This is a genomic window from Solirubrobacter ginsenosidimutans (genome assembly GCF_027587205.1).
The window spans coordinates 1-57,671 of the sequence record NZ_JAPDOD010000010.1 but is presented as its reverse complement, the minus strand read 5'-3'; the positions used below and the strand labels follow the sequence as shown (position 1 = coordinate 57,671).

Annotated in this window: 33 protein-coding genes, 1 tRNA gene and 1 other RNA gene (1 of these 35 running past the window's edge); 20 read left to right on the top strand and 15 right to left on the bottom strand. The window is 69.8% G+C overall.

The genetic code is table 11. The features are described from left to right. Window positions 1–845, bottom strand: partial view of a radical SAM protein gene (locus OM076_RS13375; RefSeq protein WP_270040471.1) — the 5' portion only. The gene continues 739 nt to the left of window position 1, outside the view; only the first 845 of its 1,584 coding nucleotides appear in the window; the start codon lies at window positions 843–845; the stop codon falls past the left edge of the window. Window positions 846–1,116: 271 nt separating this feature from the next. On the opposite strand from OM076_RS13375, the gene OM076_RS13370 reads away from it, so the two are divergent. Together OM076_RS13370 and OM076_RS13365 are read left to right on the top strand one after the other, a co-directional pair. After that, window positions 1,117–2,193, top strand: coding sequence for a hypothetical protein (locus tag OM076_RS13370; protein WP_270040469.1), 1,077 nt, complete (start codon window positions 1,117–1,119; stop codon window positions 2,191–2,193). A gap of 9 nt (window positions 2,194–2,202) precedes the next feature. Further along, window positions 2,203–2,883, top strand: a complete 681-nt coding sequence (locus tag OM076_RS13365) for a toxin-antitoxin system YwqK family antitoxin (RefSeq protein ID WP_270040467.1) — start codon at window positions 2,203–2,205, stop codon at window positions 2,881–2,883. A 28-nt stretch (window positions 2,884–2,911) separates the two neighbouring features. Here the strand turns inward: OM076_RS13365 and OM076_RS13360 are convergent, their stop codons facing one another. Further along, window positions 2,912–5,644 carry a VWA domain-containing protein gene (locus tag OM076_RS13360; RefSeq protein WP_270040466.1) on the bottom strand — a complete coding sequence of 911 codons (2,733 nt, stop codon included), beginning with the start codon at window positions 5,642–5,644 and terminating at the stop codon, window positions 2,912–2,914. A gap of 288 nt (window positions 5,645–5,932) precedes the next feature. On the opposite strand from OM076_RS13360, the gene OM076_RS46835 reads away from it, so the two are divergent. Beyond that, entirely contained in the window at window positions 5,933–8,008 is a 2,076-nt protein-coding gene (locus OM076_RS46835) for a thrombospondin type 3 repeat-containing protein (RefSeq protein ID WP_270040465.1), read from the top strand. Beyond that, on the top strand, window positions 8,005–8,982 hold the full coding sequence (locus OM076_RS13350) for a hypothetical protein (protein ID WP_270040463.1): 978 nt from the start codon (window positions 8,005–8,007) through the stop codon (window positions 8,980–8,982). Before OM076_RS46835 ends, OM076_RS13350 begins: the two co-directional genes overlap by 4 nt. Here OM076_RS13350 and OM076_RS13345 read toward each other — a convergent pair. Beyond that, window positions 8,979–11,300, bottom strand: a complete 2,322-nt coding sequence (locus tag OM076_RS13345; protein ID WP_270040462.1) for a serine/threonine-protein kinase — start codon at window positions 11,298–11,300, stop codon at window positions 8,979–8,981. The genes OM076_RS13350 and OM076_RS13345 overlap by 4 nt on opposite strands. 414 nt (window positions 11,301–11,714) lie before the next feature. On the opposite strand from OM076_RS13345, the gene OM076_RS46035 reads away from it, so the two are divergent. Then, window positions 11,715–14,480, top strand: coding sequence for a PASTA domain-containing protein (locus OM076_RS46035; protein WP_270040461.1), 2,766 nt, complete (start codon window positions 11,715–11,717; stop codon window positions 14,478–14,480). A 170-nt stretch (window positions 14,481–14,650) separates the two neighbouring features. On the opposite strand, the gene OM076_RS13335 is transcribed toward OM076_RS46035, so the two are convergent. Then, window positions 14,651–14,953, bottom strand: coding sequence for a transposase (locus OM076_RS13335; RefSeq protein ID WP_270040460.1), 303 nt, complete (start codon window positions 14,951–14,953; stop codon window positions 14,651–14,653). 418 nt (window positions 14,954–15,371) lie between these two features. Between OM076_RS13335 and mobF the strand changes: the two genes are divergently transcribed. Together mobF and OM076_RS13325 are read left to right on the top strand one after the other, a co-directional pair. Beyond that, the gene (gene mobF / locus OM076_RS13330; protein WP_270040459.1) at window positions 15,372–18,077 is read left to right on the top strand and encodes a MobF family relaxase; all 2,706 of its coding nucleotides are present in this window, start codon (window positions 15,372–15,374) and stop codon (window positions 18,075–18,077) included. A gap of 348 nt (window positions 18,078–18,425) precedes the next feature. Continuing rightward, window positions 18,426–19,346 carry a hypothetical protein gene (locus tag OM076_RS13325; protein WP_270040458.1) on the top strand — a complete coding sequence of 307 codons (921 nt, stop codon included), beginning with the start codon at window positions 18,426–18,428 and terminating at the stop codon, window positions 19,344–19,346. A 184-nt stretch (window positions 19,347–19,530) separates the two neighbouring features. Here the strand turns inward: OM076_RS13325 and OM076_RS13320 are convergent, their stop codons facing one another. From OM076_RS13320 to OM076_RS13310, 3 genes are read right to left on the bottom strand one after another with little or no spacing between them, the layout of a single operon-like run. Then, window positions 19,531–21,210 carry a type IV secretory system conjugative DNA transfer family protein gene (locus tag OM076_RS13320; RefSeq protein ID WP_270040457.1) on the bottom strand — a complete coding sequence of 560 codons (1,680 nt, stop codon included), beginning with the start codon at window positions 21,208–21,210 and terminating at the stop codon, window positions 19,531–19,533. Continuing rightward, window positions 21,207–22,481 carry a putative type IV secretion/conjugal transfer ATPase gene (locus OM076_RS13315; protein WP_270040456.1) on the bottom strand — a complete coding sequence of 425 codons (1,275 nt, stop codon included), beginning with the start codon at window positions 22,479–22,481 and terminating at the stop codon, window positions 21,207–21,209. Before OM076_RS13315 ends, OM076_RS13320 begins: the two co-directional genes overlap by 4 nt. Then, complete coding sequence (locus OM076_RS13310) at window positions 22,478–24,676, bottom strand: SCO6880 family protein (RefSeq protein ID WP_270040455.1); 2,199 nt, start codon at window positions 24,674–24,676, stop codon at window positions 22,478–22,480. The genes OM076_RS13315 and OM076_RS13310 overlap by 4 nt, the downstream gene beginning before the upstream one ends. A 164-nt stretch (window positions 24,677–24,840) precedes the next feature. Between OM076_RS13310 and OM076_RS13305 the strand changes: the two genes are divergently transcribed. Further along, window positions 24,841–25,809: a CHC2 zinc finger domain-containing protein gene (locus tag OM076_RS13305; protein WP_270040454.1), complete on the top strand. Its 969-nt coding sequence runs from the start codon at window positions 24,841–24,843 to the stop codon at window positions 25,807–25,809. A 282-nt stretch (window positions 25,810–26,091) separates the two neighbouring features. On the opposite strand, the gene OM076_RS13300 is transcribed toward OM076_RS13305, so the two are convergent. Next, window positions 26,092–32,502, bottom strand: coding sequence for a beta strand repeat-containing protein (locus tag OM076_RS13300; protein WP_270040453.1), 6,411 nt, complete (start codon window positions 32,500–32,502; stop codon window positions 26,092–26,094). Window positions 32,503–32,554: 52 nt separating this feature from the next. Continuing rightward, window positions 32,555–39,571 (bottom strand): RHS repeat-associated core domain-containing protein, encoded by a 7,017-nt coding sequence (locus tag OM076_RS13295; RefSeq protein ID WP_270040452.1) that lies wholly within the window; start codon window positions 39,569–39,571, stop codon window positions 32,555–32,557. Window positions 39,572–39,737: 166 nt separating this feature from the next. On the opposite strand from OM076_RS13295, the gene OM076_RS13290 reads away from it, so the two are divergent. Continuing rightward, complete coding sequence (locus OM076_RS13290; protein WP_270040451.1) at window positions 39,738–42,140, top strand: hypothetical protein; 2,403 nt, start codon at window positions 39,738–39,740, stop codon at window positions 42,138–42,140. A gap of 346 nt (window positions 42,141–42,486) precedes the next feature. Next, entirely contained in the window at window positions 42,487–42,789 is a 303-nt protein-coding gene (locus OM076_RS13285) for a helix-turn-helix transcriptional regulator (RefSeq protein WP_270040450.1), read from the top strand. Here the strand turns inward: OM076_RS13285 and OM076_RS13280 are convergent, their stop codons facing one another. Both OM076_RS13280 and OM076_RS13275 read right to left on the bottom strand, forming a co-directional pair. Next, window positions 42,790–44,112, bottom strand: coding sequence for a tyrosine-type recombinase/integrase (locus OM076_RS13280; RefSeq protein ID WP_270040449.1), 1,323 nt, complete (start codon window positions 44,110–44,112; stop codon window positions 42,790–42,792). A 142-nt stretch (window positions 44,113–44,254) separates the two neighbouring features. Continuing rightward, window positions 44,255–44,339: transfer RNA gene (locus OM076_RS13275), tRNA-Leu, on the bottom strand. A 106-nt stretch (window positions 44,340–44,445) separates the two neighbouring features. On the opposite strand from OM076_RS13275, the gene lexA reads away from it, so the two are divergent. Genes lexA through OM076_RS13260 form a run of 3 tightly spaced genes read left to right on the top strand, consistent with a single transcriptional unit; the run spans window position 44,446 to window position 46,054 of the window. Further along, window positions 44,446–45,093: a transcriptional repressor LexA gene (lexA, locus tag OM076_RS13270; RefSeq protein WP_272597969.1), complete on the top strand. Its 648-nt coding sequence runs from the start codon at window positions 44,446–44,448 to the stop codon at window positions 45,091–45,093. A gap of 11 nt (window positions 45,094–45,104) precedes the next feature. Next, entirely contained in the window at window positions 45,105–45,662 is a 558-nt protein-coding gene (locus OM076_RS13265) for a hypothetical protein (RefSeq protein WP_270040447.1), read from the top strand. 11 nt (window positions 45,663–45,673) lie between these two features. Further along, complete coding sequence (locus OM076_RS13260) at window positions 45,674–46,054, top strand: nuclear transport factor 2 family protein (RefSeq protein WP_270040446.1); 381 nt, start codon at window positions 45,674–45,676, stop codon at window positions 46,052–46,054. Between the two features lie 3 nt (window positions 46,055–46,057). On the opposite strand, the gene OM076_RS13255 is transcribed toward OM076_RS13260, so the two are convergent. After that, window positions 46,058–46,906: a 3-hydroxybutyryl-CoA dehydrogenase gene (locus tag OM076_RS13255; RefSeq protein ID WP_270040445.1), complete on the bottom strand. Its 849-nt coding sequence runs from the start codon at window positions 46,904–46,906 to the stop codon at window positions 46,058–46,060. 84 nt (window positions 46,907–46,990) lie between these two features. Next, window positions 46,991–47,227 (bottom strand): hypothetical protein, encoded by a 237-nt coding sequence (locus OM076_RS13250; RefSeq protein ID WP_270040444.1) that lies wholly within the window; start codon window positions 47,225–47,227, stop codon window positions 46,991–46,993. A gap of 41 nt (window positions 47,228–47,268) precedes the next feature. Here OM076_RS13250 and rnpB point away from each other — a divergent pair. From rnpB to OM076_RS13235, 3 genes are all read left to right on the top strand, one after another. Further along, an RNA gene (rnpB, locus tag OM076_RS13245) (RNase P RNA component class A) lies at window positions 47,269–47,602 on the top strand. Between the two features lie 232 nt (window positions 47,603–47,834). After that, a complete protein-coding gene (locus OM076_RS13240) occupies window positions 47,835–49,502 on the top strand; it encodes a Y-family DNA polymerase (RefSeq protein WP_270040443.1) in 1,668 nt (555 codons plus the stop codon). 425 nt (window positions 49,503–49,927) lie between these two features. After that, window positions 49,928–50,452: an SMI1/KNR4 family protein gene (locus OM076_RS13235; RefSeq protein ID WP_270040442.1), complete on the top strand. Its 525-nt coding sequence runs from the start codon at window positions 49,928–49,930 to the stop codon at window positions 50,450–50,452. On the opposite strand, the gene OM076_RS13230 is transcribed toward OM076_RS13235, so the two are convergent. Then, window positions 50,424–50,951 carry a GNAT family N-acetyltransferase gene (locus tag OM076_RS13230; RefSeq protein WP_270040441.1) on the bottom strand — a complete coding sequence of 176 codons (528 nt, stop codon included), beginning with the start codon at window positions 50,949–50,951 and terminating at the stop codon, window positions 50,424–50,426. The two genes, OM076_RS13235 and OM076_RS13230, sit on opposite strands and share 29 nt — an antisense overlap. A gap of 142 nt (window positions 50,952–51,093) precedes the next feature. On the opposite strand from OM076_RS13230, the gene OM076_RS13225 reads away from it, so the two are divergent. Further along, entirely contained in the window at window positions 51,094–52,281 is a 1,188-nt protein-coding gene (locus OM076_RS13225; protein ID WP_270040440.1) for an MFS transporter, read from the top strand. Here OM076_RS13225 and OM076_RS13220 read toward each other — a convergent pair. Beyond that, window positions 52,266–52,685, bottom strand: coding sequence for a dihydrofolate reductase family protein (locus tag OM076_RS13220; protein WP_270040439.1), 420 nt, complete (start codon window positions 52,683–52,685; stop codon window positions 52,266–52,268). The two genes, OM076_RS13225 and OM076_RS13220, sit on opposite strands and share 16 nt — an antisense overlap. A gap of 178 nt (window positions 52,686–52,863) precedes the next feature. Between OM076_RS13220 and OM076_RS13215 the strand changes: the two genes are divergently transcribed. The 3 genes from OM076_RS13215 to OM076_RS13205 form a co-directional block, all read left to right on the top strand. Then, complete coding sequence (locus OM076_RS13215) at window positions 52,864–56,580, top strand: DNA polymerase III subunit alpha (RefSeq protein WP_270040438.1); 3,717 nt, start codon at window positions 52,864–52,866, stop codon at window positions 56,578–56,580. A 31-nt stretch (window positions 56,581–56,611) separates the two neighbouring features. Further along, window positions 56,612–57,121: a c-type cytochrome gene (locus OM076_RS13210; RefSeq protein WP_270040437.1), complete on the top strand. Its 510-nt coding sequence runs from the start codon at window positions 56,612–56,614 to the stop codon at window positions 57,119–57,121. 137 nt (window positions 57,122–57,258) lie between these two features. Next, window positions 57,259–57,671, top strand: a 413-nt coding sequence (locus OM076_RS13205) for a hypothetical protein (RefSeq protein WP_270040435.1), incomplete at its 3' end; no start/stop codon positions are given.

Genomic DNA, 57,671 nt, shown 5'->3' with positions numbered 1-57,671 from the left:
ACGAACAGCGGTACCTCGAGCTCGGTCCGCAGGCCCTGGGCGAACGCGGCGACCGTCTCCCAATGGCTGTCGAAGTCGACGTCGAGCTGGTGCTTGAGCCAGCGGTGTGACAACGGGAGCCGGATCCGGACCGCGTAGGCCTCGCAGGCCTCGAGGTAACGCACGGTCTCCTCGATGGCGTCCAGCGGCAGCGTGGGCCACGCGACGGTGCTGCCCATGAACGGGATGCCGTACTTCTGCAGCAGCCGCGGCGCCTCGATCGCCGTCTCCGTGCGCTTGCCGGTTCCCATCAGCTCGCGATTGAGCTCGGGGTCTGAGACGTTGAGGGAGAGCTTGAAGATGATCGGCTTGAGCGCCGCGAGACGAGCGACCTTGTCCTCGGTGAAGTGCGAGCCGTTGGTCGTTATCCAGAACAGCTTCCCGGGCTGGCGCTCCCGCGCGAGCTCGATGATCTCGACCGCCTGCGGATGGATGAACGTCTCCATGTGGTTGCGGTCCGACGGGAAGAGCGAGGCCCCGCTCTCGGGCGAGTAGTACCGCAGGCGGGTCTTGGCCTCCTCCAAGGGCATCAGCGACCGCTCGCGCGGGTAGGGTGCGTTCTCCTCAAAGCAGAAGTGGCAGCGGCTGTTGCACACACTTGAGATCGGTGTGAGCGCATTCATCGCGGTGTTTGTCTCGTGCGTCACCCACTTACTCAGGTCGCGCAGTCGAAAGCCGTCGATGTCGACGACTTGGCCGTCCTTCTCCAGCTCGACCATCGTGAGCATGCGCTGCAGGTCATGCGCGATGAGCCTGATGCGCGGCTCGGGAATGGCGAAGGACTCAGGGTTCTTCTGCCTCCTCATGTGTCGGAGTCCTACCAGTGGTGAACGAGGGTGCGATGCACCAAAGGGCACACTTAGTCCAATGGTCTGGGTTTGCAGCTAGACACATCAATCCGGCGTGCAAGCCTCCAAAACAGGGTGTGTTCGTGTGCGGACAATCCCGCCCTCGCCGGCACGGCGCCGATCGCGCCGTCTCGATGCGGCGACCGAGAAAGGCACACCGGAGAATGTTCATCTGGCCAACGCGCCCGATTGCTTGACCGTTCCGGAGTGGCGGATCACCCTGTTGCTCATGCCGGACTTTGGATCGCAGGTCGATGGTGCCCAGCGGACCGAGATGCCGGCCCTCAGCCCTCCCGGGACGACGGGCACTGGACTGGAGTCGCTCGCGAGGATCGGCAATCAGTCGCTCGCTCAGGCGATCTCGCGCCGGCCACAGCGCGGGCGTGGCGGCGCCGCCGCCGGCGGCCGCTGCGCATGCGGCGGCACCATCCTGCCCGGCGGGGAGTGCTCGAAGTGCCTGTCGCGGCGGATGAAAGCCAAGGGATCGAGCGACGGCGAGGTCCACCGGGCGATCGTCACGCGCATGGCGCTCGCCGACGGCGCGCCGGGAGCGAGCATCGCCCGCAGCGCCGAGGCGCAGGGCGATCACGAGCTCTCGCTCGGGATGGCCGAGGCGGCTCGGCGGCGCGACACGCCATGTGCCGGCGGCGGTTGCGTGCGCGCGGTCGGCGTGCGGGTCAGTGCCGCGCCGAGCCGCACCGCGGCCCGCGGGCCCCTCGACTGGCTCGAGCAACGTGCCGAGGACGTGGGTGAGGCCGTCGGAGGTGCCGCTGAGTGGGTGGGCGACCGTGCCCAGGATGTCGGCGAGGCCGTCGGTGACGCCGCCGAGTGGGTCGGCGACCGTGCCGAGGACGTCGGTGAGGCCGTCGGTGACGCCGCCGAGTGGGTCGGCGACCGTGCCGAGGACGTCGGTGAGGCCGTCGGTGACGCCGCCGAGTGGGTCGGCGACCGTGCCGAGGACGTCGGTGAGGCCGTCGAGGACGCCGCCGGTGACGCCGCCGAATGGGTCGAGGACCGCGCAGCGGGCGCCCGCGAATGGGTGCGTGAACGCGCCGAGGAACTCAACCCGTTCGGTGGCGGCGGACCGCGAACCGCGCGCAAGATCCGCGCGCAGGCGATCTGCAAGTGCGTCGGAGACGACAAGTGCGGCGGCGGCAAGATCCACAAGAAGTACTTCCACGTGGAGGACTGCCGCGACGCGAAGCTCGAGGCGGAGAAGATCTGCAACAACGACCCGGAGATGAAGGAGAAGTGCATCCGCCCGCAGTGCTATTACCGTCACGGTGACTACAAGTGCCCCGCCTGAGTCTGTGAAGTGAGCGGCGAGTACGTCTCAGACATTCCCGCCTCGGCCGAGGAGCGCGTGCTCGAGCGCTACGAGTCCGGGACGCCGAAGGAGGTTCACTACTTCGCCGGCGACGAGCAGGTCGGCGCGCGGCTCTTCTTCGAGGACGGCTCACTCGAGCTGGAGTCACCACGGCGCAGGGGTCTGCGCAACGGCACCGAGTACCAGTGGGACGACGGCGGCCGATTGCGCTCCGCCATGCCCTATGTTGACGGCCTCGAGCATGGCGTGGCGCGCCAGTGGGGCCCGTCCGGCGACATGCTGGGCAGCTACGAGATGCGCGCCGGTACCGGGTGGGATCTCTGGCGCGGGCAGCGTGACGACGGCTCGCCCTACCTCGCCGAGGCCCGGGCGATCGTCCGCGGCAAGCGTCACGGCCCGGAGTGGCTGATCGACGAGAACCAGCAGACCGTCCACCGCGAGTCACGCTTCGCCGCCGGCCTCGAGCACGGCATCCTGCGCGAATGGAACGCCGAGCGCCGCCTGCGGACCGGCTACCCCCGCTTCTTCCTCTTCGATCAGGAGGTCGAGCGCGACGCCTACGAGCAGGCACGCACGGTGGACTTCGAGCTCCCCGCCTACGACGAGCAGGACGACTTCCCGGCCCGGCGGTTCCCGTCCGTCGTCGCCGCCTGCTTGAACCCGCCCTGAGTCTCCCGCGCCTCGCCGTCGGCCGGTGTCACCTCGTGCCGCTGGCGGCCGACCGCCCGCTGACTGCGATGCGAAGCGTGGTCTTGCGGAACGAGCCACCGGACCCGACGGTCACCGCCGCGACGGTGAGACGAGCCCTCACCCCGCGCCGGAGCGCATTCCTGACCGCGCCTGGTGGGACGCGGAGCGAGAGGCTGAGCGTGGCGCGTCCCTCCGTCTGCCGCCGCGCCGAGGTCAGCGTCACGACGCGAAGCCCGGTGATGTTGACGTGGCCGCCGACGACGACTGACGTCGCCCTGCTCACGTTCACGATGGCGCGCACGGTGGCGGGCCGATGGACGTTGTAGGTCACGCGCAGGCGGGGTTTCGGCGGCTTCCCGGGGGTGGGCGCCGGGATGGGCGGAGCGTCCGCCCGCGGCGGCTTCACCGCGACGATCCGCGGAGCGGAGCACGGCCGATAGGCGAACAGTACCTTCTCGATGCTTCGCAGCCGGAAGGCCGCGCGTCGCGACAGGCGGACGATCGACGTCGTTCCCTTGCTGCAGCGCACGCCCGGCGGGCGCTCATAGAGGAACAGCGCGGTGTCGTTCCCGTCTCCGCCATCCACCTGCTCGGTGCCGAGCAGCAGGTCACTGCGGTGGATGATGACGAGGTCGTCGCCGGCGCCGGCGCGCAACCGATCCGCCCCGCGGCCGCCGAGCAGGGAATCGGGCGCCGGGCCGCACGTGACCGCGTCGTCGCCGTTTCCCGCTTCGACGTAGGTCGGCTCGCTGCCACAGCGCAGCTGGTCGCGTCCGGGTGTTCCGAGGAGGTCCTTCCCCTCCTCCTGGACCGAGAGCTCGTACGCCCCGGCGCCCTGTACGGCGGTGACGTCGACGTCCAGGTCCCCACCGAGGGAACGGGTCCTGAACGCCGCGGCGTCGTCGGTGCCCGTCGCTTCGGAGTCGAGCGCCCGGCCGCTGCGCACGTCGCGCACACTGAGCTGCAGAGGCTGCTGGGACAGCGCCCGGACCGTCAAGGTCACCAGCCGCCACGGGCGCGTCGTGTACTGGTGCGTGATGACGTCACCCTTGCGGCCGGTGACGCCCGCGCTGGTCACGCCGAGCTCCAGCGGTCCGCCGGACCGTGCTCCGTTGGGGTCGTCGAGGTCGGTGAGACCGGTCTGCAGCACGAGGTCGATGAAGGTCCGCTGGGACTCGGCGGAGAAGATGCGACTGTAGGTCCCGCCCGTCGCCGCGATCGCCGCCACGAGCTCGGGCGACGGCGTGAACTGCGCCTGGGCGGCCCTCGCACGGCCTGGATTCACGGGCACGCCCGGGGGTGAGAGGAACCCGAAGTTGACACGAATCCCGAGCGTCGCCGCGTGGTCGAGCGCCGTGAGCAGGGAGTTGCCGTTGTCGAGCCCGTCCGTCAGCACGACGATGCCACTGCGCTCGTTGGCGGGTAGCGCCGGATCCTTGGTGAGCTCGGCGATCGCCTGATTGACGCCCGCGCCGATGTCGGTACCGCCGGAGGAGTCGATTCCCGCGAAGCTGGCGAGGGGCGGGTCGGCGAGGGGTGAGACCAGTCGCACGGCGTTGTCGAAGTCCACGACCGCGCTGAGGTCCGGCTGCGAGCCACTGGTCGAATCGCTCGCGGGGATCAGCCGCTGGTTGAGCTCCTGCCCGGCCGCGATGCGCAGGTTCGCCGGGTCCGTGTCCAGGTTGGAGCCCGAGCTGTCGATGACGATCGCGATCCTCCGCCCACTGCAGGCGGCGACCGGGTCGTCACGTCGCAGAGCGCAGATCATGAGCTTGCCCTGGCGTGCGCCGTAGCCCTCGGGCGGCGGGCTTATCAGCACCTCCGCCAGCTCCTTCCACTGCCTCTGGGTGTCGGCGATCGCCGCGGTCACCGCACGGCCGAAGTTGTCGCCGACCTGGCCTCGATCGGTCGTCGGGTCAGACGTCGAGCCCGTGCTCGGGTTGATCAGCCCGCGGTCCTTGTTGAGGCCCATGTATGGCATGGAGGTCGTATGGCGGACGCGGCCCTGGCAGGCGAAGCTCGGGTCCGTCTGCGTCGTGATCTCGCAGCCCGTCGTCAGGGCGTCCGGGATCGCGGCGGGCGCTGAGGACCGGAGTGACATCACGTCCGCCGGAACGGTCTGGTTGAGCCCGACGGGGTTGTTGACGTTCTGCGGGGGCGCGTGCGGCTCGTCCGTCCAATTGCTGTGGGCGTAGAAGTCCTGCGTGGCGTGGAGTGCGCGCCCGAGGTGCTCGAGCACGTCGCATTTGGCGCGCGTCGGAGCGGGGGCGGCGAAGTCGCACGGAGTGGAGAGGGCGACCTCGCTCGGAATGATCCGGCCCTCGCTGTCGAGCAGCTCGTCCGCCGCCGCGACCGCGGCGAGGAACCTTTGCCGGGCGTATTCCCGGCACGCGTGGAGGCTCGCGGTGGCGTCAAGGCGTGTTCGGGGGTAGCCGCCGGGCACGAAGTCGGCGTCGTGGCAATGCGCCGTGGCTGTCGTCAGCTCATCGAGGTCCGGGGCCGCCACCGCCCCGGCCGTGCCGCCGCCGGCGAGGCTGAGGATCGAGCTCGGCTCGAAGCACGCTACTTCGGTCGCGCCCGGGCACGCGAGTGCCGCACGGGTGATGCGCTGGTGCTCTGCACGCTCTCCGCCACTGGTGAGGGTGCCGTAGCCCCGCACCGCGGACGTGACGACCAACGACGCTGCGATCGCCGCGATCGCGACGGCCGCGTTTCTCGCGAGACTGGCTCGCACCGGCATGGCATCGACTCAACCACTCGCGGGAGGTGACGGTCAAGGCAACTTTCCAGTGTGCAGGAGTTCTACTTCGGTTGAGGGCTCCATACGTCCGTGCCCTGACAACGGGACGCCCGCCGCGATCTCTCCACCGCGCTGCGGACCTTGACAAGTGGAGCGTCTGCGGACAGGGTCGGGGGTGGCAGCTCGGAGGTTCGTCTATGGGCTGCGGAAGCCGAGATGAACCTGAAGCGTGCAACGGACCCGCGCCGCGCGCACGGACGCTGGTCGGGCGGTCATCGCGTCGCCCGGATGGCCCTCGTGACACTCGCGGCCTCGGTCGCTTCGGCGGCCACCGCGCCATCGGCCCTGGCGGGCGCGGTGGTGAGCAACGGCACCGTCTCGCTCGGCGTCAACGACCACGGGAGCCTGATCTTCGGCGCGGTCGGGCTGCGGTTCCTTCCGACGGGACTCGACGCGCTCGCGCCGGGATGCGCGTGCGAAGGGTGGGGCGCAGCGGTCGCCAGCGGGGCAGCCAGCTTCCAGGGCGCCGCCGATCTGAACTTCGGCGTGCTCAACGTCGACCTGGTGAGCTTCTCCGCGGACGCCTCACGGGCCACATCGGTGACCAGCATCGACGGCCGCCTGCGCGTGACCCACGAGGTCGGCCCGTCGCCGAGCACCCCGAACCTGTACCAGATCAGGGTGACGCTTCAGAACATCAGCCCGGCCGCGTTTCCGGACGTGCGCTACACGCGGGCGATGGATTGGGACATCAACCCGGCGGGCGATCTCGTCACGATCCGGGGAGCGGCCCGGCCCGGGGGAGTGCCGGTGACGGCGGCGCTGCGCCACTCGAACGACAACGGCCAGGCGAATCCACTCCCGCTCGACCCCGACCCGGGCAACCCCGGTGCACCGAACCCGGCAAATCCCGGTGCCGACAATCCGCGCGTGCCGGTGGCCCCGGGGACCGTCGACGCCGACGTCGTCGACAGCGGTCCGGCGGATCACGGCGCGCTGTTCGACTTCGCCTTCGGCAGCTTCGGCCCGGGACAGAGCAAGTCGTTCACCTTCTTCTACGGCGCCGCCGCCAACGAGGCCGCGGCCAACGCGGCGACGAGCGCGGTCGGGGCGGAGCTGTTCTCGTACGGGCAGCCGAACGCCGCCGGGCAGCCGCATACGTTCATCGCCGGCTTCCGCGGCGTCGGCGGCCGGGTCGTCATCGCGCCTGCCCTGACGCTGACTCCGGGGTCGACCAGCGGCGTCGTCGGCAGCAACCACACCGTGACCGCCGAGGTCCGCGATACGAGCACGCGGCCGGTTCCCGGCGCTCCGCTGGTGTTCAAGGTCGCCGGCGCTCACTCCCTGTCTCCTGTCGCCGTGACGACCGGGCCGAGTGGCCAGGCGAACCGGACCTACACCGGCGAGACGGCGGGCGCCGACATCATCACGGTCTGCCTGGACAACAGCGGCAACGGCGATTGTGAGCCGGCCGAGCCGCGGGCCACGGCAAGCCGTGACTGGCTCTCACCGCCACCGCCACCGCCACCGCCACCGCCACCGCTGGATTCCGACGGCGACGGCCTCCCTGACGTGACCGACAACTGCGCGAGCGTCGCCAATCTCGACCAGCGAGACACGGACGGCGACGGCCCGGGCGACGCCTGCGATCCCATCGTGTTCCGGAGCGACCGGGACTTCGATGGCGTGCCGGATCCCGTTGACAACTGCGTGGAGCGGGCCAATCCGGCGCAGGAGGACTTCGACGGCGACGGCATCGGCGACGCCTGCGACGAGAGCAACGGCCGGCTGGAGCCGATGGTCGGCCGGACGGGAAGCGCTCGCGTCACGCAGGGCACGGTGCTGATCGACAAGGGCGCCGGACTCGTCCCGTTGGAGGGTGCCGAGTCGGTTCCGATGGGGTCCGTCATCGACGCCACGCGGGGCTCGGTCGTGATCACCGCCTCGGCGGGGAACGGGCGCACGCATGTCGGCACGTTCTCGGAGGGCAGCTTCCAGATCTCGCAGATCAAGGCCGACCGGGCGGACGAGCAGACCACGGATCTGACGGTGCGGGGTGCGGCGTTCTCGTCGTCGTGTCGCCAGAACGGGAAGCGCAGGCCCGGGAAGAAGGGCGTGTATCGCAAGTTGCGCGGCGACGCGACGGGTCGGTTCCGCGTGCTCGGGCGGCGCAGCGCGTCGACCGTGCGCGGCACGGTGTGGCTCACCGAGGAGCAGTGCTCGGGAACGAAGACCACCGTGGCACGCGGCAGCGTCGCCGTACGCGACAAGGGCAAGAAGAAGACGTACCTCGTACGCGCCGGCGACAGCTATCTGGCGCGAAACGAACGTGCGGACGCCAGTTCGAAGGGAGCCATCCGATGAGTCGCCTCGCTCTGTTCGCCCTCGTCACGGCCACCTTCGGGGTCGCCACGGCCGCTCCCGCGTTCGGGGCCCGGCCGGTGAACGACGACTACCTGGCGTCGACGCGCATCGTCGAGCCCTTCACGCCGTCGCGCGAGGCCGTCCGCGATCTCCTGGACCTGACCGAGGCGACGACGCAACCTGACCTGTTCGTGCCCGGCGGACCAGCGGGGGGAGGGCCGGAGCGGACGACGTGCAATGGCGTCCCCTTCGGCAAGACGGTCTGGTACGACCTCAAGCTCGACGTTCACGGCCGCGTCGAGGTCCAGACGGCCGGGACCGACGTGATCATCGCGCTCTACGAGTACGACCCGGACAGCGACGCGATCGCCGACGAGCTCGGCTGTACGGATGAGCGGGGGACCACGGAGGACGTGTTTCTCGCCAATCTCGAGCCGCGCCGGAGCTACACCGTGCAGATCGGAGGCGTCGATCGCGGGGCCGGCCCGGTCGGGGGCCCGCTCCAGGTCACGTTCGACTTCTTCCCCGATGCCGACCAGGACGGAATCTTCGACGCGTTGGACGAGTGCCCGAAGCGGCAGGGCGTCAAAGCCGCGGGTGGATGCCTGCCCGCGCTGAACAGCCGCGCGAACTTCGCGTTCAGAGATACCGCCGACGGCGTCCGGATGACGAGTGTTCGGATGAGCAAGGTGCCCAAGGGCGCGCAGCTGACGCTGCGGTGCACCCGTCGCTGCGATGTCCGCCAGACCCTCAAACCGGGCAAGCTGACCTTCACGAGCATCGCCGGGCGGACGCTGCCCGCGGGCGCCCGATTCGAAGTCCGCGTGACCCGGCCGGCGACCGGCAAGTCAGACCGCTACCGGTTCGGCGCGATCGGACAACTTTTCCGCTTCGACGTCGAACGCGGCTCCGTCACCCGCACCGAGCGCTGCTTCTACCCCGGTTCGAAAGCGTTGCGAAAGAGTTGCCGCTAGCCGCCGCCCCCGCCGCCGCCCCCACCGCCGCCGCCGCCCCCACCACCGCCGCCGCCACCGCCGCCTTGAGTCGGGGTTGCGGTCGGGATCGCGGTCTGCGTGGCGGTCGGAGTCGGCGTGGCCGGTGCCGGATCCTCGAGCAGGGGAGGGAGTGCGACGGCGCGGATCGCTGGTAGGTCGTACCCCGCCGTGGTCAGTAGCGACAGCGCGTCGTCGATGCGCGCGTGCGCCGCCTCGGCGCGGCCACCCTCGCGCCTGAACCCGGCGCGATCCTTGCGCGCACCGTTCCGGGCGGCCCGGCCGTAGGCCTCTGCCGTGCGCTCCAGCGCCCCGGTCAAGCGTGTGTTGGCCTGCAGGTCGGCCGGGCTGAGGTCGAGCCGGCCGAGCGTCCGGGCAGCGTTCGAGTACGCGGCCGAAAGGCGCTCGGTGGCCGTCACCTGGGTCGTGCGCTGACGGGCGGCGCGCAGATCGGCCGCCGCGTGCGAGGCGCGTGTGTGAAGGGTTGCGAGGGTGTCGGTGAGCTGCTCGGCGTAGGTCTCACTCGGCCCGACGGTGAAGGCCGAGCCGTCGGTGATGCGCAGCGTCGAGGCGATCTGGTCGCACGTCCGGGCGGGGGCCGTGCACACGAGCGTTGCCACGCCCTCGGTGGTGGGCACCGCGTAGACGATCGCGGGCCGCGCACCGCCGAGGTCGAGATCGGCGTAGCGGCGCGCCTGGGTTCCATCGGCGAGGTCAACGGACGTCATCGACGGATCGTCGCCGGCCACCTGGCGCAGGTCGTCCGCCAGAAGAGAGGCGTTGGCCGCGGACTCGCCGGCCTTGCCGAAGGTGACCGCGGAGCCTGTCGAGCCGCTGCGTGTCGCCGCTCCCGGCGCGAGGCCGGGCACGACGGTGTCACTCGTCGAGCGCCAATCGGCCGGGACCTCGAGCGACATTCCCGCGGCGGCGGCGGTCTGGGTGCCGGCCGCCGTCGGCGTCGGCGTCGGGTCACCGCCACCGCCACCGCCACCGCCGTCGAAGATGGTCGCCGCGACGATGCCGCAGACGACGACGCCGGCGACGAGTGCGGCCGGCAGCAGCAGCGCTCGTCTCCCGCGGGACCGTCGCCCTACGGTCGGCAGCTCGTTGCGCGAGTCGGTTTCGACGGGCCGACCGGTGGGCGCGGCGGTGGTGTTCTCGCCGCCGGCGCGCTCTGGCTCCGGCTCCGGCTCCGGCTCCGGCTCCGGCTCCCCGGTCGAGGATTCGGGCGACCGGTCGTCCGGTGCGCCATGCCCGGGGTCGGCGGGCGCCGGGGTCGGTGGGCCGACCGCGGGCTCCTCCAGCGGCGCGGCCGCGTCCGAAGGCGGTGGCGTGTACATCGGTGGCGCGGCCGCCTCGCCGGCCACGAACGACTTGTACGACGCCTCGTCCGTCGCGGGCGCCGCGGTGGACGATCCCGTCTGGTCCGATGGCTCCGGCAGCCGCGCGTCGCGCCGCCATCGTGGCCCGTGTAGGCTGAGCAGCACGTCCTCGAAGTCGTCCCAGGCCGCCTGCGCGCCTTGCGTACGTTGCTGGGGCGCCTTGACCAGCAGTTTCTGAATCCAGTCCGAGATGCGAGGGTCGACGTCGGGTTGCAGCGACGTCACGGGCGGAATCTCTTCGTTGGCGTGGCGCAGCAGGATCGCGATCGGCGTGTCGGAGTCGTGGAACGGGACGTTGCCCGTGAAGTGCTCGAAGGCCATACAGCCGACCGAGTACAGGTCGGTCCAGGGGCCGATGTCCTGCGCCATCGCCTGCTCGGGCGCCATGTAGGTCGGCGTGCCCACGGTCGTGCCGGTCGCGGTCAAGAACGCGCCCGTCTGCATCTTCGTGGTCGCCTTGGCGATGCCGAAGTCGGCGATCTTCACGCGCCCTTCGGCCGTGACCATCAGGTTCTCGGGCTTGAGGTCGCGGTGGACGATCCCGTGCGCTTCGGCGTGGGTGAGACCGGCGAGCAGGCCCTCGAGCACCCCGCCGATCTGCGCGAGGTTCATCCGCCCGACGTACGGGCGCAGCGAGCCGCGCTCGATGTACTCCATCGCGATGTAGGGCGTGCCGTCGTGCTCGAAGTAGTCGTGCACCGTCACGATGTTCGGGTGCGAGAGCGAGCCGGCGACGCGCGACTCGCGCAGGAAGCGCTGGGCGAAGGACGGGTCCGACGCGTGGAACGCGCCGAGCTCCTTGAGCGCCACGAAGCGATCCAGGTCGGTCTGCCATGCGAGGTAGACCGTCGCCATGCCGCCGCGACCCACCTCCCGGACGATCTCATAGCGGCCGACCGTCTTCGTCGCCTCAGCCATTTCCGCGTCCCTTCCAGCCGGCTCATCGCGCGCGAGCAGGCCTTATCACTCAAGTCATGCGCAGTTGTACCGGCGCCAGGGACTCCAGGCAACGGCGGGTCCGAGCCGAGGCCTCGGTGAATGTCCGGCTGACAACAAACCGGCCCGAGGTAAACCGTCGTGTCGGTCCGGCCGGCAAGGAAGCCGCGGATCGCTCGGCTCGATGGGTTCGCCGGAGAACGGTTTCGTCGCCGGCGCCTCGCCGGACGACGCGGGCTCGACAGGGAGTCTCCAGCGCTGAAGACTGCTTGCCGGAGTGCGCCGATGGCTGCGATGAGATCGTGTCAGACATGCGGAAGAGAGCACCCGCCGGAGCGAGACTTCTGCGACTGCGGGGAATACCTCCGCTGGGAAGCGACGACCGAGCTGCGTGCGGTGATCGTCGAGTCGCCGCAGGCCGGCCAGGGCGCCGCCTCGCCCCCGGCGGCCGTCTCGCCTGCCCCGCCCGGTCAACCCGGCGCGACCGCCCCTCCACCGTTGCCCAAGACGCTCGTGCGCTCCGCCGTGCCGGAGCAGCCGGCGGCGGCGGAGCCGAGCGAGCCCGTGTCGGTCGTCCTGCGCCTGCCCGAGGGCGATCCGGCCAAGGGCGAGACGCTGCACCAGGCGGTCGAGCCGGGCCAGCGCGAGCGTGTCCTGGCGCTGATCCGCAACCAGAGCGGGATCGTCGATAACTACGACATCCGTGTGGAGGGGATGCCGCAGGACTGGTGGTCGGTCTATCCGGGGACGGTCTACCTCGTCCCGTTCGGCGCCGGCGGCACGTACGAGCAGGAGGTCGAGATCCACCTGCACCCGCCGCGCGGCCCCGAGGCCGAGGCGCGGGTGTGGGACCTGATGATCGTCGCCGACTCCAAGGCGATGCAGACGGTCGCGGCGTCGGCGCCGCTGGCGCTGCACGTCCAGCCCTACATCGAGACGGCGACGACGCTGCGCCCGCAGCGCAAGAAGGGTCGCCGCAAGGTGACGTTCGACGTGACGGTCGCCAATAAGGCCAACGCGCCGGTGCTGATCGCGCTGGAGGGCGAGGACGAGGACGCCGAGCTGAAGTTCGGCTTCAATCGGCCGCCGTCGGAGATCCCGGCCGGTGCGGCGATCGTGTCGCAGATGCAGGTCCGCCCGCCCAAGCAGATCTGGATCGGCCGCGGTCGCGATTGGCGGCTGGAGGTCAAGACGATCACCGGTGATGAGGCGGCCGAGCGCGCCGCCGATCAGGTCGTCGGCGCCGACGTGCTCTTGCAGGCCGGGCCGCCGGTGAAGAAGAAGTGGTACAAGCGCGGCGCGCCGCAGGTCCCAGGGATGTATCCCCCGCGGGTCTTCAAGCCGCAGCTGTACCCGCCGGACGTGAGCATGGGCCCGGGCGGCCTGCAGGTGCGGATGCCGAAGCTGCAGCAGCCGCAGTTCCAGGGCCCGCAGATGAAGTCGATGAACGCGTCGCAGCTCAAGCCGGGCCAGCTCAAGCTTCCAGGCCGCGGCGGCTCGAGCACGCCGACCGCGCCGCTGATGCCCACGCAGGGCGTCTTCAAGCAGAAGCCGTGGCTGCCGTGGTGGCTGATCCCGCTGCTACTGCTCTTGCTCCTGCTGCTCTTCCTGCTGCTGCGCAGCCAGCCGCAGACGGTGCTCGTCCCGAAGGTCGTGGGCGCGAAGTCGACGTTCGACGCGCAGGCGCGCCTGATCGAGTCGGGGCTGCGGCTCGACCCGGAGACGAAGACGCAGATCGACGACACCGTCCCGCCCGGCTCGGTGCTCCGGCAGGCTCCGGACAGCGGCGTCGAAGCACCACGGGCCAGCGCCGTCAGTGTCCTCGTGGCGGTCGGCAGCGGGCACGTCAAGGTGCCCGACGTCTCCGGCCGGACGGCGGCGGAGGCGGACAAGCTCCTCCGCGCCCGTGAGCTCACGCTGGGTCCGGCCTCGCCGCAGCCGGTCGACCCGGACGCGAACATCAAGAGCCAGATCCCGGCCGCCGGCGAGACGGTCAAGGCCGGCGCGCCCATCAGCCTGTTCTACGCGCCGAAGCCCGACGGCGGCCAGAACTCCTCAGGCAAGCCCGCAACTCCACCCGGCGATCCGCCGATGGGGGACGGCGGCACCAAGAACGCTGCGGCGGTCGTCATCCCCGCCGCCGGCGGCGCGACGCCCTCCGGCTACGCCAAGCGCCTCTCGGACCTCGCACTCGTTCCCGTGGTGCAACGCGTCTTCGACGAGGCGCCGCGCGATCACGTCGTCGCCACACGGCCGGCCGCGGGTACCACGGCCGCCAGAGGCCGCGAGGTCCGAGTGATCGTCTCCGCCGGGATTCCGCGGATCACGTTCTCCGACGGCGACGACGTGCTCCTGGTCGACGGCGCGACCGGCAAGCGACTCGGGGCCGTCGCCGCGGGCGCGCCGGAGGAGGCGGATCCCACGTGGGCACCCGATGCCACACGCGTCGCCTACGTCTCCGATGGACGGGTTCGCATCGCCGACACCGCCCGCCTGGGCCAGCGGCCGCGCGCGCTGACACCCGGGTCGGACTTCAGCAACCTCGCGTGGTCGCCGCGCGGTGACGTTATCGCTGCCGCCCGCGGCCCTGCCGGTGACACGGACCTGTGCCTGCTCACCGCCGGCGAGCGCGGCGTCCCGAGCTGCAAGCTCGAGCCGTCCTTCGAGCTCGCTCTCGCGATGCACTGGGCGCCCGACGGGCGTTCGATCCTGGCCGTCGGTCGACGCGCGGGCTCTCCCACCTCGGGCATCGTCCGCTGGACTACCGCGCGCCCGTTCTCCTCCAACGCCGGCGACTGGAGCGCCGGCGAGTTCATGAGCGATGTCACCGGCACCGACCGCGACGTGGCCGACGTCGCACTCTCACCTGACGGCAAGCGCCTCTCCGCCGCGGTCCGCTTCGGCTCGGACGAGTACCGGCTCTGGCTCACCGACGCCGACGACCTCGGCCTCGAGCGCGCCAAGCGGACCGGCCTGCGAGCGTGCAAGCTGGCGTGGCGCGGCGACTCACTCGAGCTGGCGCTCACCCAGGCCGACCGGGGCTGCCTCGAGTCCCAGGGCGCCCTCGTGCGCGTGGATCCGCGCCATCCGGACCGGACGACGCACGTCGCCGCGAAGGCCAACGACCCGAGCTATGCCCCCGAAACCCCGACCAGCGGCTGAGGTGCACATGTTCTGTATTCCGCAGGGTCGCCCGAGCAGCCGCTCGTCCTCGACCGCTCGAGTTGAGCGCTGTCCGATGGCGCGTTGGTAATACGCGGACGCCGACACGCCCAAGACCCGGCAGATGGGCTCGACGCCGAAGCGGCCGCGATGCTCGTCGACGAACGCGGTCACCTCGGTCGGTCTGCGTCGAGCTCCTTCGCGAAATACACGCTCGCCGATTTCAAGATCTCGTTCGCGCGCCGCAACTCATAGACCTCGCGCCGCAGCTTCTTGATCTCCTCACGCTCAGCCGTCGTGGGCAGATCCGGCCGCGTGCCACTGTCGGCCTCGGCTTGGCGCACACGCTTGCGCAACACCTCAGAACTGACGCCAAGGTCCTTGGCCACGTGCGCGATCGGGCGACCCGACTCAAACACGAGCCGGACACCCCGCTCGAGCAGTTCCTCTGGGTACTTTCGTGGTCTGACCATCGTCGCGGAGCATCCCTTCCAGCCAGGACATCATCCCGACCCTCAAGGCCTCCGTCGAACTCGGGATGGCTCACGGTCTCCATCAAATCCGGGGCAGTTCAGTGCTTGGTTCCTCGCTCGAGTCCTACGCCCGCTTGGGGAAGCTCGACGCGACCGTTGCGCACCGTTGCGGCGCGGTGCGGGCGCGCAGAAAGGTGACGCGAGCGTGAGGCCACGGACCTCTAACGCCTCGTTCTCCAGGCGTTTCGCACCGATAGCCGCGACTCTCTCACACCGGAGGTCCTTCTCCGGTCCCTCACTGCTATAGACGCGCCAGCGACGTCTGAGGCCGTCGAAGCATGCAGCGGCGCGCCTCATCGGGCTGGTAGCGCCGCACGTCACAACCACCACCGAACAGCGGGCACGCAGTTGCACTGAAGTGCCCGATTGCCCAAACCGCTCCCTCGACGGCCTGGGCGGCGTGGTCTCCATCGGCAAGCTGGCCGTCGGCCAGGAGGGCTACTACCTCGAGCAGGCACAGGGGCGCGTTGACCGCGCGACCAGCGTCGGCAGCGGGGTGGAGGACTACTACGTCCAAGGAACCGAGGCCTCCGGGTACTGGCTCGGGCTCGGCAGCGAGCATCTCCAGATCGTGGGGGAGGTCGACCGCGAGGCGTTGACGCGCGCCCTTCAGGGGCACGATCCGTTGAGCGCGCGGGAGCTTGTCGCTCCGCATGTGCGCCGCGTGCCGGGGTTCGATGTGACGTTCTCGGCGCCGAAGAGCGTGAGCGTGCTGTTCGGGCTCGGCGATGAGTCGCTGCGACGCACGATTCGTAGCGCTCACGACGCGGCGGTGGCCGAGGCGTTCGCGTATCTGGAGCGGGTGGCAGCGAACGGTCGGCGCGGGGCGGGCGGGTCGATTTCGATCAAGGGCAGCGGGTTCATCGCGGCGGCGTTTAGGCATCGCACGTCGCGCGCCGGTGATCCTCAGCTGCACACGCATGTCCTGATCGCCAATCTGGTCCAGGGTGTCGACGGCCGGTGGTCGGCGCTGGACGGGCGAGCGATCTTCCAGCACGCCAAGACGGCTGGCTACCTGTACGAAGCTCGGCTGCGGGCGCGGATGTCCGAGCGTCTTGGCGTTGAGTGGACGCCGGTGCGCAACGGCATTGCCGATGTCGAGGGCGTGCCGACGGACGTCTTGCGGGGGTTCAGCCGCCGGCGGGCGGAGATCGAGGCGGAGCTGCTGCGCCGTGGCGAGTCGAGCGCGGCCGCGGCGCGGATGGCGACGTTGTCGACGCGCCAGCGCAAGGACTACGGCGTCGTGCCGGAGCAACTGGTGGAGCTGTGGCGCGAGCGGGCCGCGCAGCTGGGCTTCGATCGCGCGGCGCTACGGGCAGTCCTCGGGCGGCGTTCCCATCAGCCTGACTCGCCGGTCGAATGGGATCGTGCCTTCACACGCCTGGCGGCCCCGACGGGACTTACCCAGCGGCGGTCGACGTTCGCGCCGCGCGACGTCGTGCAGGCGTTGTGCGAGGCAGTTCCGCCTGGCTCGCATGTGAGCGTGCGCGAGTTCGAGGCAATGGCGGAGGAGTTCCTGGAGTCCGAGGTTGCGGTTCGCGTGCTCGATGGCGACGCCGGCCAGGCAGCGCCCTCGATCCGGTTGCGTGACGGGCGCATGGTCTTCGCTCGCACCGATCGCCGGTTCTCCACGGTCGAGCTTCTGTCGGTCGAGCGTCAGGTGATCGAGACCGCGCTCGCGGGCGTCGGTGGGGCGGCCGGGATCGCTCGCCCGGAGGCGTTGAAGTCGGCGCTCGCCGCCCGGCCGTTCCTGTCTGGGGAACAGGTGACCATGGTCCAGCGCCTTGTCGGCGACGGCGATCGGGTCGCAATCGTCGTCGGGCCGGCGGGCACGGGCAAGACCGTCGCGCTCGCAGCTGCGCGTGACGCCTGGGAAGCGAGCGGGATTTCGGTCCAAGGTGTTGCTGTCGCTCGTCGTGCTGCGCGAGAGCTCAGCGACGGTGCCGGCATCCAGTCGACGAGCGTCACCGCGCTCCTGCGGCGCCTTCGACTCGGAGCGGATCCGCTCCCGCGGGGTTCGGTCCTGGTGATCGATGAAGCAGGCATGCTCGCGACCCGCCAGCTCGCCGAGCTACTGCGCCATACGACCGCCGTCGGGGCGAAGCTCGTGCTGACGGGCGACCATCGCCAACTTCCCGAGCTCGAGGCGGGCGGCTGCTTCCGTGGCCTCGCGATCCGCCTGCCCTACATCGGCCTCAAGGACAACCGCCGCCAACACGCACCATGGGAGCAAGAGGCGTTGCGCGAGCTGCGCCACGGCGACGTCGAGAAAGCACTCGCGGAGTACAAGCGCCAAGAGCGCATTGTCGTCGCTCCCGATGCGCACCGGCTCGGCGAGCGTCTTGTAGCGGACTGGTGGTCGAGCGGGGGTCCGAACGGCGGGATCATGATCGCGCTCCGTCGAACCGACGTCCGCACCCTGAACCGTCTCGCGCGGATCGCGATGCGCGACGCAGGTCGCCTGCACGGCGAGGAGCTGTTCTGCGGCGAGGAATCCATCAGCGCCGGCGACGTCGTTGTCCTTCGGCTCAACGACCCCCGTCGCGGCGTGACCAACGGCGACCGCGGCACTGTTGTTGCAGTGGGCCATGGCAGCCTCCAGGTCGATGTCGGGGGCCGCGTCGTCGAACTCGACGACGAGTACCTCTCTCGTTTCACGAACCACGGCGACCCAGTCGTCGCGCACGGCTACGCGGTCACCGGCCACGTCGCACAGGGACTGACGACGGACCGAGCATTCGTGCTCGCGTCCGACGAGCTGTACCGGGAGTGGGCATACACCGCGATGAGCCGTGGGCGAGCCACCAACCGGCTCTACATGGTCGGCGACGCACTTCGGATCCGCGACGAGATCGCTCCGCGGGTCCGGTCTGCGCCCGAGGCCGATCTGCTTGGAACGCTCCGCCAAAGCCGCCGCCAGCAGATGGCTCTGGATGTCGAACGTGACGGCCAAGTCCCAGTCGGCGAACCCAAGGATCGAGAATCGACGAAGCCCGATCGGACGCGTCGGTGGCGGCGAAGCCTCCGGCGGGATCGCGAGCAGGATCAGTCGATCGAGCGGTGACGGGCTCGGCGTGGCGGGCCACTTGAGACGCACGGCCTCGCCGAGCAGCGTCGCGACGGGGCCATCGCACTTCCGCAAGCATGACGACTGTGTGACGAGGGAGATCGGATCGGCGCCCGCGTCACGTCTCGGAGCAACCGGCACCGGCGTCAGGCGCGCACGAAGATATCCAGATCCACTGAGGCATTCACACCAAACAAGATGCAGCTGGCACGCCTGAGACGGCCGGCGGAGGCGATGGTAGCCGCGGTTTCGCACGAGTGGGGCCGCCGGTTGGGTCGTCGAGCGTGCGGGCCTTGGACGCGGAGGACTTGACGCGTGCCGCGTCGCGCTGGTTGAGTCGTCCGCGTGTCCAACGAGTCGAGAGATTGGACGATGGTGGCGCGCGTTGCAGAAGCGCTACTGACCGGCGCGTTCGTTCTCGGCATTGCCACGGTCGCAGGCGGAATCGTGGTCGCGGGGCAGATGAGAGCCGTCGGACTACCGGGTAGCGAGGCTGTAGCAGCGCTGCCGCGCTCGGCGCTGCTCACGCACGGGGCGGACGCGCTCCTGCCTTTCGTATTCCTCGCGGTCGGCATCCTCGCGACAGCCTTTCTCACCGCGCTCCTCTTCCAGCGATTGCACGCGAGCCCACGCCGGTGGCTGATCTTCGTTGCGATTGTCTTCTGCGGCGTACTTTTTTGTCTTCAGGGGTGGCTGGCCGGCTGGTGGCCCCCGGAGGACGCTCGGTTGCCATGGCTAGGCTCGTTCTTGATCGTGTTGGTGGGACCGTTGCTCCTTATGGCGATGGCTCTGCGTCTTTCGTCCGAAGGAATCCGCGGCTTGCATAGCTCGAGCCGTACGCCGGTGTGGCGCAGCAACTCTTGGCGCGCGATTTCGCCCGCCGTCGGGGCCATGCTCGCGATCACGACCGTCTCGTTCGGACTGGCGGTGAGTTATCCGCACGCGTTTCACGACCCGCGCGCTCGGGCAGCTGCGGTTCTGCTTCGTAGCAAACCTGAGATCGTCACCGGCGCGTGGATCGGCACGACGAAGGACTGGGTCCTGATCGGAGATATCTCTTGGTTCTCCCGCGCAGACTGCCGGTATCGTTGCCCCGCCCACACAATCAGCATTCCTCGCACTGATGTTGCGGCCTTCGCATACGGAAAGCTAAGAACCCCGAGATTCGCGTGCGGCGAGCTACAGCGCGTGGAACAGGAGGTGATCGCGATGGTCCCAACGCTTCCGATCTCTCCTCGGAATATTGTCAGTCGGCGGTGCCTTTGATGACTTGCTTCGATGGTCGGCCTCGGACAACCACCCCCCCGATGCCACCGAATCCGGTTGGGGATCCGTGTAGTGATCGAACGCTCCAGTGAGCTCGGGATCCGGGGTCTCGAGCGCGAGTCGCCCCGTCCGGTACGCCGGCGGCAAGCTCGAGTTGCTCGTCATCTCTGCTCGTTCGATCTGGTCAGGGTGTCCTGCCACGCGCGAGCGTCGAGAGGGCCCGGTCGGTGTACCAGGGCCGGAAAGCGATCCGCGCCGGGGGCAAACTGCCATAGAGAAGCAGCGCGCTGCCACGCTTGGCTTCGCGAAGTGAGTTCGCCGGCGCCAGCGACCGGTAGGTCGTCGACGTCGTCGTCGAGTGACGGCCCTGTTCGGCTGACGTTGAAGACTGCTGACGGACTTCGGTGTCGCCGACGATCTTGCCCACGTATTCCAGCGTGCGCTCGTCGGCGATCCCGCCGCCGATGACGCGAGCGCGGTGGTTGTTGACGATCGTGTCAGCGCGGTCGCGTCCCCATCGGTCGTGGGCCTGGGCGAGGTCTTGGAGGACAGTCACGAGTTGGACGCCGTGACCGGCGCCAGTCGCTGCGATGACGTCGAGATCCGGGAGCGGCGCAATATTGGCTGCCTCATCGAGCACGACGAGCAGGGGAGGGTCGAGAGGCTCGCCGGTCGCCGCCGAGCGCGTGTAGGCCTCTTCGATTACCGACTCGAGGAGAGCGACGAACACCGGACGCAGGCGACGCTGTTCGCGCACCGTTGCGCTCAGATAGAGCGTGTTTTGCCCGCCGTCGAGTAGCTCGTCCGGGCGAATATTGTCGCCCTTGGATCGCAGGAGGACACCGGGGTCGGCGTAGGCCTCGAGGATTGTTTCGGCCGTTGCGTAGACCGACGATCGCTGGCGGATGTCGCGGCCGATCGATGCTTCGAACGCGTGCGTCGCCGAAGGGATCTCCGCAGCGACCAGGGCGTCCATGATCTCGGCCTCCTCCTGCGTGTCGAGCCAGGCGATCACGTCCCCGATCGTGCGCCCTGACGTCACGGCGGCGAAGAACATCGGCGCGAGGAGTTTCGCCGCAGTCGAGTACCAGAAGTCGGCGTCGGCGAGTCCGCGTTTGTTCGCCGAAGCCCCCTCCGCCAGCCAGGCAGCGGTCCGACGTGCGCCGGCCCAGCTCTCGCAGCCGGCGAGCGGGGTCCATGCGGAGCTCTTCAAGCCAGTGCTCCCGGCGGGGTCGAAGAGTTGGACCCGTCCGCGCGCCTTCCGGGCTTCAATCGTGTCGCGCAGGAGGTCCGTCTTGACGCTGGTCGCGAGTACTGGTCCTCGCCACTCGAGGATCGCGGGGATTGCCAGACCCGTCGTCTTTCCGGTCTGGGTGGGCGCGATAACGAGAGTGGAGTGGAGCGGCTCGCAGCACACGAGGAATCGGCCTCGGCGACCGAGCGTCACTCGCGCCGGTTGGGGGCGAGTTGCGAGAAGCGGATGGAGCTGGTGATTCGTCGCCCAGCGAGCGACGGCCGGTCCGTGGTCTCGTCGACTCCATCGCACGCTCACGCGTAGACCGAGTGCGACGATTACTGCGGCCACGACGAACGCCGATGCGTACATCGCCATGGCCCCAGGCAGTCGATCGCGCACGTCAACCGGCCACGCGCCGCGCGGGTCGCTGAGATGGCTCGGCAGCTCGAGAAGCGCGGCGAGGGAGTCGGCCAGGCCGAGGTGCGGCCATCCGCCTGCGAAGACGAGACCAGCGGTGGATCCGACGAGCCAGCCAACCCCACCCAGAACCGCGACGACAGCCGCCAAGCCGAGGAACACAATCTCCAGCGGGTTGAGCTCGTGCGCTGCGCCTCCGTGCTCGTTCATGCCCAACGAGTCCCGCGGTCGACCATGCTGCCGTCGGTATCAACGATCGGCCGTTCGATCTCGGAGAGGCGATGCTGCACGAGGTAGCCACGGGTGCTGACCTTCCACAGCGCGATGCCGAGCCCGAGCTCCGGGAGCAGGTCGGCCTCAACTGAGGTCAGGCCGAGTGGCTCGCGCGCCATCGCGACGTTGTCGGGCGGCTGACGGTAGATCACCCGTGTCTGGGCGTCGTGCAGCAGACCTTCGGCGAGCTCCCGCTCGCGACTGCCGGCCGCGCCGGCCGCGGAAAGGTCGGTCAGCCGGTGCATGACGACGACGTTCTGTACGCCGTCGCGACGGGACATCTTGAACGCCGCCTGCAGCCATTCACCGACGCCGATGAACGAAAGCGCGCGCCAGACCTCGTCGAAGACGTTGATCATTTTCCGCGGCGCTCGCTCCTCGCGGCGCGCCTCCTCGTGGAGGCTCAGGATCATCCCGCGCTCCCAGGCCGATGCACACGTCATCACGAGTCCGAGGGCACTTGAGTCATAGAACGCCGACAGGTCCAGGACGACCGCGCGCCCGTCGAGTCGCAGGCCAGCGGTCGTCGGGCCGTCGAACATCCCGCGAAGGTCGCCTTCGCAGAGGCGCTGGAGACCTAGGGCGACGTCACGCGAGCGCTTCGCGAGCGCCTGCGTCGTGGTCACGAGGCGCTCGGCCATGGACTTGTGGGGGCGAAAGAGCAGGGAGACGATGGCAGGCAGCGTCGGTTCCACGCCCTGGTCATCGTTCACCAGCCGTAGCGCCTCGCGCACGGATCCTTCCTCTTCCTGATCGAGGCGGCGGGAGAGCGCGCCGGCCGCGAGCGCACGGAGGAGGTTGAGCTGGGATTGCCAACCCGACTCGCGGGCCACCGGATTCAGGCGCACGTCGCCGCCTGGGACGAGCCGGATCGGCTCTACGCCGAGAGCCCTCGCGAGCGGTGCGTACTCGCCCTTCGGGTCTGCGATCCAGGGGACGCGGCCAAAGAGGGCCTGGCGGTAGAGGTAGCTCTTCACCAGCGACGACTTGCCCGAGCCGAGCTCGCCGGCGACAAGGAGATTCGGGTTGCTGATGACCCGCCGCTCGTAGAGGACGAACGGGTCATACGTGAACGCCGATCCATGGAGGTCGGTTCCGATGAGCACGCCGCCGTCACCGAGGCCGTTCTCGCCGAAGAACGGGTAGATCGCCTGCGCGTTGGCGGTTGTCGCGCGATGCCCTGGGCGCTCGCCGCGTCGGTGTCTCACAGGAGCCCGCCGGTCCGACTTGCGTTGAGCCCACGTCCCACGGGAAGGGCGCCGTTGACGAAGCCGGTGTCCTGCTCACCCCAGAGGGGGGAGAGGTCGAGGTAAGCCTGCTGCGCTGCTTGCTCGACGCGCTCGCACGCGTCATCGAGCTCGCTCACGTTGCGCCCGGTCACCGTCACGTAGCCGGCGAGGCGGATCTCTTCGTGGCCGGAGGCAAGCTCCTCCTCGCGTTCGACTGTGGCGTTCTGTTGGCGCCGGCGTCGCGCAGTGGTGCGAAAGCCGCGACGTTCCCGGAGCTCCTCGTCGGCCTCGTCGCTCGTGATCGCTGCCTCGACCGCGCGCCGCGAGCGAGCCGGTGGAATCGGCTCGATGATCAACGACATGCTGTGGACCGCGTGTGCGCTGAAGAGCAGTGGCGTCATGAAGAGTGGGCCGACGGGTAGTCGCGGCCACTGTGAGATCCAGTAAGTCCTATGGATCGCGCCGTCGGTTCGGTGGGAGTTCCATTCCGTGTCAGCTGCGATCGGGCCGAACGAGATCGCCTCGGGCACGGTCTCGGGCTCGCGATCAACGGTCTCCGGGCGTCGAAACGGGTCGTAGCCGCTCCGAATTGCGGCGGCGTACTGCGCGGCGGTGAGGACGCCGGCGATCTCGACGTCGGAAGCGTCGAAGCGGGTGAGCAAGGTGCGCAGCTCGCGCAGGACGACGACGTGGGCTTGGTCGCTCTTGGTGATGCGTTCGGTCCTCGGATCGCGAGCGCCTCTGGCGACCGCGCGCCGCTCGTCGAACTGGACCGCGAGCAGAATCTCGTGATCCTGCGTCACCTGGGTCGACTGCTCGAGCAGAGATCGATAGGACAGCTCCAGCTGCTTGGGGATATCCGGCGATGCGTCTCGCGCTTCGAAGAAGTGGCGCCAGAGGCCATCGCCGTCGGCGGGGAGAGCGCGCTGCAGGATCTGCAGCCGCCGGACCGGCATGGTGCTCCGCGCGAGCCCGGCGAGTATCTGGCCCCAGCGCGCGAGACGTGCCTCGTGCTCGCTCGTGGGCAATAGACCGACAGCACGAACTCGCACCGCGACTGCAGCTGTAAGTGTGCCGGCACGGCAGTCGCGGAGAAGCCCAACGTCGAGATCGCCGGTCGGGACCGCGATCAGCTGGCAACCGTGGAGGCAGGGAGGCAGGTTCCCCGGCCGCCGCGCTTCGGTTCCGTCGATCTCGGCGATGAGTCCCCCGGCGGGAGCTGAGGACCGGAACCGCAGGCTTCCGGTAGCCGCGGCGGCGAGGAAGGACAGCGTCACCGGCATCCATTCCTCGGCTGTCCGCCCGTTGATCGGGATGAACGCCAGGGCGGCGCCGATCGCAATCGCAACCAGCGCAGCCAGGAAACCGCCCGCGCTGGACGCGACGTTGACGATGAACACCGCGCTGAGACACGACGCGCCGATGCACAGCACCTGGCCTCGTCGGAATCCACCGATGATTCCCCGTCGTTCGAGCGGGCCGAAGCGATAGGTGCGATCCGGCCGGGACGGCTCAGTCATGGCGCCTGTCTCTGTGCTCGCTCGTCGGACGACGCTCGGGTAGCCGCGGCAGATCGAGCGGCACTGCTTCCGACGGACCTGTCGGCCCGCCGGTCGCCAGTTCAGGTGTCTGCGTAGCTGCAGCCGCGATCGCAGGAGCACCGGCGATCGCGTGCGACGAGCCCATCCCGGAGAAGTTCCGGACCGCGAGCTGCCGCGCGGCGAAGGTTGGCCGAGAAGGAAGCGGCTGCCGCTGCCGCGCCGGAGCGCTTGTTCGCTGCGGTGGATGACGACCTGCTCGGGGTCGGCATCCAGCGTGGGCAGATCGGCGTCCTCCAGGTCGACACGGCGCCACCCGCCGCGCACGGTCGCTTCGCGTCCTTCACGGATCCGCTTGATGCGGTAGCTGGTCGCCTTCCAGAAGACCCGCTCGAGCGAATCCGAGTCGCTCAGCGGCTTTCGGTATTGCGTGACGATGTAGTCGATCGCCTCGTCGACGGCGAACTCCCACTGATCGCGGGTGAGACCCCTCGCCGCCGAGAGCTCGATCGGGACCTGGTCGACGAGCCTGTCGCGGCGTGGAATCAGCGCGTCTGCGAGCTGTTGTGGCGTGTAGCTCCAACGGCGCGGCCCATTCAATCCCCGGCGCGCCTGCCTGCTCCCGAACTCGGCCATACCGCCGTCAAGCCGCCGAGCCGTCCGTTTGGGCAAAAGAATGCTGGTCCGCACCCTGTCGGTCCTCCCGCTCCACGAGTTTTCGTCCTCGAAGACGCGTATGTCAAGCCCCGCAACGTGCGGCTTTCGATTGCCCGAACTCGCCACTCGACGGCTTGGGCGCTATGGCCGCATTACCTGCTCAGGGCGATCCGGAGTTCGCACTCCGCGCCTATTTGGCTCTCCTCGCCGGTAGAGCACCATCGACGCATTTCCTCGAGGTCCGCTATCGCGTCGGCGATCAGCAACTCGGACACGAGTTCCACCACGTCTACGACGACCGCGCGCTCATCCGCGCGGTTCGCTCGCGGGGTTCGCGTACGGACGTCTACGTCGGTTGCGCGCCGCGCTCACGCCGCCAGGGGACCAAGGACGCGGTCTCGCAGGTCTGGGTCCTGTGGGCTGAGTGCGATGGGGAGGAGGCGGCTCGTCGGCTGCAGCGGTTCCGGCCGCTCCCGTCGCTCGTCATCGCATCCGGGTCAGGCTCGAACTGCCACGGCTATTGGCCGCTCACGGCGCCACTGACCCCGCGCCAGGCGGAGATGGCGAACCTACGGCTCGCGCACGCGCTCCAGGCCGACCGCGCATGCTTCGACGCGTCGCGCATCCTGCGTCCGCCGGGCACGTGGAACTTCAAGCACGACCCGCCCCGGCCGGTCGGGGTGCTGCGGCTCGATGCCCAACTGCGCTTCAACGTCGAGGAGATCACTGGGCACCTGCCCGAGGTGAGCGACGAGATCGTGCGCCGGCGATGGGACGCGGTTCCACGGTCGAATCTCGACGATCCGTTGCTCTCGATCCCGCCGCGGCACTATGTCGCCGACCTCCTCGGGGTCAAGCCGGGTCGGAACAACAAGGTGTCGTGCCCGTTCCACAACGACGACCGACCGAGTCTGCACGTCTATCCAACCGGGGACCGCGGGTGGTGCTGCTTCTCCTGTCGGCGCGGAGGAACGATCTACGACCTTGCCGCGGCTATTTGGGGAATGCAGACACGCGGACGGGACTTTGTAGAGGTGCGACGACGGCTGACCGAGCTATACGGCCGTGGGATCGATAGGTCGAGGATCGCCGCGAGATCGCTGGAGCGCTGATTTCTCGTGCGGTGTCGTGCGCCGAAACCGGGCTGTGTACCGATCCGCGACGAGTGCTTAGAAGGCCACCCGAATCCCGTCCACTCTATGCCAGCCACGTCCCGTACGGCCGAAATCGGCCGGTCGAATCCCGTCGAATCCCGTCGAGCTAAGCGCACGCAGGGGAGTACGGTGCAATCCAGCAGCGCTCCTGGTGAATGAGAGCGGGTGTCCGCTGAGGTGTACTCGTGCGCGGCACCGTCACGCAAAGGTTCGCTGCCTACGCAGCATCGCCGTTCCGCCTCACGGCTGATGCGTTGAGCGATCGCCCCGGGCATCACGTGCACGGCGCACGACCACAATCGTCCACGGCGAGAACGTGCCCTTAGCGGCGAGTCGATACGAGAAGCGCCCATCGCGGCTGCCTCGGCGCAACGAGCCGCGCACGACACCTCGAGCGTCGAGTCGGAGGGCGCCGATGTTGTGTCGACGACTGGTCCGCAACTGCGCGAGTTTGGCGCCGACCACGCGCAGCGCGAACGCTCCGTCGGCACGCGCTTTCAGGACGGCTTGCGCGCGTCGTGCGGTGGGCTGCGGGGGTCCGGGAGGTGCCGGATCGGCCGGTTCTTGATCCCCGGCGCTTGCGGGCGGAACCGGGGAGATCCCCGGCGATTCTTCCGCACGCGGGTCGGCGGTCGTCGCACGGGAACCCGCTTCCGGCGCCGCGTCCGCGCCCGATGGAGCTGCGGCCAGGCTCGACTTCAAGCCGTTGACAACCACGAGATCAATGCCCGCAGCGGCACTCTGGTCGAACGTGAACCGCTGGTCGACGCTCGGAGCGAACTCGCCGTCACGGATTCCACCTGAGACTACCCGCAGACGTGTTCCCGGCGCGACGGTGGAGCCACCGTCGGAGGTCGCCTTCAGACTGCCTGCGACGCGGGCGGTGCCTGCGAGCGTGAGACGCCCGAAGGCATCGGCGCCGGCCACGTGGAAGAGCGCGGAACCGTCGGTCGTCTGGCGGAACGCTGTCGCCTGCAGCTCACCGCGGTCGATGTCGAGGACGCCGTTGTTCTCGAGCGGGGCCGAGATCGTGGCGCGCCCGCCTGTGGCCGGCCTGCGGATGGTGCCGAGGTTGAGCAGCAGTGTGTCGGCTGTGCCGGCGATCGTGCTCGAATCGTTGACGATCACCGTGCCGCTGTTGCGCAGCCGGGCGCGCCCGGAGAGGTCGACGAGGTACGTGCGTCCGGCCGCGTTGCGGAGCATCCCGCGATTGTCGACGGTGGCATCGATCACGCGCAGGGTGCCGTTGAACTCCGTGACGGCCGTCTCGGCGATGCGCAGGACGCCGCGCAGCTCGATCTGCCCGCCGGACACATCGAAGCGATCGCGGATGTCGAGGCGTCCGGCCCCGGTGATCCGGCCGGCGCTCATCCGCAGCGTTCCGGCCGGGATCGCTCCGCTGACGTCGACGGTTCCGCCGTCGATCGTGATCGCGCCCTCGAACGTGCTGTTCTGCAGCGCGAAGGCGCCGGCCGAGAACGCCAGCTCCGAGCCGATCGGCGCGCTGAAGGTTCCCGTGCTCACGCCGCCGCCCCCGGTGAAGCTGATGCGGCCATCACGCCCGATGATCGTCCCATCGTTGTCCAGCGCCACGGAGATCGAGGCTGTGCTCGTGCCGGCGGTGCGGGTAATCGTGCCGGTGTTGTGAACCAGCGCAGAGGAACTCCCGACGGCGCGGCGGATGTCGGCGCCGTTGCCGAGAGTGAGCGTCCCGGCGTTCTCGAGCGTCGTGTCGAGATAGCCGACCGAGCTAGTGGCCACGTTGACTGTCGCCGTGGCCGCGACGGCCAATGTGCCGTTGCCGTCGACCCGTCCACCGCTCCAGGCGAGCGCGCCGGCAACGGTGACGTTCGCGTCGAGTAGGGAGAGCCAGCCGCTGCTGAGGCGCAGCGTGCCGGTGGTAGCGATCGGCTTGCCGCTCACATCCACGTCGCCGCCGTCGATCGTCACGTTACGCGCCAGGCTCGCGTCCTGGAGCTTGAAGAGGCCGGCGGAGAACGCGACCTCGGCGTCGTCAGGCGCGGTGAAGGTCCCCGTGCTGGTGCCGCCCCCGCCCGTCATTGTCACGCGCCCGCCGCCGCTGGTCACGACGCCGTCGTTGTCGAGCGGCACGTCCAACCCGGCACCACTCGTCCCGGCTACGCGGGTGACCGTGCCCGCGTTGTGAATCAACGCGGGCGAGCCGCTCGTGGCACGACGAATGACCGCACCGTTCCCCATCGTAAGCGTCCCCGCGTTCTCAAGCGTCGTATCGAGATACGCAGTCGAGCTGGCGGCCATGCTCGCCGCCGCCGTGGCCGCAACGACGAAGGTGCCGTTACCATCGACCCGTCCACCGCTCCAAGCCAGCGCGCCCGTGACGGTGGCGTTCGTATCCAGCAGCGAGAGCGAGCCGCTGCTGAGGCGCAGCGTGCCCGTAGCGGAGATAGGCTTGCCGCTCACGTCCAAGTCGCCGCCGTCGATCGTCACATTGTGCTCGAGGGCGGCGTTCTGCAACTTGAAGTAGCCCGCGGAGAAGGCGACCTCGGAACCGTCGGGCGCGGTGAAGCTCCCCGTGCTTGTGCCGCCCCCGCCGGTCATAGTCACGCGCCCGCCGCCGCTGGTCACGACGCCGTCATTGTCGAGCGGCACGTCCAACCCGGCACCACTCGTCCCGGCTACGCGGGTGACCGTGCCCGCGTTGTGAATCAACGCGGGCGAGCCGCTCGTGGCACGACGAATGACCGCACCGTTCCCCATCGTAAGCGTCCCCGCGTTCTCAAGCGTCGTATCGAGATACGCAGTCGAGCTGGCGGACACGGCAACGGTCCCACCCCCGGGTACGACCAGCGACCCGGCCCCATCCATCACCCCGCCGCTCCAGGCCATCGCGCCGCCGATCGTGACGGTGGTGGCCGTGGTGAGGCGCCCGCTGCTTACGCGGAACGTGCCGGTCGGGCGGACGTCGCCGCCGGCGATGTTGACTGTCGCGCCGTCGACTGTCACGTTGCGGCCGAGGCTCGCGTTCTGAAGCGCAAACGTCCCGGCGGAGAACGCGACCTCCGAGCCGTCGGGGGCGGTGAAGTCACCAAAGCTTGTGCCGCCCCCGCCCGTCATTGTCACGCGCCCGCCGCCGCTGGTCACGACGCCGTCGTTGTCGAGCGGCACGTCCAACCCGGCACCGCTCGTCCCGGCTACGCGGGTGACCGTGCCCGCGTTATGAATCAACGCGGGCGAGCCGCTCGTGGCACGACGAATGACCGCACCGTTCCCCAATGTCAGCGTACCCGCGTTCTCAAGCGTCGTATCGAGATACGCAGTCGAGCTGTTCGCCACCGAGAGTGCGCCGCCCTCCGACACGATCAGTGAGCCGCTCCCGTCGACCGTCCCGCCGCTCCAGACGAAGCCCTCGGCGACGGTGATCGTGCTGTCGAGTAGCGAGAGCCAGCCACTGCTGACGCGCAGGGTGCCGGTCGTGGTCACGGGCCGACCGCTGACGTCGACGTCGCCGCCGTCGACCGTCACGTTGCGTCCCAGGCTCGCGTCACGGAGCTTGAACACACCGGCGGAGAAGGCGACCTCGGAACCGTCGGGGGCGGTGAAGCTGCCGCTGCTGGTGAGGCCGCCGCCGGTCAAGCTCACGCGCCCGCCGCCGCTGGTCACGAGCCCGTCGTTGTCGAGCGGCACGTCCAAGCCGGCGCCGCTCGTACCCGAGGCGCGCGTGATCGTCCCCGTGCTGTGGATCAGCGCGGGCGATCCGCTCGTGGCGCGACGAAGCACCGCGCCGTTGGCCAGCGTGATCGTCCCGGTGTTCTCGAGCGTGGTGTCGAGGTATCCCGTCGAGCTCGTCGCAACGCTCAGGGTGCCGTCCTTCGCGACGATCAGCGAGCCGGTCCCGTCAACCGTCCCACCGCTCCAGACCATCGATCCGCCGACCGTGATCGTCGTCGCCGTCGTCAAACGTCCGGAGCTGAGCCGCAGCAGGCCGGCGGGGCTCACGCCACCGCCGGCGATGTTGACCGTCCCGCCGTCGACGGTCACGTTGCGGCCCAGTGTGGCGTCCTGCAGCGCGAACGTGCCCGAGGAGAACGCGACCTCGGCGCCGTCGAGTGCCGTAAAGCTGCCCGTGCTCATCTCGCCTCCCGCGATCAGGCTCAGCCTTCCGCCGACGCTCGCAACGGCTCCGTCGTTGTCAAGCGGGACGTACACGTTGGCGGCGCTGGTTCCGGCGCTTCGCGTGATCGTGCCTGTGTTGTGGATGAGCGCGGGGGAGCTGCCGGTGCCGCGGCGGATGTCGGCGCCATTCCCGAGCGTGATCGTCCCGGCGTTCTCGAGCGTGGTGTCGAGGTATCCAGAGGAGCTCGCCGCAACGCTCAGGGTGCCGTCCTTCGCGACGATCAGCGACCCGGTCCCGTCGACCGTCCCACCGCTCCAGACCATCGATCCGCCGACCGTGATCGTCGTCGCCGTCGTCACCCGACCACCGCTGATGCGCAGAAGGCCCGCAGGGCTCACGCCACCGCCGGCGATGTTGACCGTCCCGCCGTCGACGGTCACGTTCCGGCCGAAGGTGGCGTCGGCGAGCGCGAAGCCGCCGCTCGAGAACGCGACTTCACCGCCGTCCGGCGCGCCGAAGCTGCCCGAGCTCGTTCCGCCGCCGCCTGCGAGGCTGAGGCGGCCCCCGTTGCTGGAGACGGTCCCGTCGTTCTCGACCGGGACATAGAGGAACGCGCTGCTGGTCCCGGCGGAGCGGGTGATCGTCCCCGTATTGGCGAGAAGCGGACTGAAGCCAGTGCCCGACGGCGCGCGCAGATCGGCACCGTTGCCGAAGCTCAGCGTGCCGGCGTTCTCGAGGCGCGTCGCGAGGTACGCCGTGGTGCTCGGATTGATCTCGAGCGTCGCATCTGCGCTCACGCGCAGCGCCGCGATCCCGTTGAGCGTGGCGCCGGACCACCTCACGCGACCCTCGACCGTGCTCGTCGTGATCGGCGCGATCACGCCGCCTTCGAGAGATGTCCCGGTCGCGAGAGTGGCGCCGTCGAGCGTGAACGTGCCGGCGCTAAGGGCGACCGATCCCGCGCTGGAGTCGAAGCGGCCCGTGGAGGTGCCCCCGGCACCGAGGTTGAGGCGGCCGCCGTCGCTGGAGATCACCCCGGCGTTGTCGAACGGAACGTACAGGCTCGCGCTGCTGGTTCCGGCGGCGCGCGTAATCGTGCCGGTGCTGACGACGAGCGGAGCGAACCCGGTGCCCGAGGAGGCGCGCAGGTCAGCCCCGTTCCCGATGCGCAAGGTCCCGGCGTTCTCTAGCCGGGTGGCGAGGTAGCCCGTGCTGCTCGCGGTGACCTCGAGCGTCCCCTCCGAGGTGATCCGCAATGCCTTCGGGCCGTTCAGCGTGGCGCCGCTCCACGTCACGTGCCCTTCGACGAAGCTGTCACCGGCCGGCTGCAGTGTCCCGCCCTCGATCGCGGTGCCGGTGCCGAGCGTCGCGCCGTTGAGCGTGAAGGTGCCGGCGCTGAGGACGACCGTGCCCGTATCGGTCGCGAAGCGCCCAGTCGAACTGCCGCCCGAAAGCAACGCCAACCGCCCACCGCCGCTGGCGACGACGCCGTCGTTGTCCACCGGCACGATCAGATTCGCAGTTGCCGAGCCGTTCGCTCGCGTGATCGTCCCCGTACTCGCGATCACCGCGCCCGCCGCCCCGGACACGGACCGCACGTCGGAGCCGTTGCCGAGGCTCACCGTGCCCGCGTTCTCGAGACGGGTCGCGAGATACGAGGTCGAGCTCGGGCTGAACTCAAGGGTGGCTCCCGACTTGATCCGCAATGCCTTCGGGCCGTTCAGCGTGGCGCCGCTCCACGTCACGTGCCCTTCGACGAAGCTGTCACCGGCCGGCTGCAGTGTCCCGCCCTCGATCGCGGTGCCGGTGCCGAGCGTCGCGCCGTTGAGCGTGAAGGTGCCGGCGCTGAGGACGACCGTGCCCGTATCGGTCGCGAAGCGCCCAGTCGAACTGCCGCCCGAAAGCAACGCCAACCGCCCACCGCCGCTGGCGACGACGCCGTCGTTGTCCACCGGCACGATCAGATTCGCAGTTGCCGAGCCGTTCGCTCGCGTGATCGTCCCCGTACTCGCGATCACCGCGCCCGCCGCCCCGGACACGGACCGCACGTCGGAGCCGTTGCCGAGGCTCACCGTGCCCGCGTTCTCGATCCTCGTTCCCACATACGCCGTCTGGCTCGGCGCGACGTCCATCGTCGCTGACGATGCGACCGCGAGCGTCCCGGCTCCGTCGACCGTCCCGCTCGCCCACGCCAGCGACTCGGTGACGGCCAGGCGGCCGCCGACGCTCAGGCGGCCGCTGAGCGTCACCTGCTCGAGGCTGCCGGAGCTGACGGCCAGCGTCGCGTTGACGATCACGGGCCGTGCGCCTTCGATCGCCGCGACATTGACGGCCGTCGAGACCGTGACGGCGGCGCCGGAGCCGAGACACACATGATCGTCGGCCGCAGGCGCCCGGGCCTCGGCCCAATTGGCGGCGACGTTCCAATTGCCGCCGCCGGCCGCGCTAAAGGTGATTGTGCAATCCGATTCGGCGAATGCGGCTCCGCCCCAGGCCGCGACCAGCGTGGCGACGACCGCGACCGCCACGCTCGCGAAGACCCGAGCGCGGCTCACCGTCCGCCGCCCCATGCGCGTTCAAGCCGTCTCACGAAACAGGCGCGCACCGTCACCATTGCTTCGAGTAGCAGCTGCGGGCTTTGACGGCGCCTTCGAGCCCTTTCTTGTTCTTGGACCCGCCGCCCTTGCTCTTCTTCTTGGTCTTGCTGTTCTTCTTATCCCCTTCGAACGAGCAGGAGCCAGACAGGTCCCCGCTCATGCTGACGCTCGGGCCGCATGGTGTTCCGACACCCACCGATCCGTCCCAGGTGGTCTCGCCGCAGTCGAAGTCGTATGCACCACCGACCCCGCCGTTGGCGAGGCCGAGCGTCCCCTCGGCCGAGACGCCAACTGTATTGCCGGGCAGCCCGTCGGCGCCGACTTCGACGCCTCCTCCGGCGCCGAGCCCGACCTCGATGCACCCGCCGATGCCATCCGTGCCGACGCACAGCTTGGCCCCCGCGCCCGGTCCGGCGTAGCCGCTCCCACCGACGCACGCACTGTCCGGCAGCGCGTCGAGGACCCAGTCCGTGCCGCTCTGGACGCCGTCGCCAACCCAGCCGCCCACCGTCGCGGCACCGCTCGAGAAGCGGTCCGAGAGGCTGTCGGTTCCGGCGGGGTCACTCGTATTGACCGGGTCCCCGAGCGCGTACGCGTACGAGTTCAGATCGCCGCCCGCGAGCCCAGCCGGGTCGGGAGCGGTGAACGCGCCGATCACGGAGTCGTAGTCGCGCAGCCCGAAGCGGGTCAGCCCGGTCTGCGGGTCGTCGATCCCGCCTGCGAAGCCGATCGGGACCTCGAAGTTGGGCATCGTGTCCGTCAACAGCTCTCCGTAGGCACTGCGCCGGATCCGCTTGACCACCGCGCCGGAATCGTCGAACACAGCCGTGGGTGTACCGACCGGGTCCGTCTCCACGAAGTAGCGATGGCCTCCGCGCTCGAGCGCGATCAGCGTGCCTGCGGCGTCGTAGCGAAGCCCGACGAACGTGCCGTCCGCGAGCCGCACCGCGCTCGGGGACAGGCCGGCCGGGCTCGCGTAGTAGTACCGGGTCGTGCCAGCGCTCGTGGTGCGCGCGATGCGGCGATCGAGTGCGTCGTATTGGTAGGACGTCTCACCAGCGGAGGTCACGGCCTTGACGAGCTCGCCGGTCGCGGCGTGCGTCAGCGACAGCCCGGGCCGTGAGAGCAGGCGTCCGTCGGCGTCGTAACCGACGGCGTGCCCGTCGAGCGTGATGACGCGATCGCGGGCGTCGAAAGAGGCCGAATGCGTCTTCGCGCCGGCCTCAGCGCTCGTCCGGTTCCCGCGGACATCGAACGCGTAGCGCTCGCTCACCGCACCGTCGAGCTCGACGCGGTCCAACCGCCGGTCGGCTCGATAGAAGTACCGGAGGTCCTCGGTGCCTACGCCGATTGTGGTAGTGCGCCGGGTGAGCCGGTTCTCTGCGTCGTACTCGCGCTGTGCCGTGAAGCGGACCCCGCCAGCGATCGTTCCCGTCCGAGAGGTCTCGCGCCCGTAGCCGTCGAAGCCGAATTCGACCCGGCGCTGTCCGTCGTCGATGCGTGATGTGAGTCCAGTCGCGGTGCTGCGGGTGATCGAAAACGGGCCGATCAGCGAGAGCTCACCGTCGCCGTCGCGTGAGAGCGGGATCGCCTGCTTGTCGTCGCCCACCTCGAGGGTCGTGCCGTCGAGCTCGAAGTCGTCGCCGAAGTCGTACGCGGCGGTCGCCGCCGTTGGGCCGGTGAGCTGGCCGCCGACGATCAACGTGCCGTCGTAGGTGTATGCGACGCCGCTCGCCTGCCCCCCGGGAGTGGTACGGGTGAGGGATCCGATCTGATGGGCATCGGTCCAACCGGTCGTGGTCGTGCCGCCGGACGAGGTGGTGGAGATCGGGCGGCGCAGTGCGTCGTACGTCGTCGCGATCTCGGCGCCAGACTGCAGGCGTCTCACCGTCGACGCGCCGTCGAGCGCGTGAGCGAAGGTCGTCTTCGCTGCATCGGGAAGTGTCTCGCTCGCGATCTCGCCCAACGGGCCGCGTTCGTGGACGTAGCGCGGGCCACCGGGCACCTCGATTGCCGTCTCGAATCCGTCGGCGTCGTACTCAGTGCGGTACGTTGCGCCGCCCGGCCGTGTCATCGCGGTGATCTCATCGAGGCGGTTGTATGCGAACGTCGCCTCGGCGCCGAGTCCGTCGCGCTGCGACACGACGCGCTGTCGGTCGTCATATCCGTAGGTCGTCTCGCGGGCCCCTTGGGCTACGCGCGCGAGCGACCCATGTTCGTCGTAGCTGTACTCCCGCGGGATGGTGCTTCCGGGCAGCTCGAGCCGGATGAGGCGGTCGCGCGCGTCGTAGTAGCGGCGCGTGACTCGCCCCGTCGGCGCCACGGACTCTGTCCGGCGTGCCGCACGGTCGTAGCGGATCTGCGACGTCCGCCCCTCGACCGTCTGGTTCTCCGTCAGCGTCCTCAGCGACGTCGGATCGTCCGAAGCGGCGAGCGTGACCGTCCGGGTCACCTCTGCTGTGCTGACGCGCCCGTCCGGCGTCGTCGTACGCGAGCGCCCGGGAACCGGCGCGAGCATGCCCCAGCGGGGGTCGGGCGTGTTGAGACGCTCCGAGACCGTGCCGTCGGGGAACGTCACGGTCGAGCTCCCGTCGCTGCGCGCGATGGTTACGAGCGGCTTCTCGCCGGCTCGCTGGACGGTCGTGCGCATCGCGCTCTGCGCCCGTCCGGCGACCGTCGCCTGGAGCAGCGGGCTGGCCGTGGCGGAATCGAGCTGCTCGCGGGTGTACGTCGTCACGTCGCCTTCGACGCCGGTTACGCGCACGCTCGCTCCGTTCGCCGGCCCGGGGATGCGCTCGAGTCGCTTCACGCCGCCGGCCGCGTTGTGGGCTGCGATGACGCGGCCGCCGTCGTCGAAGTCGTACGTCGACGTCCGGCCCGCCGGGCTGCGGAAGCGGGTGATGAGGCCACTGCCGGTGGAGCCGATCTCGAACTCGCCGCCGGCGTCGTTGGCGATCTTCGACAGCCACCCGTTTGCGTCCAGGGTCAACCCGGTGTGCTGCCCGCCGGGCGAGACGATCGCGGTGGGCGTGCCGTCGGACGCGCGCTCGATCGTGACCACGTTGTCGTTCACGTCGCGAACGGTGGTCAGGAGGCCGCGGGCGTCGTAGCCGAACGAGAGAAGCGTCGTGTTGCTCTCCGCGTTGAGAGTGCGGAGATGTCGCCCGGCGGCGTCGAAGACGTAGAGCAGGCTTCCGTCGCTGTCGGGAACGGCGAAGGCGCCGCCGCGGAAGCCCTCCAGCAGCGGGGTCTGGCGCCACACGCGTAGCGACCCCTCGTCGCCGTAGTAGAGCGTCCCATCCGCGGTGATGGCCACCGCGCGCAGGTTGCTGAAGCGGGTGCGCAGTGCGGGCTGGGAGTCGTTGGGGCTGGCGTCGCCGCCGCCGGCGACGGTCGCGATGCCGCCGCCGGGCTGGATCTGCCGCACCAGCCCGTCGCCGCGGCCCGCGACGAACAGGTCGCCGGACTGCCGATCGATCGCGAGCGAGATCGGCGTGTCGATGCGCGCATTCAGTGGGTCGGCGCCGTCCCCGGCGTTCGCCGCGGACGAGCCGCCGGCCAGCGTCGTGATCGTCCCGTCGGCGCCGACACGGCGCACGCGGTCATTGCGCGAATCGGCGATGTACACCGTTCCGTCGAGGTCCGCCGCCACGGCGTTGGGCTCGTTGAGCTGCGCGACCGCCGCTGCCCCGCCGTCGCCGCTGAAACCGGGTTCGCCGGTACCGGCAAGCGTCGATATCGTGCCGTCGGGCCCGACGCGACGCACCCGGTCGGCCCCGGACTCCGCGACGTAGACCGTGCCGTCGGCGCCGACCGCGAGCCCGGTCGGCCGCACGAGGCGGGCCGCGTTCGCCGGTCCGCCGTCACCGATGCCCGTCGCGGGCGTGCCGCCGCCGGCGAACGTCCGGATCGTTCCCGCAGTGTCGACCCTGCGGACCCGGTTGGCGCCGGTGTCGGCGATCAGGACGCTGCCGTCGAGCATCACCGCGACGCCGGCAGGAGCGGCGAGCCGGGCCGCCGGCGCCGCGCCGCCATCACCAGTGGAGCCGTACGTACCGGTACCAGCGATCGTCTGGATCGTGCCGCCCGGTCGCGCGAGGCGCACGCGGTTCGCGCTCGCATCGGCGATCAGGAGTCCCCCGTCGGAGGTCGTCGCCATTGCCTGCAAGGAGGTCAGCCGAGCGTCCAGGGCAGCACCGCCGTCTCCGGTCGTGCCGCTCTGTCCCGTGCCGACCACGCGGCGGAGCGTCGCCAGCGTCGGATCGGTCGCCAGCGAACGGCGCTCGCCGGTGCCCAGTTGCAGAGTCCGGGTCGCCGGGTCATACGCCTGTAGCGCGTCGAGCGTCCAACCGCCGAGCCCGGCGTTGCGGGCGTCATTGATGCCGATGTCCACCTGGAACGAGCGCTGCACTGCCGCGGTGTTGCGCCCGGACGCGTACGTCCGGCGCAGGTCGATGGCGGCCGCGTTGGCAAAGCTGCGGTCGAACTCCTCACGCGTCGCGTAGTAGACGAGCGCGTAGTTGTACGTGACGGTCACCGTCGCCGTGCGGCGTCCAACTACCGGGCGCCCGTACAAGTCCAGCCCGTCCCACACGAAGGCGTAGCGCTGGTTGGGCGTCGTCCCGAACGTACGGCGCGTTGTCCTGCCGGCCACCTCAACGTCGACGTCGACCGACTCCAAGCTTCCGGGAACCGCAGTCGGTGTGACGGGAACTTCGATGGTTCGCTGCTCGACGCGACCCGGCACACGGGTGCTGTTGTAGTTCAGCGAAAGGTCTGTGCCCTGGATGGGAACCACCTCGCCCAGGCTTTGGTCCGTGCAGCCGATGACGGACCCGCTGGTGTCACAGGCGCCATCCTGCGCTGGCCCTGTGACCGACCCGGGCGGCATGACGGCATCTCCGGATAGGCCGTAGGGGTAGTTGTAGTCGTAGGGGCTGAAGTGATTGACCTCGACCCGCCAGAGCTCTTGGCCGGGTTCGTAGGCAGCGGCAAGACGGGCGCGCTCGCCGTCGTCGACGCCGGTATTGTCGGGCGTGCCGTCGCCGTCGGTGTCCACCAACGCGCGTCCACCGGACTCGGCGATCAGCTTGATCACGCGACCGTCGCGCTCGGCCTTCCACACACCTGCCTCGCGGTCGTAATAGCCGACCGGAACCTTGGCGCCAACCGGCATGTGATTGAGATTTTCGACGTACGTGGCGACCGGCTTGTCGAAGCGCACCGTCTCCGCACCCGCCTTGACCGCCTGATCGACGCTGAACTCAACGGCGTACGTGTAGGCAGACGTCGGAGGAAGTGTCCCTGGCATCGCGTTCTCGCCGGTGGCACCGATCGTGAACTCGGTGGCGCGGACACGCAAGTCCGTTAGGGGACGTTCATCACCGTTCGGCAACTCCATTGTGGCTTCCGTGCCCGGGTCGAACATCAAGGTCGCTCGACGGGAGCCGGAACTGTCGTTTACTTCGCTCGCGACGGCGACCTGCGTGCTCGTGCTGTCGTCGAGTCGGATCTCGTTGGCGACTGTGTCGTAGGGCACGACGACGATGTCCTCCACGCGATCGGCGACCTCCCAGCCCGGTGAGAGCGTCCTCTGGGAGGCTATGTAGCCTTCCCGCTCCACGCGTACGACGGTCGTGCCGCCGCCGTCGACCGCAAGGTCGAAGCAGCCGTCCTCCCGCGTCGCGGAGTAGCCGAACTCCGGCCGCTCGACGATGCTCACTCGGGCGCCGGACACCGGGCTTCCCAGGCGGGTATGGACGCAGCCCCGCAAGACTGAGCCCCGCGACTGCGTGATCGCGCCGGGTTCGACGTCCTTCTGCGGCGCCGCTGCGCCATCGTAAAGGAACGTGATCGACTCGCCAAACGACGTCGGTTCGTCCTGCGGCAGGGGCGGCGCCTGTTGCGCCGGGTCCGGCGGCGGGGTGAGTTCTGGCCCGGGCGCGGGCGCCGGCCGCGTGATGACGAGATCACGCCGTGCCGGCGTCGCATCGACGCCGAACGCATTGTGTGAACGCACCTCGAAGGCGTATGCGCCGGCTGGGGGATCGTCGTAGCGCGCTGGAGACGTGCACGGCGTGAACAACGTCGTCGTGCCGAGCCGACACTCGAACTGCGCGCCCGGTTGATCGGACGAGAAGGCGAACGTCAACGAATCGGCAGTCACCGCGCCCGACGGGCCAGAGGTGATGACCGTGTCTGGGATGCCGGTAGGCGTCGCCGACGCGGTGGCCGTGGCGGTCGGCGACGCGGTCGCGGTTGCGGTTGCCGTCGCCGTGGCAGTTGCCGTGACTGTCGGCGTCGCGGTCGCGGTCGCGGTCGCAGTTGCCGTGACCGTCGGCGTCGGGGTCGCGGTCGCAGTTGCCGTGACTGTCGGCGTCGCGGTCGCAGTTGCCGTGACCGTCGCCGTGGCAGTTGCCGTCGCCGTCGCGGTCGCGGTCGCGGTCGCCGTGGCGATCGCGGTCGGCGTCGGCGTCGGCGTGGGTGTTGCTGTCGGATCCGGCGCGGGCGCGGGGCCTGGCAGCGGGAACGGTGAGCCCGGTTCCAGAGGCGGGCCGTTGAGCGGCGGCTTGGCGGCGATCGTGAGCGCGCGGGCCGCGGCGACGCAGTTGTTGCGCTCATTCGTCTCACGCTGCTTGCCGCCCGGGTCGATGCATGCGAGTACCCGGTAGCTCCCAGCGCCCATGCTCGGCGGAATCGCGACGGCCGCGGAGATCCGGGCCGTCTTGCCGGCTGCCAGTGCCTTTACCGCCGACGGAGCGCCAAGCCGCGTGTCCTTCTTGTCACGGGTCGCGTCGGTGCTGAGTGCGATCTCCAATGTCGTCCGCTTGGCCGCGCTCTTCCCTCGATTCCGAATGGTGAGCTTGAGCGCGAGCTTGTCGGCCGAGGATGTCCACGCAGGGGCGGACGGTGCGAGATCGGGCAAGCGCTTCGGCGCCGCCGCAGACGGAGCTGTCGACAACGCGATCAGCGCTAGGCTCGCCACAGACCACCGAGCCCAGCGCACCAGGACCCGGCGATGGTGCATGGACGCAATCTCTTCGATGACCGCCCGATGAAGCCATCGGACATCCGTCCATTGGAGTGAAGATCCTTCAACGTGCGGCTGAACGTGCGCGTTTTCTCTCGTCCGTGCTGCCGCTGGACAGATGTTTGATGGCAACGCTCCCCTGGCGTGAAAGATTTCGCCTTCAATGGTCAGCCGTCTCCCGATCGGGCTTTGTACTCTGGCCGCAGGCTTGGCGCTGCTCCTTCCCGATGCTGCGCAGGCTCGCGCACTTCCTGACCAAACCGCGTGCACGGCGACGTTCATCGCCGCCACCGCCGGCGACTGGAGCACACCGGCTAACTGGTCCGGCGGGAGAATCCCCGATGCGACCGATCAGGTCTGCCTCGGCGATGGCGCTCCGATCACCGTGTCGACCGCCGTCACCGTGGCCTCAATCGAAGGCACTCGTCGCCTCAGGATCGTTGCAAGCCTCCGGGCCGGCTTCGCAGTCGTAGCCGACGTGGAGCTGCTGGGAGGGGAATTCAGAGCCGACTCCACGATCTCGGTCACGGGTTCGTTGAATTGGAGCGGCGGGACGCTGAATGCGGCGGGCGGGGCGACGATCGCGTCGGGCGCGCTGGCGGAGGTCGCGGGTTCCTCGGCGGTGTTGGCCGGGCGCTTGGAGGTGGCCGGGACGCTGCGGCTGGACAGCAACAGCGATCTGTCGGGCCAGGGCGGGGCGGAGATCCACAACAGCGGCAGCATCACCCACGTCGCCGGGAGCACCCCGGCGTTCCTGCGGGTCGCGCTTGACAACGACGGCGAGCTCTCAACCCCCGAGGGCCCGTTCTATCTCACCGGCGGCTCGCCGACGGGCGCGATCAACACCGGCGCCTACACGGCGGCCGGCGCCGGCGCGATCACCTTCACCGCGGGCAGCACCACTCTGCAGGCCAACACCTTGCACGGACCGATCGTGATCACCGGCGCCGCGCTGCGGGTGCTCGGCGGCTCGACGACGTTCACGGCGCCGTTGTTCGTCTCTGGCTCGTTGAGCGTCGCCGGCGATCTCACGCTGCCCGGCACCGTCAACCTGGCCGGCGGCGCGCTGCAGGCCGATGGGGCGATCTCGGTCACGGGTTCGTTGAATTGGAGCGGCGGGACGCTGAATGCGGCGGGCGGGGCGACGATCGCGTCGGGCGCGCTGGCGGAGGTCGCGGGTTCCTCGGCGGTGTTGGCCGGGCGCTTGGAGGTGGCCGGGACGCTGCGGCTGGACAGCAACAGCGATCTGTCGGGCCAGGGCGGGGCGGAGATCCACAACAGCGGCAGCATCACCCACGTCGCCGGGAGCACCCCGGCGTTCCTGCGGGTCGCGCTTGACAACGACGGCGAGCTCTCAACCCCCGAGGGCCCGTTCTATCTCACCGGCGGCTCGCCGACGGGCGCGATCAACACCGGCGCCTACACGGCGGCCGGCGCCGGCGCGATCACCTTCACCGCGGGCAGCACCACTCTGCAGGCCAACACCTTGCACGGACCGATCGTGATCACCGGCGCCGCGCTGCGGGTGAATGGGCAGGTGACCGTTGATCGGCTCAACCTCACCGGAGGTGCGTTGGGAGGGGCTGGGCGCTTTGACGTGACCGAGGAGTTCGAGTGGTCGGGTGGTTCGGTCGCGATGACCGGCGTCCTCCGGCTTGGGAGGGACGTTGCGGCGCACATCACCGGCAGCGTGTCGCTCGCGAACGCGACCCTGCACAACCTCGGAACGGTGACGCTCACGCCTGGGCAGTCCTTGACGCTTGGCGGACGCGCCCACATGCGCAATGAGGGCATGTTCCTGGTCGATGGAACGTCTTCGATCGTCGGTGGTACGGACACGCTGATCTTCAATGCTGGTGTGGTGCGCAAGGGCGCATCGAGTACCACCGTGGCGTGGTCGGTCCCCTTCGAAAACGACGGCGTGCTCGAGGTCGTGCGGGGCGAACTGTGGTCGGGGAGCACGTTCCGGCAAACCGCAGACGGGATCTATCGACCGCACGTCGGTGGCGACGATCGCAGCCGCCTGACCACGACGCTCCCGGCGGCGCTGGCCGGTCGTCTCGAACCGGTCATCGACGTGGCGCTTCCGTTCGGAGGACGCGCACGCCTGCACAGCGGTCCGCGCGACGGCGAGTTCACGGAAGTCCCGCCGCCCGGGTACACGTTCGACGCGACGAATACGGCGCGCCTCGACATCGTCGCCTCCAACCCGGCGCCGGAGCTAGCGCCGAACGCGGTCGTACCGCGCGACGAGGTGCCCGCAGTGTCGGCAGCACCGCCAGCCGCGGAGCCCTCTCCGAATACGATGGAGTCACCGGCCCCGGAACGTGAGTTGAGTGTCCGCCACATTGTCGCGCGCCGGTCCGACGGTCAATTTCTTCTCCGCGTGCCAACGCACCGAAGCGCGCGCTTCACCGCTCGGGCGGGGACCGGTGTCCGACAGGTGCGCGCAGCGCGCAACGGCGTGATTCGCGGCACACTCCAGCACGGCGCGCGCCGTGGAGACTTCAAATACCGGACCTCAGCCAAGGCCCGCTGGATCTTCATCGCCGTGTTGCGGCCGTGATCAGGACGGATTCACCCGGTTAGGTAGCGCGGACGACGCGAACGCAGCACACGGTTCACTCGGTCACGACACGAGCGGCGCGAGACTGAGCGGCGACTGCTGCGCGTCCGTGCTCTGCGGCGAGTGGGCCGCAGAAACGCAAAGGCACGGCGGCTTGGCGACCACGCAGCGAACCTACAAAACTCATAGAACCCGTCATTCGTGACGTCTGACAGGTTGCGAGCGGATCACTCGTGGGCTCGCGGTGCATGCGGGACCCTGGCGACCGCATGTAGGAATCGCGGCTGGACGTCTCGGATTGCCCGAATCGCATCCTTCACGGCTTGGAGTAGACAGGAAGGACGCGATGACGCATCTGGACACGGATCTCCTCAAACCGTCGGACCTCGCTCACTACCTGAGCGTGTCGCGTTCTTGGGTCTACGAGGCCGCGAAGGCTGGCCGCATTCCATACGTGCGGCTCGGCGGCCCTGATGGGCCACTGCGGTTCTTTCGCGATGACGTCGAGCGGTGGCTAGAGAACGCTCGCCGGGAATGGCTTCCGGGCGAGTCTGCCGCGAGCGCTGCGACTCGAGCGACCAAGGCGCTGGTGTCGGCGAACCCACAGCTGTTGCTGGATGGGCTCGCCGAGGACGGCATACACAACTGACTACGCGGCGAGAGCGTCCGCGTTCGTCGCAGGCGTAGACCGGCCGATCAACGCTTCCGTCTGCTCAGCCGCGCGCTTGACGAACGAAGCTTCGAAGTGCCCGTAGTGCTCTTCGGTGGTCGTGATCGAGCGGTGTCCGAGCTGGCGCTGCACGAAGATCAGTGGGTGCGGCGTCGCCAGCCAGAGCGTGGCTGCCGTGTGGCGGAGCGAGTGCAGCGGCATGTCCCGCAGGCCGGCGTCCTCGAGCGCCCACTCGTGCCAGTCGTGGGCGGTCTTACGGTTCGGCGGGGTCGGTTCGGTCCGGCGTGAGTAGCGGCCACGCAGCGGCCGCGGGCAGAGAAAGAGCCAGCCATCGTCAGGTTGGCTTGTACGGTCGCGCTGTTCGCGGACGCGTCGAAGCGTCGCGATGAGCCGCGGTCCGATCTGAACCGAGCGAAACCGCTTGCCCTTTGTTGGGGTCGTGCCGCCAGTCCCACGCGCCCGTTGCCGTGAGATCCGGACGACGCCATCGTCGAGATCGAGGTCGGGCCACCGCATGCCCAGTGCTTCGGATATGCGTGCGCCGGTGCCGATCAGGAATTCGGCGAGCGGGCGGTAGTAGTCGGCGCACGCTTCGAGGTAGCGCTCGATCTCGCCGACACGTAGGTAGTCGATCTCGGCCCTCTCAACCGGGAGCTCCGGCACATACCGGCACGGGTTCTGGGTCAGATGACGGCGGCGAACCGCCTCGCCGAGCGCCATCGAGAGGCAGGTCCGCGCGTTGTTGACGGTCTTGGGGCTCAGCTCATCGTCGGCAACGATCTCGGCCATGTCAGAGAGCCAATCGCGGACACGATCCTCGTCGATCGCTGCAAGGCGAAGCTCGCCGAACCACGGCAACAGTCGCTTGCGCCCGTGCGTCGTGTAGTCCTGGAGCGTGCCGGGCGTGATGTACGGATGCTTGGCCTCCAGCAGTGCCGCCCAGAACACTGCGAACTCATCCCGGTTGACGCGAACTTCTCCGCGCCGTACCTCTTCAATGGCTCGGCCGCGAGCGGTCGTTGCGGCGGTCCGGCTCGTGAAGCCGCGACGTGTCGTCAGGCCACCGTCTGACTGGCGGAACACGAAGCGCCACCGCCTGCCGTCCGAGGTCTCATACGGATACACACCACCACCGGACGGTTCGACCGATTGGGGTGGCTCGGGTTCCTCCGGTTGAGGGGACAACGACGCCTCGAACCCTTCGGCTTCGTCTCGGGTCGCGAAGCGGCGGCTGCGTTGCTTGCCGTTCTTGCGCCACCGAACGCGATAGCGGTCGCGGGACGGCTCGTAGTCAATACTCATCGGGAACCTCCGACGTGGGCCACAGGCTGGGCCACAAAGCTGTGGCCCACTTGTCAGAGGGCGTTGCCACGAAATGTGGCCCCCGCGGATCGAACCGACCCTGAGGACGACGAAAGCCCCGCCGGAGCGGGGCTTTCTGCGATGCGCCGAAGAGGACTCGAACCTCCACCCGGTTATCCCGGACCAGGCCCTCAACCTGGCGCGTCTACCAATTCCGCCATCGGCGCGAGGGCGACGGCGAGTATAGCCCGCGGAGTGAGGGTTGAGTCTGTCCGCTCGGGGATATACCTTGTGCGAACACACGTTCGACCTGTTGAGGAGACCGCGAAGCGCATGGACATTGGAAAGGATCTGACGAAGCGCCAGCAGGAGATCTTCGACTTCATCAAACGCTATTCCGCGGGCCACGGCTATCCGCCGACGGTGCGGGATATCGGGAAGGCCGTGGGGCTCGCGTCGTCTTCGACGGTGCACGCGCACCTGGCCAATCTGGAGAAGGTCGGGCTGCTGCGGCGCGATCCGTCGAAGCCGCGGGCGATCGAGTTGCTCGACCGGGCGACGGGGCCGGTGGCGTCGGCCATGGAGGCCGTGAAGTCCGCGGTGACGCCGTCGGGGATTCCCGTGCTGGGTCGCGTCGCGGCCGGGGCGCCGCTGCTCGCCGAGGAGAACATCGAGGATTACGTGCAGATTCCGGACATCGCCGGTGGCGAGGATGGGGAGTACCTGCTGCGGGTCCGCGGCGAGTCGATGAAGAACGCCGGCATCTTGCCCGACGACTGGGTTGTCGTCCGTCGGCAGGACACGGCGGCTGACGGCGAGATCGTCGTGGCCCTGGTGGGTGAGGAGGCGACGGTGAAGCGGTTCTTCAAGGAAGCCGATCACGTGCGCCTGCAGCCCGAGAACGAGACGATGGAGCCGATTCGCTCGCGCGAGGTGCGCGTGCTCGGTCGCGTCGTCGGAGTCCTGAGGAAGGTGGCCTAATGTCGACCCTGATGACGGAGCGGAGACGACCGCTCGACAATGACGACAGGCAGGAGTCGCTGTTCGGCGGCGAGGCCTTCGCGCTGAAGCCGGGCGCCACGGCGCCCTGGCAGCGTCCCGCGCCGGAGCCGGAGGCAGCCCGCGCGCCGGAGGGCCCGCGTGGCGAGGCCCCGAGCACTCCGGTGGATGAGGTGCAGGCCGGCGTTTTCGACGCGCCGGCGGCGGTCGAGTTCGAGAGTGGTCCGACCGCGGAGGATCTTGCGGCCTACACGCGCGAAACCGCCGCGGGCACCGAGCTCCTCGCCGGGCCGGTGCCGACCGAGGTACCGGTGCAGGGCGCGGACTTGGAGCTCGAGACGCTCGAGCGGGCGACGCTTGCCCGCCAGGACGTGCGCAGGCCGCGGGCACCCCTGACCGGGCCGACGCTCGACGACGTGATGTCGCGCGTATGGGAGGGTCTGGCGACGGGGTTGCCCGCGGCGTGCCCGGTGTGCCGCGGCGAGGTCGTGGCGTCGTTCGCCGGCTCGCTGCACGGCAGCTGCTCATCGTGCGGGACGACGATCGAATAGCCTCCGGCGCGATGAGCGACTCGGCGGATCGGACGGAGCTGGCGCAGCTTGAAGACGAGTGGATGTCGGCGATGCAAGCGCGCGACATGGACCGGCTTGAGGAGCTCGTGGCTCCCGGCTTCCGGTTCACGGCCATCCACCTGTATCCCGAACCGATGTCGCGCGAACAGTGGATGGGCGCGGCGCGCGAGGGCTACACGATCACGTCGTTCGCGTACGAGCACATGGACATCGATGTGTTCGGTGACACCGGCGTCGTCCACGCCCGGTACTCGCAGGTGGCGAGCTGGGACCAGAACAACCTGTCGAACGTGTTCCGGCTGACCGACGTGTGGTCACGCCGCGACGGCAAGTGGCAGGTCGTCGCCCGCCACTCCTCGATCCTGGGTTAAGCCCTACTTGGAGTAGTCGTAGAAACCGCGCCCGGACTTCCGTCCGAGCAGGCCGGCTTCGACCATCCGATTCAGCAGCGCCGGCGCGACCGAGGCAGGATCGCGGAACTCGTCGTAGAGCGACTCCGAAACGGCGAGCAGCGTGTCCAACCCGATCAGATCCGACAACCGCAGCGGCCCCATCGGGTGCGCGCACCCGAGCACCATGCCGTGATCGATGTCCTCCTTGGAGGCGAACCCCGACTCGTACATGCGAATCGCGCTCAACAGATACGGAATCAGCAGGGCGTTGACGACGAAGCCCGCTCGATCCTGGGAGTCGATGCACTGCTTGCCGAGCGTGCCCTCGGCGAACTCGCGCACGGCCTCGACGGTCTCGGGCTCGGTCATGATCGACGTCACGAGCTCGACCAGCGGCAGGACCGGCACGGGATTGAAGAAGTGCATGCCCAGCACGCGGCCGGGGTGCTTGGTGCCGGCGCCGAGCTTCATGATCGGCACCGAGGACGTATTCGAGGCAAGGAACTTCGCGTCGGGCAGCAGGTCGTCGAGACGCTTGAAGACGTCGCGCTTGAGTTGCTCGTCCTCGACGACGGCCTCGATCGCGGCGTCAGACCCCGCGATGTCCTCGAACGTCGAGGTGACGGCGAGATGTTCGAGGGCTGCGGCCTGGCCGGCCTCGTCCAACTTGCCGGAGCGCACCGCGCGCGCCAGCGATCGCTCGATCGCGGCCCGCGACCGCTCCGCGCGCTCGTCGTCGGCCTCGACGACGGTCACGTCGACACCGGACCGCGCACAGACCTCCGCGATCCCCGACCCCATCAGGCCGCCACCGATCACACCCACTCGCATGGCGCCAGAACCTAGCGGACCGGCGATGGGAGGCGCGCACGGCGGACGCCGCTCGGGGCAGCTCCGGCCGCGCGGATGTGGCGGTTAGGCCGCTTCGGCAGGTGGCACAGGGATGACGCAGACGCAGTTGCGCAAACGGCTCGAACCGGGGAGGACCATGCGGCCGGCGCCACGTTCGGCGGCGGCCTGCCGCGCTACGTCCGCGGCGTCCTTCCGGTCGTCGAGCTGCTGGGCGACTGGAGTCTCCTCTCCCTGCGCGTCGATGTAGACAACGTCGTACATGCTCATGCCCAGTGTTCTCGCCACCCCGGACGGCTTCATGCCGGTTCAATCACCATACCTTTACAACCAGCTACTTTGACCTGGCGGATCGAGTAGTCGCGGGGGCGAATGCCCTCGAGGAAAGTCCGGACATCACAGGGCGAGGTGGTCGGTAACGCCGACCCGGGGAAACCCGCGGGAAAGTGCCACAGAAAACACACCGCCTAAGGCCGCCCTCGTTCGCGAGAGCGGCCCGGCAAGGTTGAAAAGGTGCGGTAAGAGCGCACCGGCGTCGCGGTGACGCGGCGGCCAGGCAAACCCCACCTGATGCAAGACCAAGCCGGACCGTTTGCAGGCTGCCCGTCAAGGTCCAGGTCGGTTGCAGAGATAGATGGCTGCTCAAGACAGAATCCGGCTTATAGATCCGCTACGGAAGAGGCCCCTCGGGGCCTCTTCTATTTTCGGGAGTTACTCACAGAGCAGGGGTTATTTGCCTGTGATCGCGGCTAACTGCGTCCACGCGGGCTTTTCGGTCGGTCATTCAGTAACCCTCTAGTTGAGGGTTACTCATATACGAGAGCGACCCGGCGGGAGGGGGAGGAGTGAGCGTCGAGACTGCGATCGTGTGTTCGTCCGTCCGAACCCGATGCGAACATGTGTTCGACACATGGTCGTCTGCATCCTCCTCCCACGCTTCGAGCTGGCGGTCGCCGCCGGCGGGCGCGAAGCCCTCGCCGCGGGTCCGCTCGCCCTCGCTCCCGAGATCGGCCGCGAGCCCCTGATCGGTGAGACCTCTGCTGCCGCGGAGGCTTACGGCGTCCGCGCCGGCCTGCGGCTGGGGGAGGCGCTGGCACGCTGCCCGACCCTCCGCCTCGTCACGCCTGATCCCGCCGGCGTCGCGGACGCTTGGGAGCGCGTCGTCGCCGCCCTGGAGGGCATCGGTGCGGCGGTCGAATCCGACCATCCGGGCACGGCCTGGTTCGAGGAACAGGGTCTCCGCAGCATCCACGGTGGCTCCGTAGAGGGAGTGATCAGGACCGCCCGCCGCGCCCTCGCGGCCGCCACGCGTGGAGAGAAGGGCGGGCCGCCGTCGCTGCTCGCGGCCTTCGCCGCGCCACCGTCTCCGGCCGACTCTTCGCCACCGGTCTTCGGCGACCCATCGTCTCCGCCTGCGCCCGGCGCCCCCTCGTCTCCACCTGCGCTCGGCGCGCCCTCGTCTCCGTCCGCGCCCCGCGCGCCCTCGTCTCCACCCGCGCCCGGCGCGCCCTCGTCTCCACCCGCGCCCGGCGCGCCCTCGTCTCCGTCCGCGCCCCGCGCGCCCTCGTCTCCACCCGCGCCCGGCGCGCCCTCGTCTCCACCCGCGCCCGGCGCGCCGGTCGGCGCGCACACGCCTTCCGCCTCTGCCACCTCTGTCGCCTTCGGCGCGCCGGGCGGCGGCGCTCCCTCCACACGGGGCTTGGGCTCTCCCGGCGGTGGGACCGGGGAGACGAGCATCGGGCGGATCGGGTCGAGCGCCTCGAGCGCGGCGTCGTCCGGCGCCGGAAGAGTCGGGGCCGCGCCCTCGCGGTTCGCCGCCCTCGCCGCAGCCCACCGGGCCCGGGCGCGACGGCCGGAGATCGCGCCGGACTCGCCCGCCCGCCTCGCCGCCTATCTCGCGCCGCTGCCCGTCTCCCTACTGAGCGCGCGGCCGGAGGTCGCCGCGCTGCCGGAGGCGCTGGAGCGGTTCGGCATCGCGACGCTGGGGGAGCTCGCCGCGCTCTCGCGGGCGCATCTCGCCGACCGGTTCGGCCATGCCGGGACGATCGCCCGCGACCTGGCGCGCGGGAAGGACACGCCATTGCGCCCGCGGGTGCCGTCCGAACGGTTGCAGGAGGTGCTCGAGCTGCCGGAGTCGGCCTCGGGCCCGCAACTCGAACGGGCGCTCGGAATGCTGATCGACCGCGTGCTCGCCCGGCCCGAACGGCGCGGCCGCACGGTGCGAGCGGTGGTGCTCTCGGCGGCGCTGGTGGGCGGGGGGACCTGGCGCTCGCAGATGACCTTCCGCGAGGCACTGGCCGACCCGCGCCGGATGCGGCTCGCGATCACCGGCCGCCTCACGGAGCTGCCCGCACCCGCGGACTCGCTGCGCCTGCGCGTGGAGGCCTTCGGTCCACCCAGCGGTGACCAGCGCTCGCTGCTGGCGGAGCCGGCGGCGATCCGCCGCGCCCGCCTGCGCGAAGCGGTCCGCCAGACCCGCGCGGCCGCGGGGCCGGACGCGGCCTTGCGCATCCTCGCCGTCGACCCCGACTCGCGCGTGCCGGAACGCCGCCTCGCGCTCGCACCATGGGAACCGTGAGCCAGGCGCCCTCGGCGCGGGGGGTGTTTCGACTTTGCTCACTCCCCGTGAGGGTTCTCGAAACACCCCTTCGGGAGGAGCGATGAGCGCGGAGCGCGGGCATCCCCCGAGCCGCCCACCGGCAGGCCCGCCGCCCGCCCACGGCGGCCCGCGACGGGTCCCGGGGCCGGCCGGCGCGGGGATCGAGCCGGTGGCGAGCCGAGGGCCGCGGCGGCTCGCCAAGCCGAAGGCGGTGCGGGTCAAGGCGGATGGCTCAGGACGGCCACAGATGATCGAGAAACGAGAGGTCGACGCGGTGCGCGAGTCATGGCTGGTCGAGGACCGATGGTGGACGGACGCTCCGTTGAGACGGCGGTACTGGGAGGTGGTGACGGGTGATGGAAGGGACCTGGTCGTCTTTCGCGATCTCATCGAGGGGCGCTGGTATGCCCAGAGGTGATGGTCCGCGCTTGCGCGTGGTCGCCGACGTGCTGCGCGAGCGTGACTCGGCGGCCGGGCGTGGCCTGATGGGCAGCGAGTGGGCGGGCGAGGCGTTCGACTGGCGGACGGAGCTCGAGTTCGTCGCACCCGACGTGACGTTGCCGCCGGGCGCCTCCGCGCAGGCGATCGCGTCGGCGGAGGGAAGTCTCGGCCTCACCTTCCCGAAGCAGCAGGTCGAGTTCCTGAGAGCGACGGACGGCGTGTACGACGCGGAGAGCTACCGCTGGTTCGCGTGGTCGCTCGAGCGGATCGTCGACGAGAACTTCGAGCCTGAGCGGCCGAGCGATCTGCTCCTGATCGGCGACGACGCCGCCAGCGGGTGGTTCTGCCTGCGTCTCGATCACCGTGAAGGCGTCATCCACTACGAGCGCACCACCGGAGAGCGGCGGACGATCGTGCCCGACGTTCGCGGACTCTGGCTCGGGTGGTTCGGAGGGACGATCAGTGTCCAGACAGCACAGCGCCGCTGAGGGCTCGCTGCGTGCGGAACACCGCGTGCGGACGCCCGAACGCGATCCGCTCGCCCGCCCGCCGCATCCCGAGCTTCTCGAGCACGTGCGTCGACGCGACGTTCGCCGGCTCGGCGAGCGCGACGACCTCGGAGATGCCGAGCGTCTCGAAGGCACACGACAGCCACGCCGACGCCGCCTCGGTCGCGTATCCCCGGCCCCACCACGCCACCCCCAGCGTGTAGCCCAGCTCGACTTCGCCGGTCGGGGTCCGGTAGAGCCCGGCGTCGCCGATCAGCGACCCCGATTCGCGCTCGATGACCGCCCAGAACGAGTAGCCGAGCCGCCGCTGGTGCGCCTCGTAGTCCTGCAGCAGGCGCTCGGTCACGGCCAGATCGGCCATCGGGCCCGTCGCGACGTAGCGCATGACCTCGGGATCGGAGTACACGCGATGCACCAGCGGCGCGTCGCCAGGCCCGAACGGGCGAAGGAGCAGTCGCGGCGTCTCGAGGAGATCCACACCTGCGTTCTACCTGACGGATGCCGCAAACCCGCGCGCGGGTGCCGTCCGGGCGCGATCCGCGCCGCAACGGCGAGGCGGGCCGATGCGCGAGAAGGCCCGCGGCTCGCGGGTCTGGCGTCGGGAAATACGCTGCCCCGCGATGGGAGTGCTCCGGCTGCGCGAGTCCCGGCTCTTGTTCTTCGCGCAGGCGATCTCCTGGCTGGGCGATCGGATGGTGGGGATCGCGCTCGCGTTCGCCGTGCTTTCGCTCGGTGGCTCGCCTGCCGAGGTCGGCCTGGTTCTCGCGTTCCGGCTGGTGCCGCTCGTGGCGACGCTGCTCGTCGGCGGGGTCGTCGCCGATCGTGTCTCCCGGCGCGCGGTGATGGTGATCGCCGACCTCGTGCGCGTGGCGACGCAGGGCGCGATCGCGGCCTTGCTGATCGCGGGAGCGGCGGAGATCTGGATGCTCGCGGTGCTCTCCGGGCTGACCGGCGCGGCGACCGGGTTCTTCAATCCGGCGTCGACCGGGATCCTGCCGGCGATCGTCCCGCCCGAGCGGCTGCAGGAGGCCAACGGCGTGCGCGCGACGGTGCTGAGCGGCGGGGAGATCGCGGGCCCGGTGCTGGCGGGCGTGCTGATCGCGACAGTCGGACCCGGCTGGGCGCTGGCGCTGGACGCGTGCACCTTCGCGGCCAGTGCGGCGTTCCTGGCGCGGCTGCGGCTACCGGACCGTGCGGTACGCGAGGCGGGAAGCTTCATGTCCGACCTGCGGGAGGGCTGGAGCGTCTTCCGCTCGCTCACGTGGGTGTGGACGTTCGTGCTGGCGGCCGGGATCGGCAACATGCTCTGGGGCGCGTGGAGCGCGCTCGGACCCGTCGTCGCGGATCGCGATCTCGGCGGCGCGGCGGTGTGGGGAACGGTGCTCGGGGCGCTGGGGATCGGGGCGCTGCTGGGCAGCGTGGCGGCGGTGCGGGTTCGCCCGCGGCGACCGCTCGTCCTCGCCGCGGCGACGTACGCGCTCTTCGTCGTGCCGCTGCTGTTGTTGGCTGCGCGGGCGCCGGTCCCCGTGCTCGCGCTGGGGGCGATGTTCGGCGGCGTCGGGATGATGCTCGGCAACTCCGTGTGGGAGTCGACGTTGATGCGCAAGGTGCCCGACGAGTCGCTATCGCGCGTCAGCGCCTACGACTGGTTCGGCTCGCTCGCCTTCCAGCCGCTCGGCCTGGTGATCTGGGGTCCGGTCGCCGCACTGATCGGGCTCTATCCCGCACTGTGGGTGGCGGGCGGGCTGCTGCTCGTCACCAACGCGGTACTGCTCTCGGTGCCGGCGATCCGTCAGCTGCGCGCGTAGGTGTACGCGACCGTTCCGCGGGCGAACGTCCTCGTCGCGACCAGCCGCAGCTTCAGTGGACCGCCGAACAGCCGGTAGCCCTCGCCGAATGCGACCGGGTGGACGTTGATGCGGTACTCGTCGACCAGATCCAGGCGGGTGAGGGTCTGCGCGAAGGTGGCGCCACCGTGGGCGATGATCGGTCCGCCGTCCTGCGTCTTGAGTTCGGCGATCCCTCGCTCGATATCAGGGTGGACCGTCGATTCGGGCCACGTCGCCGAGCGCAGCGTTCTCGAGAACACGGCCTTGGGGATGGCGTTCATGGGCGCGGCGATCGGTTCGTCGGATGCTTGCCAGTACGGCGCCATGAGCCCGTAGGAGACGCGGCCCACGGCGTGGACGCCGGCGCTGCCGAGGAGCTCCACCGTGTACGCGGTCAGCTCGTCGTCGAAGTACTCGACCGGCCACCCGGGTTCCTCGCCGGGGGTACCCGACGAAGCCGTCGAGGCTCATCTCCATCTTCAGGATCAGTCGTCGCATAGCGCTGGAGACTCCAGGATCTGCCGGGAGTTGTCGGTCCGACCCGAGTGCGAACATGTGTTCGTGCCCTACGTCGAGCTCCACGCGCACACCGCCTTCTCCTTCCTGGACGGCGCGTCCTCTCCTGCGGAGCTCGCGGCGGCGGCGGTCGCGGCCGGGCACTCGGCGATGGCGGTGGTCGATCACAACGGCGTCTCGGGCTCGATGGAGTTCGCGGTGGCGGCCAGGCCACTGGGGCTGCGGGCGATCCATGGGGTCGAGATGGATCTGACGGACGGGCGGCACGTGACGCTGCTGGTCGAGAACCACACGGGGTGGCGGAACCTGTGCCGGATCGTCACGCGGGCGCACAAGTACGACCGCGAGAAGCACGAGCCGCCGCCGGCGGTTCCCCTGGAGACGCTGGAGGAGCACGCGGCGGGTCTGGTGCTGCTGAGCGGGTGCGCGGATCACGGCGTGCATGACGAGCCGACGCTGCGCCGGCTGCTGTCCGCCTTCGGTCCCGATCACCTGCGGGTGGAGCTGCAGCGCCCGTTCCAGCGCCATGACCGCTCGCGCAACCGCGAGCTCGCCCAGTTGGCGCAACGGCTCGGCGTGCCCACGGTGGCGACCGGCAACGTCCATGCGCACGCGCGCTCGCGGGCGCCACTGCAGGACGCGTTCGTGGCCTTGCGCCACCACCTGACGCTGGATGCCTCAGAGCCCGTCCGGCGGGGCAACACCGCGCACGTGCTGACCTCACCGAAGGCGATGGCCGCGCGCTTTGAAGGGCACGCGAGAGCCGTGGAAGAGAGCGGAGAGCTCGCCGCGCGGCTGACGTTCGACCTCAATACCGACCTCGGCTACCGCTACCCGGGCGCCGAGGATCAGTCGGCGCCGCGCAAGCTCGCGGAGTTGTGCTGGTCGTTGCTCGAGGTGCGCTATCCGGCCGGATCTTCGAATCACGGTGCCGCGCATGCACGGTTGATCGAGGAACTGCGGGTGATCGACGTGCTCGGCCTCGCGGGGTTCTTCCTCCTGCACCGCGACCTGCTGGAACTGGCGCGCGACGTCGCGGTGGAGGTGCGCGGGCCGGCTTCGGCCCGCGCGTTGCTGCCGCCCGGGCGCGGGCGCGGGTCTTCGGTGTCCTCGATCGTCTGTTACCTCACCGGCCTCTCGCATATCGACCCGATCTCGAACGATCTGTTCCTCGGCCGGTTCCTGAACGAGGAACTCAATGCGCTGCCGGACATCGATCTGGACTTCCCGCGCGACGTGCGCGAGAAGCTGATTCCGCGCATCCATGACCGCTACGGCAAGGAGCGCTCGGCGCTGGTGGCGGCGTTTCCGACGTTCCGCTCGCGCGGCGCGATCCGCGAGCTGGGGAAGGTGCTCGGCCTGCCGCCGGGGGAGCTCGAGCGGGTGGCGCGCGGGGCGGAGCCGTGGGCGGTCAAGAACGTGGGGCGAGACGTCGAGGTCGCGATGGGGATCGAGCCATCCACGGAGGCGGGCCCGTTCATCGATCCCGACGCTCGCGCCGCGGCGTTTGCCATGAGCACGGGGGAGTGGCTGGCGATGGTCAACGGCAAGCGACCGGACCAGGCCGAGGCGCATGAGACGGACCCGTCGTCGCCGGCCTATGACCGCTTGCCCGGCCGCTGGGCGTGGCTGGCGCGCTTGTGCGACGAGGCCTACGGGCTCCCACGCCACCTCTCGCAGCACTCCGGCGGGATGATCGTCTCGACGCGGCCCTTGATCGACTGCTGCCCGGTGCTGCCGGCGGCGATGGAGGGCCGCCAGCTCTGCCAGTGGGACAAGGACTCCTGCGCCGACGCGGGCTTCTTGAAGATCGACCTGCTCGGGCTGGGGATGCTGAGCGCCGTCGAGCGCTGCGTGGAGGAGATCGGGCGGGTACGCGGGGAGCGGGTGGACCTCTCCCGCATCCCGTACGACGATGCCGAGACCTACGATGCGATCCAGGTCGCCGACACGATGGGCGTCTTCCAGATCGAGTCGCGCGCCCAGATGGCATCGCTGCTGCGCACGCGCCCACGGTCGCTGGAGGACCTGACGATCCAGGTCGCGATCGTGCGCCCCGGCCCGATCCTGGGCGGGGCGGTCAACCCGTACATCTCGCGCCTGCAGACACTGCGCGAGAACCCCGACTACGTCGTGCCCTATGAGCACGATTCGCTGCGCTCGGTGCTGAAGGACACGCTGGGCACGATCATCTTCCAGGACCAGGTGATCGAGGTCGCGATGGCCTTCGCCGGCTTCTCACCGGGGGAGGCCGAGGGGTTGCGCCGCGCGATGAGCCGCAAACGCTCCGCCGAGGCGATCGAGGCCTACCACCAGCGCTTTCTCGACGGTGCGGCCGCCGCCCACGGCGTCAGCGCGGACGTCGCCGAACGCGTCTACGGCATGATCGTCGGCTTCTCGGGCTTTGGCTTCCCGAAGGCCCACGGCGCCGCCTTCGGCCTGCTCGCCTACCAGTCCACCTGGCTGCGCGTCCACCACGGCCCGGAGTTCCTCTGCGCCCTGATGAACGAGCAGCCGATGGGCTTCTACGCCCCGGACACCCTCGCCCACGAGGCCCAGCGACGCGGTATCGCCCTGGCCCCACCGGACGTGAACGCCAGCGATGCACTGTGCACCGTCGAGTGGGTGCCGGAGCTCGGCCCGATGCCCGATCTCGGCGGCGCGCGCTGGTCCGGGGTGCCGGGCGTCGCGCCGGCACCGGAGGGAGACGCGGCGGCGCGCTTGGCCGACGCGCACCGCCTCGCCACCCCACCTCAAGACGCCGTCCCGCGGCGCCTCGTCGCGGTCGCGGACGACCACCCGCACGAGCGTGACGGCGCGACGCCTCTCGCTGCCGCACCGCGCGAAGCCGCGGCCCCCTCACCCGCGGGCGGCAAGGCGCCTCCCTCCGCGATCGTGCGGCTCGGGCTGGGGTTCATCCTCGGGGTCAAGGAGGAGGAGGTTCGTGCGCTCGTCACGGCGCGGGAGGAAGGTGGGCCGTTCCGGTCGCTCGCCGACCTGGCCTCCCGGGCGGGCGCGGGGCGTGCATCGTTGGACCGGCTCGCGTGGGCTGGGGCATGCGACTCGCTGATCGGCGGCTCGTCGGAACACGCGCGGCGGACGGCCCTGTGGCAGCTCGGGGTCGCGGTGCCGGGGGAGCGGACGCTCGAAGGGACGCAGTTGGCGTTGCCGCTCGAGGTGCCGGATGCGCCGGATCTGCGGCCGCTCACGCCGTGGGAGTCGATGATCGGCGACTACGCCACGACCGGGCTCACGCTCGGGCCGCACCCGATGCAGCTGCTGCGGCCGTCGCTGGAGCCGGGAACGGTTTCGATCGGCGACCTGGTGCGGATGCCACACAATGCTCCGGTCAAGCTCGGCGGGCTCGTCGTCGCACGGCAACGGCCAGGGACGGCCAAGGGGATCGTGTTCCTGCTGCTCGAGGACGAGTTCGGGACGATCAACCTGATCGTCCCGCCCGACCTCTATGAGATGAACCGGCTGACCGTGCGCAGCGAGCCGCTGCTGCTGTGCGAGGGGCGGCTGGAGAAGCTGCCGCAGGCGGGTGGGGGGATCAACGTCTTCGTCAAGGCGGTGCGGTCGCTGGTGGCGCCGGAAGAGCAGTCGGCGGAGGTCGTCGCACTGGCCGAAAAGCGCGTCGCAGCGGCCGCGGCGGGCCGCGGCGAGGGCGCTCAGGGCGGGCGCGAGGCGGCCTCGACGATGGGCGAGTTCCGCCAGGTCTCGCCCCCGATCCAGAGCTTCGCGTCCGGACGACGACGCTAGGCAACCGCACGAGCGGGTAGATTGCGCACCTGTGAGCACCATTGCATTTGTCGCTGCCTTCGTCGTTCTCGGCCTCGGGACCCTGCTGTTCGCCATGAGCGGCGGCAAGGGTGGCGTGGGGACGGTGCTGCACTCGCAGTCGCGAGGCAGTCGCCGCTTCGCAACCTTCGCGTTCGTCGTGTCGCTGCTGGTGCTCGGCGTGGCGGTGCCCGCCGCGGTCATCGCGTCGGACAAGGACAACGACGACATCCCGCACGCGGGGATCACGAACCTCACGGCGAACGAGAAGCACGGCCAGGAGCTGTTCGGACGTCGCTGCGGTCTGTGTCACACGCTCAAGGCGGCCAACGCCGTCGCCCAGGTGGGTCCGAACCTGGACCAGCTTGCGCCCAACAAGCAGTTCGTCCTCGACGCGATCAACAAGGGTCGCGCGAACGGCAACGGTCAGATGCCTGCCCAGATCTACACGGGCCAAGACGCGGAAGACGTAGCGGAATTTGTCGCAAAGTCCGTGGGCACTGACAAGCCGTCCGGCGGTTGATGTAAAAAGCACAAGCGTGCAGGTGCCACGACCGCTGGTACGATCGAACTCGGTCCGGTTGTCGTAGCGCCGCTCTTCTGGCGCGAGCTTGAAACTGCTCGACGCCGTCAGCAAGAGGAAGAGGACGAGTCAAGAACATGGCCCCAGAGCACGACGCCCGCACCAGGGCGTTCTATGACCATGAGAGCGACGAGCAGTCGCCGCGGCGTCGTCACGCGGCCGCCGACTGGGGCGTCAACGAGGACATCTTCGACCGCATGCCCAGCCGCCGCTTCAAGCGCGGCGACCGCCGTGCGGAGCATCGCGAGGACACGGACGCCCACCGCTTCGAGCGCCGCGTGTCCGGCCCGTCCGATCCGCGCCGCGCGGAAGAGACGCCGGGGCGCGCCGACGAGTGGGACGAGGTCCGCGCCCGCCGCGGCGATTGGGCCGACGAGCACGAACGCCGCCAGGTCGCCCCGCGCAGCGGCGACTGGCCGGCGGACGACCGCGCAGACGCCGCGCCGCGCAGGGCTCCCGCGGGCGACGACTCCGCCGCCCGGCGCCGGGC

What these genes read in the sequence shown, in the direction of transcription:
- OM076_RS13295 (WP_270040452.1), bottom strand. Translation starts at nt 39,571, where the DNA reads ATGCACCATCGCCGGGTCCTGGTGCGCTGGGCTCGGTGGTCTGTGGCG.
- OM076_RS13335 (WP_270040460.1), bottom strand. Translation starts at nt 14,953, where the DNA reads ATGGTCAGACCACGAAAGTACCCAGAGGAACTGCTCGAGCGGGGTGTC.
- OM076_RS13235 (WP_270040442.1), top strand. Translation starts at nt 49,928, where the DNA reads ATGCCCAGAGGTGATGGTCCGCGCTTGCGCGTGGTCGCCGACGTGCTG.
- OM076_RS13250 (WP_270040444.1), bottom strand. Translation starts at nt 47,227, where the DNA reads ATGAAGCCGTCCGGGGTGGCGAGAACACTGGGCATGAGCATGTACGAC.
- OM076_RS13260 (WP_270040446.1), top strand. Translation starts at nt 45,674, where the DNA reads ATGAGCGACTCGGCGGATCGGACGGAGCTGGCGCAGCTTGAAGACGAG.
- OM076_RS46835 (WP_270040465.1), top strand. Translation starts at nt 5,933, where the DNA reads ATGGCCCTCGTGACACTCGCGGCCTCGGTCGCTTCGGCGGCCACCGCG.
- OM076_RS13345 (WP_270040462.1), bottom strand. Translation starts at nt 11,300, where the DNA reads ATGGCTGAGGCGACGAAGACGGTCGGCCGCTATGAGATCGTCCGGGAG.
- OM076_RS13350 (WP_270040463.1), top strand. Translation starts at nt 8,005, where the DNA reads ATGAGTCGCCTCGCTCTGTTCGCCCTCGTCACGGCCACCTTCGGGGTC.
- OM076_RS13255 (WP_270040445.1), bottom strand. Translation starts at nt 46,906, where the DNA reads ATGCGAGTGGGTGTGATCGGTGGCGGCCTGATGGGGTCGGGGATCGCG.
- OM076_RS13310 (WP_270040455.1), bottom strand. Translation starts at nt 24,676, where the DNA reads ATGGCCGAGTTCGGGAGCAGGCAGGCGCGCCGGGGATTGAATGGGCCG.
- OM076_RS13360 (WP_270040466.1), bottom strand. Translation starts at nt 5,644, where the DNA reads ATGCCGGTGCGAGCCAGTCTCGCGAGAAACGCGGCCGTCGCGATCGCG.
- OM076_RS13305 (WP_270040454.1), top strand. Translation starts at nt 24,841, where the DNA reads ATGGCCGCATTACCTGCTCAGGGCGATCCGGAGTTCGCACTCCGCGCC.
- OM076_RS13265 (WP_270040447.1), top strand. Translation starts at nt 45,105, where the DNA reads ATGACGGAGCGGAGACGACCGCTCGACAATGACGACAGGCAGGAGTCG.
- OM076_RS13370 (WP_270040469.1), top strand. Translation starts at nt 1,117, where the DNA reads ATGCCGGACTTTGGATCGCAGGTCGATGGTGCCCAGCGGACCGAGATG.
- OM076_RS13285 (WP_270040450.1), top strand. Translation starts at nt 42,487, where the DNA reads ATGACGCATCTGGACACGGATCTCCTCAAACCGTCGGACCTCGCTCAC.
- OM076_RS13225 (WP_270040440.1), top strand. Translation starts at nt 51,094, where the DNA reads ATGGGAGTGCTCCGGCTGCGCGAGTCCCGGCTCTTGTTCTTCGCGCAG.
- OM076_RS13320 (WP_270040457.1), bottom strand. Translation starts at nt 21,210, where the DNA reads ATGAACGAGCACGGAGGCGCAGCGCACGAGCTCAACCCGCTGGAGATT.
- OM076_RS13280 (WP_270040449.1), bottom strand. Translation starts at nt 44,112, where the DNA reads ATGAGTATTGACTACGAGCCGTCCCGCGACCGCTATCGCGTTCGGTGG.
- lexA (WP_272597969.1), top strand. Translation starts at nt 44,446, where the DNA reads ATGGACATTGGAAAGGATCTGACGAAGCGCCAGCAGGAGATCTTCGAC.
- OM076_RS13290 (WP_270040451.1), top strand. Translation starts at nt 39,738, where the DNA reads ATGGTCAGCCGTCTCCCGATCGGGCTTTGTACTCTGGCCGCAGGCTTG.
- OM076_RS13240 (WP_270040443.1), top strand. Translation starts at nt 47,835, where the DNA reads ATGGTCGTCTGCATCCTCCTCCCACGCTTCGAGCTGGCGGTCGCCGCC.